Origin of the sequence: Rickettsia honei RB, from assembly GCF_000263055.1 — a bacterium.
GTDB lineage: Bacteria > Pseudomonadota > Alphaproteobacteria > Rickettsiales > Rickettsiaceae > Rickettsia > Rickettsia rickettsii.
In genome coordinates, this window is the sequence record NZ_AJTT01000001.1 from 171,929 (window position 1) to 229,599 (window position 57,671).

Sequence of the window (57,671 nt, forward strand, 5' to 3'; positions counted from 1 at the left end):
GAGTTTTTTTTATATTATCTTATGAGATTGCCGCGTCGTTGCTAACGCAACTCCTCGCAATGATGATGACTTGGCATCCACGCAGCAAAGCCACTATTACCCCTCAATATGCGGTGGTGTTTCAAAAGTATGGAACGGCGGTGGTGAGGTAAGTGTCCACTCTAATGTGTCTGCTCCTTCTCCCCAAGGATTGTTTGGACAATCTTTGCCGTATTTTAGCGTATAGAAAACGATAAATACAAAATAAAGGGCAGCAAACATGGAAATACCTGCTCCTATCGACGAAACCATATTCCAGCCGGCGAAAGCTTCAGGGTAGTCCGGTATTCTTCTTGGCATGCCCGCAAGACCTAAGAAATGCTGCGGGAAGAAAGTTAAATTAACGCCTATAAAGGTAATCCAAAAATGAATTTTGCCTAAAATGTCCGGATATTGTTTACCAGATATTTTGCCAAACCAATAATAAAAGCCTGCAAATGCTGTAAATAAAGCACCGAGCGACATCGTATAATGGAAATGTGCAACAACATAATATGTATCGTGCAGAACTCTATCAAGTGCCGAATTTGATAGGATTATGCCGGTTACGCCGCCGATCGTGAATAATATAATAAATCCTATCGAAAATAGCATAGGAGTTGGGAATGTAATCGAACCACCCCACATAGTCGCTATCCAGCTAAATATTTTAATACCCGTCGGAACTGCTATAATCATCGTTCCGGCAGTGAAATATATAAGTGCATTATAAGAAAGCCCAACAGTAAACATATGGTGAGCCCATACGATAAATCCAACAAAGCCTATGATCACCATAGCCCCGATCATACCTTGATAGCCGAATATAGGTTTGCGTGAAAAAGTTGAAATAACTTGACTTACTATACCAAAGCCTGGAAGTATTACGATATATACTTCAGGATGACCGAAAAACCAAAATAGATGCTGAAATAATACAGGATCACCGCCGCCGTCAGGCTTAAAGAAAGTAGTTCCAAAATTACGATCTGTAAGTAGCATAGTAATAGCTCCACCAAGTACCGGCATCGCAAGAATTATTAGAAATGCGGTAACTAAAATAGACCAAACGAATAACGGCATCTTGAAAAGCCCCATTCCCGGAGCTCTCATATTAAAGATAGTAACGATTAAGTTAATTGATCCAAGGATTGACGATAGACCGGTTAAATGTAAACTGAAAATAGCCATATCAACGGCTGCACCGGGGTGACCGCTTAAATTACTTAAAGGAGGGTAGAGCGTCCAGCCCGTTCCTGGCCCACCGTCAACAAAAGCTGATCCCATAAGTAAAAGAAAAGCAGGCACTAGTAGCCAAAAACTGATATTGTTAAGGCGTGGAAATGCCATATCGGGAGCCCCTATTAACAGAGGTACGAAATAATTACCAAAGCCACTGAACAAAGCCGGCATAATCATAAAGAATACCATAATAACCGCATGTGCTGTGATAAGCACGTTATATAGCTGGAAATCATGATTTAAGAAAGTGCCGCCGGGTATTGCAAGCTCTAACCTAAAAAGCAGTGAGAACAAACCTCCGACAATTCCGGCAAAAACGGCAAATATGATATACATAATGCCGATATCTTTGTGATTGGTAGAAAAAAGCCATCGCTTCCAACCTTGTGGGGTGTGGTGGCCATCGTAATAAATTTCGGTAGTAGTTATATCCATAATTATTATTCTGCCTGTTTTAATTTTGCGATATCTGCTCCAACAATTGCCGGAATATTCCGAGTGATTTTATCATAATCCCAATCCCACCTTCAAGTAATTGCTCAACTATCTCATCAGGAAATCTATATCTTTGCAGGATTACCGACAACAATACTATACTAGTACCCATAGCAATAGCAATAGCACAAAATTTTCCTATAATCAATTTAGCAAAATAAGCTCCTCTAACATTTTCATATTCAAATTTCTCAGGGTGATTAGCGTCATTGTAATAAGTGTAATCTCCGACTATTATATTTAGATTATGGATAAAATGTTTTAAAAATATCGTTTCTTTTGCTTGTTTAGGAAAAAGATGGGGATAAGGGTTATTGTGGTTAGTCATATATTAAAAAATTTAAAGTAATAGTTTTAGTTTATAAAATACTTTCGTTATAAATTACCATGCTTTTTTACCTGCTGAATCATCACTACTTAATAATTTCTTGATGTCGATTAGAATCGGTTATATCGTTTAGTAATTTATCTAGTTCAGATATTTTTGTATTATAATTTTCCATAGAACTTCTAAATATAATTAGTTAGCTGCCAATTTTGGCTTCTTGCCATTCATAGCAGTCTTGTTCTTGCTTGCAATCCAATTGTCGAAATCCTCTTTACTTACTACTTCTATAGCAATCGGCATGAAGCCGTGATGAATGCCGCATAGTTCGGAGCATTGTCCGTAATATACGCCTTTTTTAGCCACTCTTGTCCAGGTTTCGTTTATTCTGCCTGGGACTGCGTCTATTTTAAATCCAAGTGATGGAACGGCAAAACTATGTATTACGTCACCTGCGGTAATGAGAAACCTTACGGTAGCATTTTCAGGGATAACAATTCGATTATCAACATCTAATAATCTTTTGTGGTTAGGTTTTAAATTCTCATCAGAGATCATTACGCTATCAAATTCTAAATTATCATGATCAGGATATATATAATGCCAATACCATTGATAACCTACTACTTTAATAGTTAAATCCGTTTCGGGTATTTTTTCGGCATGACGCAATATTTTAAAAGACGGCACTGCAATAATAACTAAAATTATTATAGGTATTACAGTCCAAATTATTTCTATTAAAACATTATGTGAAAATTTTGCCGGTACGGGATTATTTTTTGCATTAAATCTGATGCATACAAAGCCAAGTAATCCGGCAACAAATAAAACAATAGCTGTTGAGATATAAAGCAGAAAATTATGAAAATGATGTAATTCCTCCATAATCGGACTTGCCGGCGGCTGGAACGTTACTTGCCAAGGTAACGGCTCGGAAGCAAAGCAATTACTGCTAACAATTAAAAAACAAATTAAAGCAATAGACATTTTTCCAAATTTCGCTTTTGGAGGTAATGTATACGTCAATCCGGTACTCGAATCCTCACTTACGCTTTTGTACTCTGCGGTTCGAGGGGAAGTGTCTTCTTTAAATTCCTCTCTATAAGCTGGTTTGGAAAGATGTCTAATAATATTTTTCATAGTACGTATAAAGTTATTTACATTTAATATAAATGGATATACACTTTTATTAAAGTAAAAATCGATAAATTTTTGTAAAAACTACATATTTTTAATAATATTTGAGCTAGAAAGTGTACCTATATTAGGATGTTGCAGTAAGTCAATAACTTCTATTACTTTCGCATTTCTTAATTTTGCTTGAATTTATTTATTAACTGAGGATCGTGCTTTGTTACGGCGATTACAGCAGGACAAATATTTTGCACTAACCGAGCATAATCATTAAAATCTTTTAGTTTAGGTAATATAAGTACTTTATCAACAAATGTGAAAGAACTTAAAATTTTTTCGTTGTAATTGATTATGGATAGGTTGACGTTTTTTATATTTAATAATTGTTTCATCCGGGTTTCATCCGGCTCTAAAGCAAAGATTAAGTATTTACCGTGTTTTTTAGCTTTGCGTAGAAATGCTATATGACCGTAATGTAATAAATCAAAACAACCGACTACTAGAACTATTTCACTATTTATTAGGACAGTTTTTATTTAAAGAAATATTCTCATAATATTCTATTTTGGGTAATTTTACAGTATTATGGCTAGATGAGCAGGACATAAGATTTAATTAATAAAAAATTAATACAAATAGGAAAAGTCTAGGCATAATATTTATCTATATAAGTTAATAAAAATTAAATTTTAATCAATAAAAAACTAATTAAGACAGAAATAAAACAAAATTTTACAATTTTCTATTGTAATTTGTTTGTATATAGTTCATATTATTACTAGTAATGAAAAATTGATTCAAATAATCTTCAGAGCAATTTTAATGAATGATACCGCACTATCTTATGATTTTAATGGCATATTACCATCATCTTTTATTAGTGCACGTCTCAGGAAAATCCTCACCTCTGCCTCCTTATTATTATTTATAGGATTAGTTGTTTTTGTCTCTTTTGCCGTTAATAATTATGTTAACAACACTTTATCCATAACTTTAGTACAACCTGATAGTAGTGAAGAAGAAACAATTTCATCTAAAGAAGTAGTAGTAAAAAAAGGCGATACTATAAAGTCAATTTTGATAGAACAACATATCCCTAAAAATGAAATAGACAAAATTGTAAGTTTAATAAAAGAGGGAAAATTATCTTCTGCTCTTAAAATAGGGCAGCAAATTACTTTTGAATATGAAACAAAAATTATCGAAAACGAGGATGAAGATTTAACCTCAGAGGTAGCATTCTTAAATAAAATCGTTATAATTATCGATAAGCTAAAAACTATTGAAGTAATTAGAGAAGGTGATAATTTTAAAGTTGAAGAAATTGTAGTACCTTTAAGTAAAAAAGTTGCTAAATTGTCGGTAAGTATTGAGGCAAATTTTATGTCAGCTCTTAAAAAACTGGGCTTATCAGATAACAGTATAATAGAGCTGATTAATGCTTATGCTTATCAAATCGATTTTCAGCGTCAAATAAAAAGCGGTGATACTGCAACCGTAATAACGGAAAAATACGTAACGGAAGATGGTAAATTTTCCCACCACGGTAAAATTCTATATGTTTCATTAAATCTTTCAGGGAAAGAATATAATATATATCGTTATTCTCATGACAATAACGCAAATAATCATGCATTTTTTTCCGAAGACGGTAAAAGCGTAAAAAGAAGCTTACTTAAAACTCCGCTAAAAGTTATAAAAGTTTCTTCACATTACGGTAATAGAAAGCATCCGATACTCGGTTATACTAAAATGCATAAGGGGGTTGACTTTGCAGCTCCAACCGGTACGCCTATATATTCTGCAGGAAACGGAGTTATAACAGAAATAGGTTGGAAGTCGGGTTATGGAAAATTTATTCAGGTAAAACATAGCGGTACGCTATCTACTGCTTATGCGCATGCTTCAAGTTTTGCAAAAAATTTAAAAGTGGGAAGTATCGTAAAACAAGGACAAATCATTGCATATGTCGGAAGTACCGGCAGAGCTACAGCTCCACATTTACATTATGAAGTTAAAATTGATGGCAAACATGTTAATCCTATGTCAGTTAAAACAACACCGGGTATAGAATTAAACGGAAAAAATTTAGCGAAATTTAAACAATTTAAAAAAGAAATAAAAACTTTAAGTGTTAAGCTTGATAAGGAATTGCAAGCTGATAAAGCAGCCACAGTTGTTTCATTGTAGAGTGAATCCTTGTCATACCGTAATCAACTTGGTGTTGTACGACTCTTATGTCATTCCCGCAAAAGTGGGAATCTAGTAAAATCTATAAAAAACTTGTTTTTTATAGGTTTATTTTATCAAATATATAATTTTGTATTAATTTAAGGTTGTTTTTTCTGGATTCCCGCTTTCGCGGGAATGACATTTACAATTATGCTCCCACTACTAAAAAAACTATATCTCACATTTGCTCGTAGTAGTCGTATAATAATAACCTTAGTGATTATTGATCAGTTAAGTAAATGGTGGTTTATTGATAATTTGAGATGGAAGCCGGGCTTAATGCTTAAGGTTACTTCTTTCTTAAATATGGTTTATACTTGGAATTATGGTATTAGCTTTGGTCTAATGCGTGAATATTATCAATATAGCAATGCTATTTTCTTAATAACGAACACGATTATTGTCTGTTATTTATATTATTTGATGATACGTTCAAAAACGATAGGAAGCTTTGCCGGTTATAGCTTTGTAATCGGCGGAGCTGTTGGTAATCTAATTGATAGATTTTTGAGAGGAGCAGTTTTTGACTTCATCCATTTTCATTGTCAGAATTATAGCTTCCCCGTATTTAATTTAGCTGATTGCTTTATTACAATAGGAGTAATTATCTTAATAGAAGATTATTATAGTACTAAAAAAGTTATTGAAGAAAAGGCTAAAGGGAATTATGATAATGTTCAAATTGAAGCTATGGCTGAAAAAATTCGTAATACCGATAAGGGTGGTAACGATAAAATAGCCTCCTTGCAAAATTAAACTTATAGAGAGGAATTTGAAGGAAACACAGAACGCAGAACCGTAGCGTAGTAGACCTACGTGAGGATTCAAGTACCGGATTGACGTACAAATTACCTCTAGAAGTTCATTTTGTAAGGAGGCTATTTTAATTTTAATTTATAGGTGTTTAAGTGAAAAAGATTTTTTTATTATTTACTGCTTTATTAATTACTTCTGCTTGTAGTAAAAAGTTAAAAGAAACCGTAGGTATATCAACAGTTGGACCTAATGAGTATCAAGTACAGCGTGCTAAAGCACTAGAAGTTCCGCCTCATTATTATTTACCTGATCCTGGGCATAGCAAAACAACTTACAGTAATGTAAAAGGACAAGGTGAATTTAATGAAGGTGAACAAGCATTAATGCAGGACATGCATTAGTATACTTGATCAACTTCAAAAATTGGCTACGTCGTTTTACAAGATCTGCGGTGCTTACGTATTAAGTATACGCTCCGCTCCTCGACTTTTAAACTCCTTGCTCTTTTTGAAGTTGATCTTCATATACCTGTTCTTGAATACTAAGACTGCAATGTTTTTTCAAATTAATTCATGAATTCTCATACAAAACAAAAAATAGGTGTGTTTGGGCTTGGTAAAACCGGTATATCGGTTTACGAGGAATTGCAAAATAAATATGATGTAATTGTTTATGATGATTTAAAAGCAAATAGAGATATATTTGAAGAATTATATAGTAAAACCGCTATTGCTGCTTTATCTGATTCAAGATGGCAAAATTTAGATACAATTGTCTTAAGTCCTGGAATTCCTTTAACGCATGAGATAGTCAATATTGCAAAAAGTTTTAATATTCCAATCACTTCCGATATAGACTTATTATTTGCAAAATCAAAAAACTTAAAATTTATAGCTATAACCGGTACAAACGGTAAAAGTACTACTACTGCTTTAATAAGCCATATCTTAAATAGTAGCGGTTTAGACTATCCGGTTGCCGGTAATATTGGAGTTTCTGCTTTGCAAGCTAAAGCAAGTAAGGATGGATATGTACTTGAATTGTCTTCTTTTCAGCTAGATCTAGTAAAAACCTTTACAGCTAAAATAGCCGTGCTTCTTAATATAACTCCTGACCATTTAGATAGACATCAGGATATGACCTGCTATATTGCAGCAAAATCTAAGATCTTTGATCGAATGGATCAAGAGAGTTATGCGGTAATTAATATCGATAATGATTATTGTCGTGAAGTCTTTATAAAATTGCAGCAAGAGCAGCGTATAAAGCTAATTCCTTTTTCGGTTACTCAAATTCTTGAAAACGGTATTTCGGTAGTTGATGATAAACTTAGCGCTAATTTTTTTGATGATATAAGTTTTGAATTACAGCATAATTCAGAAAGTTTTAGACAAGATGAATTTCAAGGTGAGCCTGCGGAGCCGGAGTGTATAAAAATACGTGAGCACAGGCAAGACCTGCAAAATTCGCTTGTATCAAGCTTTATGCATTATGCTGTACCTTTTAATAAAAACCTGCAAGGAGTTCATAATTGTGAGAATATTGCAGCAAGTTATGCAGTAGCTAAAATAATAGGAGTAGAACCTAAAAAAATACTTGAATCTATAAGTAGTTTTCAAAGTTTACCTCATAGAATGCAATATATCGGTAGTATAAATAATATAAGTTTTTACAATGATAGTAAAGCGACAAATGCCATATCTGCCGTGCAATCAATTAAAGCACTCGATAATATTTACTGGCTTGCGGGAGGAATCCCTAAGGAGGGTGGTATTGAGGAAATAAAGCCTTATTTCAGTCAAATTAAGAAAGCTTATTTTTATGGTCAAGCTAAAGAAATATTTGCAAATACTGCTAAGAATATAGTAGATTTTGTAATATGTGATAATCTTGAGCAGGCTTTCGATCTTGCTTATAAGGATGCAGTAGGTGATAACGCGGAGGTAAAAAATATCTTGTTAGCACCTAGTTGTAGCTCATATGATCAGTTTAAAAATTTTGAAGAGCGTGGCGAGTTGTTTATAAAATTGTGTAGTATCCTCTCACTCCGTGGCTTGACCACGGGGTCTAGTTAAAAATACTAAATAATATTAGTATTTTTTATTGTTTTTCTGGATACCATGGTCAAGCCACGGAGTGACATCGAGAGTGTTTTCCGATCCATGCAATAACATTATAAATATAGCCATAATTGAATAACTATAATATGAATAACGAAATATCTAATAACTTTATAAAATTATGGTGGCGGAGTACCGATAGGCAAATAATAATTTCTTTAATTATCTTATTTGCTTTTAGTCTAATGCTTGTTACTACCTCAGGTTCAGCAGTAGCAAGTAGAATAGGTCTTGAAGAAAGTTATTTTGCATCTAGACAAATATTTTATTTAGCTGCCGCTTCAGGACTTATATTATTATTTTCATGTCTTAATAAAAAATGGTTAAGGCGTTTTGCAATAGTTGGATTTATTGCTAGTATAGTTTTATTAATAGCAGTTAAATTTTTTGGCCATGAAGTAAAAGGCGCAGTGCGATGGATTAATATTCTAGGTCTATCTATTCAACCTTCGGAATTTATCAAACCGTTTTTTGCAGTTGTTACGGGCTGGATATTATCGCTAAAATTTAATGATGATTTTCCAAGTTTTACGATTTGTGTAATACTTTATTCTATTGTTGCTATTCTCTTAATTATTCAGCCGGATTTTGGAATGCTTGTAATGATTACGGCAGTTTTCGGTATTCAACTGTTTATTGCTGGTATGCCGATATTTTGGATTGTTTTAGCCGGTTTTTTAGGAATGATAGGAGTAACTATTGCTTATTTTTGGTTACCGCACGTAACGCAAAGAATTAATTCGTTTTTAGATCCAGATAGTAGCGAGAATTATCAAATTAGTAAGTCTCTTAAGGCGTTTGAGCATGGCGGGTTATATGGACGAGGTCCAGGGGAGGGGGCAGTCAAGCAGGTACTACCCGACTCGCATACGGATTTTATTTTTGCTGTAGCAGGTGAGGAGTTTGGAGCTATTATTTGCCTTATTGTTATAGGTATATTTGCTTTTATAGTATTAAGAAGTCTTATTAAGTTATTAAACGAAACAGATAAATTTGTACAATTCGCTGCTAGCGGTATAATTGCACAATTAGGGCTTCAGGCAATAATTAATATGGGTGTGACTTTACATTTACTTCCTACTAAAGGTATGACATTACCGTTTATTAGTTACGGTGGTTCTTCAACGCTTGCAATAGCTATCGCTACCGGTATGCTTCTTGGCTTTACAAGATACCGAACGCCGTTAAATTCGTACAAAATTCGTAATATTGAAATATGAAAAAAATCATTTTGGTAGCAGGAGGGACGGGGGGACATTTTTTCCCGGCAGTTGCTCTTGGAGAAGAATTAATCAAACGTGGCTATGAAGTTCATTTTATTACTGATTTAAGATGCAAACAATATATAAAGCAGGATATGAAAGTAATTTTTCATATCCTAGATTTAAAACCCTCAGGTAATATTTTCTTGTTTTTACCTAGGTTATCAATTGCAGTTTTAAAGGCTATTAAATTATTATATAATATGAAGCCTTCCGTTACTGTAGGGTTTGGCGGTTATCCTGTTATAGCTCCAATGTTTGCGGCAATTTTTTTAAGAGTACCGATTATAATTCATGAACAGAATTCTTACCTTGGAAAAGTTAATAAATTTTTTGCAAGCTTTGCTAAAAAGATAGCTATTTCTTATGAAAAAATAAAGAATTTACCGGAATTTGCAAAAAGTAAAATAGTAGTTACCGGTGGGGTAGTTAGAGAGAATATTAGGGAATTAAAGGTTATAGAAATGTCGTCCCGTGGCTTGACCACGGGGTCCAAAAAGTCTTTAATAAAAGCACTGGACTCTGTGGTTAAGCCACGGAATGACAAGCTTTTTACAATATTCATCTTTGGCGGTAGTCAAGGAGCTAAGTTATTTTCAGAGCTGATACCTGCAAGTATCCAAATTTTGATGCAAAAACAGCCAAGTCTTGAATTAAATATAATCCAGCAAGCGGCATTAGATGATCAAGTAAAAATAAAAGATATATACTCGAAATTAAACATTACCTATGACTTTGCTGAATTTTTTGATAATATGGCATTGCAATATAAAGAAGCCGATTTAGTGATTTCAAGAGCAGGAGCATCTACTATAGAAGAATTGACCTATATAGGGTTGCCGGCAATCTTTATTCCACTGCCTAGTGCTGCGGATAATCATCAATATTACAATGCACAATTATTGGAAGATGAAAAAACAGGATGGTGTTTAGAGCAGAATAATATTTCTGCAGGAAAATTAGCAGATAAAATACTCGATTTGATAAGTAATCCAAAAATATTAGAGGATGCTTCACAAAATTTATTAAAAAGGAGAAAAGAAGGGCATAAGCTATTAAGTAACCTAATAGAAGAGGTGATTTAGATTTTGTTTTCCGTTGTTGCGAGGAAAGACTGTAAGTTTTGACGAAGCAATCTCGTGCTAAAGTCCTGAGATTGCCACGCTCCTTTTAGTCGCTTGCAATGACGGGGTGGAGACATACAACAAGACCAAAAATACCTCAGAATAATAATAATTTAATTAAGCACATAGCAGTTCGGCTCTTTATTCTTGCAAGTTTGGCTATTATGTGGCATTAATCATATTAGACTTTTTGCATAACTTGCTTCTAAGGGTAATTTGTGTGTCGATCCGGTACTCGTATCCTCACGTACCAAAGCGTACGCTGCGGTGCTGCGTTCCGTGTCTTCTACAAATTCCTCCTTATTAGCTAAGTTGTACAGGAAGTCTAATAAAAGTTTTGGAATAATATAAATATATGTTAAAAAAAATTATAATATTATTTTTAGGAATGTTTTTACTTTCAGCTTGTACAGATAATTTTAGAAGCTATTTTCAAAGATCAGCAAATAACAGATTGGTTGATAGCAAAGGTGCTAAAGGCGGCAAGAGAAAACCTGTATATAATAATAAATATATTACTTTGGCTAAAAAGAATATAGTAGAAGATAATCTTGATTATGATAACGATGATGACTATGATAGTGATAGTCCTTTAAGAGGAGAAAGAATTGATCCTGTAAAGAGAAATCGTGAAATGTATCTTAAGATGATTAAAAGGGATATAGCAAGGCAAAAAGCAGAAGCCGGTTTCGCTGAATCCGATGATGATATGACTTTAAGTAGAGCGAATAAAAAGGTTAGACAAGACTATAGTGATAAAGAAAAAAAGATACAAGAGGAATTAAATCAGATAAAAGCCATGCTTAGAGAAACTAAGCGTGATATATCAAAATATACTTGTCCAAATGCTGTAGTAAATCAAAATTATGCCCCGCCCGTTACAAATTATGAGCCTGTAAATTATCCACCGGTAAAAAATAGTAAGCCGTATAATAACAATTCTAAGGTAAAGCAAAAATTTATCCTTGAAGATGATGATAACGGCAGTAATGCTTGTTCGATATAATAAGCCTATTCTTTAGCTAAAAGCAGAAATCTCCAGTCTTTAGATATATACAGCAATCTCTGATATGATATATTTATCACTACCAATAGGTTTATTATTTATTAATAAAAATTAATATTTGAATATAGAAATATGTTAATTTTATAGGTATATTATGAAAAGTAAACTCTCAGCAAGTACTGCTAGTCTTACCTTTATAAAAGGCCTTCAAAACCCTATTGTTACTGAAATAAAGGAATTAACAAAAAAATTACATTTTTAAAGATCAAGAGCTTGAAAAAGCTTACGGTATGGCTTCAGATGATGTTTCTATTCAAGCAACAAGAGAACAGATATTATATGCTTTAAGAGCTGTGGAATCTGCAAAACAACATTCAACAGACAAGACACAAGCATTTATTAAATGACTACGGTATTTGTGTTGCTTACTCATTTGCTAATTATAAAAGAAGCGGTAAGGACATACTAGAATTTGTATCACCCTATTTATTAAAAAACGCATCTGATATGGAATATATTAAGGCATATCTTCCTGAAGCATATATAAAAGAAAGTAATAAAAATGATGCTATGGAATTGCTTGGTAAACGAGAAGTAAGAGACTAGTTAGATCAAAAGTCTTCTGAGTTAGTAAGCACATCGCCTGTACCGTATACTCCTGCTACAACGGATACAATTATGATAGTGATGAAATTACGGTTGCTGGAAGAAGAGAAAACGATGCCGAATACTGAACACGCTTGATACCACTGTTACGCCGTAGCTTGTCCACGGGAGCTAGTCAAAAATACTAATATTATTAGTATTTTTAGTTATTTTCTGGATATCGTGGTTAAGCCACGGTATAACGCCGAACGAGTTTCTCGCGCCATACAGCAACATTAAGATTTCCAATTTAATTCCGGATAGTTTCTAATTTCAGCTTTATAATTGCTATGCTTTAACCATTTCTTAGCTGTTTCTAAATATAGGCAAATTATCGGTGTGATGTATAAAGAGTAAGTAATTGCAATGTGTGAGTAAACCTCCCACTACTGCATGCCCTAGTGATCTTCTCTCTGTTCTTGTTGCTCCGACTTCAAGCGCAATAGGTATAGCTCTCATTAAGGCAGCTAGGGTAGTCATCATAATCGGTCTGAATCGTATTATACATGCTTCATAAATTGCTTCATGCCGAAGATTTATTGCCAGTTCTCTCAAGTTCTAAGGCAAAATCGATAATCATGATAGCGTTTTTCTTCACTATACCGATTAACATTATAAGTCCGACAAATCCGTACATATCAAGTTCGCTATTAAATATTAGTAGAGTGAGTAATGCTCCCAATATAGCGGTAGGTAGTCCTATAGTTATAGGATGCACAAAACTTTCATATAACATGCCAAGAATGATGTAAATAACTATAACGGCAAGTCCAAGCAATAAGCCAAGATCGGAAAAAGACGACTGATATGCCTGAACTGTTCCTTAGAAGCTTCCCGTCATCGTAGCCGGTATTTGTAACTCTCTTATTGCTTGATTAACTTTTGGAACGCATCACTAATTGAATATCCATCTTGCAGGTTAAATGATACCATCACTGAAGGTAATTGCCCGAAATGTGAAATACTAAGCGGGCCAACAGTATTAACAATTTTAGCAAGGGTAGTTAGTGGTACTAAATTGCCGCTTGCGAAGTTAATATTGACTAAAGATAACATTGACGAATCTGTTTGATATTTTAGGATCTAGCTCTAAAATAACGTCATATTGAGCTGTTGGGGTGTATAATGTGGAAATTTGCTCAGCACCGTAAGCTGCATATAAGATATTCTGGACGTGCTCGACTGATATACCGAGTTTTGCAGCCTTATATCTATCAATCTGCACCAAAGTTTATGGCTGTGCTATTTGTAAATCCGAAGTTACGTCAATAAAACCTGGCAGTCGTGCGATCTTGTCCTTTAATTTCGGTGCAAAGCTAAATAGCACATCTTGATCGAGTTCTTGCATAGTATATTGATATTGGCTTTTGGTTGCTGGTCCGTCGATCGTAATAGTAGGTACGTTCTGGATATATACCCTTAAACCTACTAAATGATTTAGTTTTGAACGTAACTGATCTATAACGGCGTCAGCTCCTATTCTTTGATCATGAGGTTTTAAGCTAATCAAAATCGTACCCTGATTTACGGCAGAGTTTCTACCTGAAACACCTACGGCAGAAAAAAATGAATCTATATTAGGATTTTTAAGTAATACATCACTTACTTGTTGCTGTTCTTGCACCATCGCATCAAAAGAAATAGTTTGAGTGGCGTCGGTAAAAACTAAGATTTGTCCCGTATAGGAATAAGGCATAAAGCCTTTGCGTACTTTCCCAAATAAATAAACCGTTGTGATGATTACTAAGAGAAAAATATAAGCATAGTAGTTTTTGAATGCTCTACTACTGTTTTTAGACTGCTACCATATTTTTGTTTGACATATTCAAAGGCTTTTGCGGTTAGTGGTAGGTCGTCATTGCGAGGCGTTAAAGACGCCGTGGCAATCTCGGTTGGTTGCCCTGAGAGTGCTTCGTCACTACGTTCCTCGCAATGACGATCCCTCAAAAACACATTACATAACATAGGAGTTACGGTTATCGAGATAACTCCCGAAAGCAAAATAGCGGTAGTAATAACAACGGCAAGTTCGTGCAGTAGCTTCCCTAAAATTCCGCTCATAAATAATATTGGGATGAATATCGTCATTAGGGATAAAGTCCTTGAGACGATAGTAAATCCTATTTCTTTAGTACCGTTAATACATCCTGCTATTTTACTCTCGCCTTTTTCCATATGTCGTGTGATATTTTCAAGCACTACTATTGCATCATCCACGACAAAACCCATCGCAAGCGTTAGAGCCATTAAAGACATATTATCGATGCTATAACTGAATAGATATATAAAGGCAAAAGTACCGACAACTGATAAAGGAAGGGCAATAGTCGAAATAATCACGGACCGTCAGTTATGTAGAAAGAGAAATATAGCAATCACTACGAGTATTAAAGCGAGTAGCATAGTAAAATTGGCATCATTTACCCATTCTCTGATATAGAATTGACCTATCAGACATGATATTAATATTAATGCCCTCAGGGATTTGCCTGCGAAGCAACGGCAATACTTCTTTTATAGAGTCGACTATTTCAATAGTATTAGTAGTATCCGGTTGTTTTTGAATAGCAAGTATTACCCCCGGCTTATCCCTCAAGCGGCTATTTTATTATTAGCTACGCTATCAATGGCTTTCCCAATATTTTTAAGAACAAGCGGATTACCGTTTTTATAAGTTAATATTAACTCATTATATTCTTTAACATTTTGTAATTGCCCAGGGTCTCTAATGCTTGAGTAGATATCTGTACCGTATAAAGCTCCGGTCGGTAAATTAACGTTAGCAGAGCTGATAATGTTTGATACTTGGTCAAGCCCTATATTATTTGCTGCCATTTTAACAGGGTCAATCTGCACACGCACTGCATATTGCTGTGAGCCGTAAACTTGTCTCTGTGCAACACCCGGTAGCATAGATAAACGCTCAGCCACCGTTGCTCCCTCATCTATACCGCTTTTAATAACAATAAAATCATCATTAGAAAACACTATATCTATAGACCACGGCTTTATTATCTTGATCGACAACAAATATATAAGGACCTCGTTAGTTTGCATGGCTTTAGACGGCACTATTAAAGCCTCTTGTTCGATGTAAATCGTTAGGGATACAGGAACACACTGTCCCGGCCATAATATTTCGTTTTGGTTAGGTAGTGTTGCTTTAACTTTGATAGTGCCGCTATTTGGATCAATCGAATTATCGACAAAAACGATCTCACCGTCTTTAATTTCTTGGTCGCTTATGGTTCTAACCGTCAAAGCTAAATCATTAGATTTTTGAGATTTATTAATACGATCGAGATATTTTTCAGGTACGGAGAAGTTGACATAAATAGGCGAGCTAGTATTGATAGTTACTAGACGCACAAAATCCGGCGATACTAAATCACCTATATCCACATTACTCTCACTAAGTTTACCATCAAAAGGAGCTACTATTTTTGAATACTCGATTTGTAAATTAGCATCTGCAATAATTGCTTTATCGCGTTCCATGGTAGCCCTAAGCATATTCATATTAGTTAGCATCTGTAAATACTGCTCTTCCGAAACGGCTTTTTCCTCGTATAAAGCACGATATCTTGCCTCTTCTTTTATAGCATTTTCAAGGTTATAAGTATCACTTAGTAAATTTGCTTGTGCTTACTGTAATTGATTTTGAAAAGGACGAAAATCGATTTCATATAATCAATCACCTGTTTTTACTTCTTGTCCGTCATCAAAATTTACACTTAATATTTGGCCCGTAACTTGAGATTGAATATCGGCACTTTGGTCAGTTTCGGCTACTCCTGCAAGTTCTATCACATCAGATACGTCTTTTCTGATAACTTGTGTTACCTCAACCGGAGCTGCTATAGTGATTTGTTTACTGCTTTTATTATGATGTTTTATTACCCAAACCACTAATATTACTATTTAGTACTAGTAATGTTATCAATATCAAATTCCGCATTATTGTTTTAAGCATTGTTATTTGCCAAAATCAAAAATAGGTCCTGCTATGTTGCCGCCGCCTACCTGCCAAGTCTCAGCTGAGTTAGTAAACAGAGTATTAAGTTTATTGCTACCGAATCCTAATAAGCCTGTTAAAGAAATTTGTGGAAAATAAGTAGCTTTTATTGTTTTTAAGTTTACATCTGCTGCTAGTAAATTCTGCTCTGCTGCTTTAATATCCGGTCTTTGCTCTAAAAGCTCTGATGGTAATATTTTAGGTAATACCGGTAGAGCAGGGAAGTAATCTATTGGTTTATTACGATAAATTAAGCCGTTTACTATATTTTCAGGAATTCTACCTACTAAAATTTTTAAAGCGGTTTCCTGCTCATGTCTTTGTTGTTTTAAAGGCGGCAATGACAACTTAGTAAGTGCAAGCTCGGAAGCAGCTTCACTAACCGATATTAAATCACCTATGCCAAGATTATATAATTTCTGATTTAATTTATAAATTTCCGTTTGAGCCTCAATTAGCTTTTCAGTTAGATAGATTTGTTTGTCTAATACTAAAAGATTAAAGTAACTTATAGTGACGTTACTTATAACTGATAAACGTACCACTGCCTTGCTATACTCACTTGCAAGGAAAGTTTTTTTAGCCGATTCGCTAGCGTTGGTGGCTGCCTCTATAAATCCAGCTCGTAATTAAGCACGCTTGCTAGCCCCAAATTATTAGAGAATTTCGGTTCATTCGGTGCTTTTGTTTCTTTACTGTTTTTTGTTTGATTTGCTCCGCCTTGTAAATTGATTTGTGGAAATCTATAAGAATTAATAAGGTTAAGCTGTGCTTGCGCTGCTAGCACATTACTCATTGCCATCTCAATATCGGAGTTACCGGTTAAAGATTCTTCGATTAGGTTATTTAACACCGGATCGTTAAATTGCAGTCACCACTTGGAGGATGCATTATTATTTTGTTCTAGAGAATAATTATTCCAAGTAGTAGGTAATGAGAGTTTAGGGGGAATATTATCGTGTTTTGCATTACAACCACATAGAAGAAATGATGAAATCGATAAAACTAGAATATATTTTAAGTAAATGCAAAATCGGCATATGAAGTTCGTCGATTAGGTTCATTAAAATAAATTCATATTACTTAATATTAATTATGAATCTTTAAACCGTTATGTCAATATAGACTATTATTTTTTCAACTAACTATTTTTATAATTACGTAATAATGTTGCTATAGCATATTTTAGAAAGCTTGATATAAGTGAATTTTGCAGGATTCGCTTGTGTTCACGTATTTTTATAAGCTGTGTAGGCTCACCCTTAAATTCATCTTATCTGAAGCTTTCTAAAATATGCTGTAACTTTTCAGAAACAACTTTAATGTCATAATTTTGTTTGAGAGTAAGGTAGGCGTTTTTAGAAAATTCTTTTGCTTTTATAGGGTTCTCTATTAGATAGACAATTTTTGCTGCTAAATCTTCAGCAGAGCCGGCTTTACAAATAAGCCCGTCTTGCATGTCGTTTAAGATTGCTGCAGGCCCTTCAGTATCTGTACTCACGATAGGCATGCTTGCCTCCATTGCTTCAAGCACTATAATTCCAAACGGTTCATGAAGAGACGGTAAGCAAAAAATATCTATTTGTTTAAAGAATTTATCTCTATCGTTAACCCATCCCGTAAATGATATTTGATCTTGTAAATTAAGTTTATGTGCTAAAGCAATTAAATTATCTTTTTCCTCGCCGCTTCCACCTATAACTGCATGAAGATCATATTTTTTTTCTTTTAAAATTTTGATAGCTTTAATAAAAACATCAACACCTTTCTTAGCTACAAATCTTGCTAGTACACCAATTACGACAGGTTTTCTATATGTTTTATTTGGAATAAAGTCTTTAGCAATATTTATCATATTCGGTAGGATGCATATCCTAGATTCGGCAAAGTGATTTTTTAATAAAAATTCTTTCATATGATGCGTCAAGGCAATAACAAAATCACATTTACGTAGTCCTTTTAAACTATAATTATGAGCGATACCGATTAATTTTATATTTTGTGATTTAGCAAATTTACTAAAATTTATTGCTCTATTACCGTGTGCTATAATTATATCGGGTTTAGTCTTATGAATTGTATACTTAAAAATAAGTACCGAGAGTAAATCAAACGGTACTATATTAGGTAGTTTTAAGCTTTGTTTGTGTAGAAAGGAATTTATTTTTGCCTTGTAAGAAGTGATATTTATAACCTCAATTTTTTGCATCTCTAAAGCAGTGCTATAATCTAAAAATGCTTGTTGGATGCCGCCAAGGTCACGACTTAGCATAATATTAAGGATCTTCATTACTTTCATTGCTCGATTTCTTTTTCTGTTAAACCGGTAAAATCTATAATTTTATCTAAAGGTTTATTTTTTGCTAACATTTTTTTAGCTATAGAAATTTTTTGTTTTGCTTCCCCTCTGGCTTCCCCTTTAGCTTCAGCATCCATAATTTTCTGCTCTTCTACGGCTAGATTATCCATTTCGGTTTTTATCATTTTTTCATAAGTATTTAACTCTTTTTCAGACCAACTAGCTTGATCCAAAGCATAAAAAGCTTTTTTAATAATAAAATCATAACCTATCAAATTCTCCATTTCTTCTAGAGTGCTTTCATGTGCATGTTTAAAGAAATATGCCCATTTTTCTTGAAGGTTCTCTAATTGATCTAATTCTTTATTAAATTTCTCAAGCTCTAAAAAGATAAAATAAAAATCTTGTAGGTTGTTCTCATAAGTTTTAGTATCAAGTAATCTATGATTTGATCTCCAATCTTTTTTATCGGGCAATAAAATAAAATCGGCAATAGCTAAGAATATTACTCCTCGAAGTTTTGCATATACTGCCATTTTTTTATGATCTTCATCTTTGTTTATTATTTTTTTTGAATAGGCCTTTGCTGTATAAAGCTGAGCTCGTTTTTTAAAACCTGGATGTTTGCTGACCTGCATCTCTACAATAAATTGAGTACCGTATTTATCTCTACATAATACATCAACTATAGATTATATATAAGAAGCGATATCGGAACCTTAGATTTTTTTAAAAAAGTAACTTCGGTAATTACTGCTTTTCCCGTATAACCTAAAATGTTATTTAGAAAATGAATAAGTATATCCTTATTTTTTTCTGTACCGAAAATTTTTAAAAATGCATAGTTATTTTTAGGGTCTAAGAAACGTGAAATTAGCATAATAGTCTATATTTTTATATATCATCACTTCATTATAGCAAATTCCAAGAAATTTGCTATAATACAATTTCCTAATATGTAAAACATTATGATTAGTAAAATTAATTTTGTAAAAATGCATGGTCTCGGTAATGATTTTGTTATTGTTAACAAACGAGATTTATCAAGTTCATATGATTTATCGCAGTTAGCAAAAAATATGGCTGAGCGTCATACAGGTATCGGTTGCGATCAGTTTATTATTTATGAAGAGCATAATGATTTTTATGAAATGATTATATATAACATAGACGGCTCTAGTGCTAAATTATGCGGTAATGCTACAAGATGTTTAGCCAAGTTAATTTATCTTGATATGGGAAAGCAAGATATTACCGTAATGGTAGGCAATAAAAAATTGCTATGTAATGTCAATGATGAAAATAATATTAGTGTTAATGTAGGAAGCGTGAGTTTTAATGAAGCTTGGATGCCAAGTCGTGATAAAGTTTGGGAATTTGCAGAGCGTTATATGATTGATTTAAAGGAAACTATTTGCGTTGATATAGGTAATCCGCATGTAGTTATTTTTAGTAAGTTAGAACCTCAAGATCAAAAAATTGTCGGTGAAAGATTGCAGGCTAAGGAATTATTCGCAGATGGGGTAAACGTTAATTTTGCTGAAGTAAAAGATAATAAAATCTATTTATCCGTTTGGGAGCGGGGGGCAGGGTTAACGCTTGCTTGCGGAAGCGGAGCTTGCGGTAGTTTTGCTGCCGGTTTAAAGCGCGGTTTTATCCATTCACCAAGTACTATAGTCTTTAAGCACGGTAACCTTACTATGAAAGAAGAAAACGGTAATATAATAATGCAAGGGGCAGCTACGCTTGTAGCACGTGGGGAATATTATTGTGAGCAATAATTTAAGACAAAACGTAGTAACATTTGGCTGTAGACTTAATATTTACGAAAGTGAGATAATACGAAAAAACTTGGAATTGTCGGGTATCGATAATGTAGCAATATTCAATACTTGTGCGGTAACTAAAGCAGCTGAGAAACAAGCAAGACAAGCTATACGCAAGGCTAAAAAAAATAATCCTGATTTAAAAATTATTGTTACCGGCTGTAGTGCTCAAACAAGTCCGCAAATGTACGGTAATATGCCGGAAGTTGACAAAGTTATAGGTAATGAAGAGAAGTTATTACCTAATTACTACCAAATTACCGATGCAAAAATAACAGTTAACGATATAATGTTGGTGAAAGAGACGGCAAGTCATTTAGTAAGTAGCTTTGACTGTAAGTCTCGTGCTTTTATTCAGGTACAAAACGGTTGTGATCATTTTTGTACTTTCTGTATTATCCCTTATGGTAGAGGAAAAAGTAGATCAGTAGCAATAGGAGCTATAGCAGAGCAGGTAAAGCATTTGGTATTAAACGGCTTTAAAGAAGTAGTTTTTACCGGTGTTGATGTCACGGCTTATGGTAGTGATTTGCCAGGAAGTCCAACATTCGCACAAATGATTAAACGAGTGTTGAATTTAGTCCCTGAATTAAAGAGGCTTAGATTATCTTCAATAGATGTTGCAGAAATAGATGATGAACTTTTTGAGCTTATAGCTTATAGTGAAAGGATAATGCCGCATTTTCATATTAGCTTGCAAGCAGGTGATGATATGATATTAAAACGTATGAAAAGACGTCATAATAGAGCAAACGTAATAGAGTTTTGTCGGAAGCTGCGGGCAATAAGACCGGAAGTATCTTTTGGTGCGGATATTATAGCTGGTTTCCCGACTGAAACCCCTGAAATGTTTGAAAATACAAGAAAATTAATTTCAGAAGCGGAATTACAATATTTACATGTTTTTCCTTATTCGGAAAGAGAAGGAACGCCTGCAGCACGTATGCCACAAGTACCTAAAAATGTAAGAAAAGAAAGGGCAGAAATTTTAAGGCAAGAAGGGCAAAACCAGTTGACCGAATTCTTTAAAAAACATATAGGACAGAAAGTGGAGTTATTAGTAGAGAATAATAATATTGCCCATACCGAAAATTTTATTCCGGTAAAGCTAGATAAACCTTTAGAAATAGGGCAGATATTTAAAGCGAAGTTGGTGGGGATAGAAGAGAATTATATGAAGTGTATGTTGGTTTAACGTCATTGCAGGGAGGTATTGTTGCGTAGATACTGAAGGTCGTCATTGCGAGGAGTCGTAGGTGACGCGGCAATCCAGAAAATAAATTAAAAAAATTCTAATTTACAGAATTTTTAACTGGATTGCTTCATCAATTGCTATGCGATTTCCTTGCAATGACGGATAAACAGGTCCACGCAACAATGCCCGCTCGCAATGACGTTCTACCGTACAATAAAAAATCAAAAACAAAAAAACAATCATGGAAAATATAGAAACAATATTAAGGCTTGCTGAGGACAAAATCTTATTAGTACAAAACTTAAAAGCTCTGCAAGAATATAAAGTAGAATTTTTAGGCAAGAACGGTATAGTGACCGGTGAGCTTAAAAAATTAGGTAGTTTAAATGAACAGGAACGTAAAGAATTTGGCTTAAAAATCAATAAATTAAAAGATAAAATACAGAATATAATAAAAGCAAAAGCAGAAATTTTAGAGGAGCAGGAACTAAATTTTAAACTTGCTGCCGATAAAATTGATTTAACAATCCCTGCACGGAGATATAAACAAGGTTCCATTCATCCAATAACACAATGTAGTGAGGAGTTAATACAAGTATTTTCGCAGTTTGGTTTTACTATAGAAAACGGACCGAATATCGAGAATGATTTTCATAATTTTACCGCTCTCAATTTTGAAGATGATCATCCCGCAAGGCAAATGCATGATACTTTTTATTTGAAAAGTCAGGAAAATAATAAGCCGCTGTTATTACGTACTCATACCTCAACAGTGCAGATTAGAGCTATGAAAAACGGCAAACCGCCTTTTAGGTTTATAGCACCTGGTAGGACTTATAGATCGGATTCGGATATGACGCATACGCCAATGTTCCACCAAATAGAAGGGCTTGTTATGGATAAAAATATCAATATGGGACATTTAAAATATGTTATCACGACATTTATAAAAAGCTTTTTTGAAAATTCTAATATTGAATTACGTTTTAGACCCAGCTTTTTCCCATTTACCGAACCTTCTGCCGAAGTTGATATTCGGATGAATAAAAACGATAAATGGCTTGAGGTCCTTGGTTGCGGGATGGTTCATCCAAACGTGCTTAAAAATGTTGGTGTCGATAGCAGCGAGTATCAAGGTTTTGCTTTTGGGCTTGGAGTAGAGCGTTTTGCAATGTTAAAATATAATATCAAAGATTTAAGACAATTTTTTGAAGGAGATATGCGTTGGCTTAAACATTATAATTTTGGGAGCTTTGATATACCAAATTTAGCAGGAGGGCTTACGAAATGAAATTTACGTTATCATGGTTAAAACAATTTTTAGAGACATCGGCTTCAGTTACTGAAATTGCCGAAGCCCTAACAGCTATTGGCCTTGAAGTGGAAGAGGTGATAGATAAAGCGGCGGAATTACAAAAGTTTGAAGTAGCATATATTACAAATATTAAATCTCACCCGTCAGCTGATAAATTAAAGCTTTGTGATGTTGAGACTAAAAGCGGTATGCTGCAAATAGTTTGTGGTGCGCGTAATGCAAGAGCAGGTATAAAAGTAGTACTTGCAAATATCGGAATAGAAATACCAAACGGTAAATTTAAGATTAAGGAATCTGTTATTAGAGGCGAAAAAAGCTGTGGTATGCTTTGCTCTGAAGAGGAATTACTGCTAGCTTCAGAGTCTGAAGGGATTATAGAGCTATCTGAAGATGCCGTAGTTGGAGAGAATTTTACTAAATATTACGGTTTAGATGATCCTATATTTGTTATTAACGTTACTCCTAATCGTGGTGATGCACTTGGAGTTTACGGCATCGCAAGAGATTTAGCAGCTAAAGGAATAGGAATACTTAAAGAGCTAGAAATTTCGGCAATAAAGAGTACATTTATTTCTAAAATGAAGCTTAACGTGCAAGATAAGGAAGCCTGTCCGTTATTTACTTTTAGAGAGATAAGAAATTTAAAAAATAAACCAAGTCCTGATTGGTTACGGAAATTATTAAAAAATGTTGGGGTAAAAACTATTTCAAGCTTAGTGGATGTGACAAATTATATTTCCTATAGCTTTGGGCAGCCGATGCATGCTTACGATGCAGATAGGATAAAAGGGGGAATTACTGTAGCACGTCATTGCGAGAAGCGTAGCAACGAAGCAATCTCAGGACAACAAAATGAGATTGCCACGGCTGCTTTGCAGCCTCGCAATGACGTAGCTAAATTCCACGCCCTAAACGGCAAAGAATATTTACTTACAGAAAATGATTTAGTTATAAAAGATGAAAGCGGTATTCAAGGTCTGGCCGGTGTCATTGGCGAGGCTGATAGTAGTTGTACTGATAGTACGACTAATATAATACTCGAGGCTGCTTGTTTTAATGCTAAAATGGTTGCAGCTAGCGGGCGCAGGTTCCAAATTGATACGGATGCTAGATATCGTAATGAGCGTAATATCGATAGAAATTTTACGGAAAAGGCTTTGGATATAGCAACTAATCTTATTTTGTCAATATGCGGAAACGGTGAAGTATCGGAAGTAGTGAAAGTCGGTGAAAAAGAGTCACAAAAAAAACCTTTAGATTTTTCAGCATGTTATTTAGAAAAAATTACAGGAATTAAACTAAATATCAAAGCGATAGAAGCCATATTAAATAAACTAGGATTTATTACGGATGTTAAAGGTGAGATTATAAAGGTAATAGCTCCTTCTTGGCGTCACGATATAACTATTTTAGAAGATATAGCTGAAGAAATCGCTCGTATTTACGGCTATGATAAAATAGAGAGTATAAAATTACCCGAACTAGACCAAGATAATAATAAGCTAAGAGAGCATAAAAGAATATCTAGTTTTAAAAGGATATTAGCAAGCAAAGGCTATGATGAGGTAGTAACTAACTCTTTTATGAGTAGTGAAGATGCAAAGTTGTTTGCTGAATTAAAAGAAGAGTTATTTTTGCTTAATCCTATTAGCATAGGAGACAATTATATGCGTCCTACTATACTGCCGAATTTGTTAAGTATAGTAAGTAAAAATCTAGCACGCTCTATAAAAGATATGGCTTTTTTTGAAGTTGGACCAAGTTTTATAGATTTAAATACGGAAGCAACTTATTTGACGGCAATTATAAGCGGTTCATATAATAATAAAAATCCTCATTCGCTTGGACGAGGCTATGATGTTTTTGATCTTAAAGGCGATTTAGAGTTGGTAGCTGATTATGCAGGACTATCTATAGATAAATGTATAGCAACAAATGGGACAGCATTGCCACAATATTATCATCCAACTAGAGCAGTAAATATAGGGCTTGGTAAAAATTTATTAGGTCATTTTGGGCAGATACACCCTAAAATCTTGAAATATTACGATATTAATCAGGAAATATTTGCATTCGAGCTAAATATTACGAATTTGCCGTTGATAAAAGCTAAATTTGGTAAAAGAGACGAATTTGCAGTATCGGATTTCCAAGCTAATTTTAGAGATTACGCATTTATTGTTGGTCAAGATCATAGAGTCGGTGACATAATATCATATATAAATAATTTTAATAAAAAGCTTATCAAATCAGTTATATTATTTGATATTTATAGCGGTGATAAATTACCTGAAGGTAAAAAATCTATAGCGGTTAAAATAGAGCTACAAGCAGATGATCGGACGTTATCTGATACTGATTTAAATTCGTTCAGTAAAGATTTAGTTGCTGCCATCTCACAAAAATTTCAAGGAACATTAAGAGAATAACAATATGTTAAAATTAATAGTTGAAACAAAAACATTAGTTCAGTCCCTAGGGTTTGCAAGTTCCGTTGTTGAAAAACGTAATGTAATACCTGAATATGCAAACATTAAATTATCGGCAAAAGACGGCAATCTAGAGCTTAGTTCTACTAATATGGATTTGTACTTAAGTCAAAAAATAGCAGTACAGGTAGTAAGTGAAGGTGAATGTACCGTTTCTACGAAAACTCTAAATGATATAGTCCGAAAACTTCCGGATTCCGAGCTTACATTAACAGATCTAGGTACAACGGGACTTGAGATCAAAGGAAAAAATTGTAAATTTAATTTATTTACTTTGCCGGTTAGTTCTTTTCCTGCAATGGATAGTATTAATCCTGAAGCAAGTTTTAAAATTTCCTGCACGGATTTTGCTAAAATAATCGAATCGACAAAATTTTCGATTTCTTTAGATGAAACTCGTTATAATTTAAACGGTGTTTATTTACACATAAAAGACAAAGAGTTTTGTTCGGCAAGTACCGATGGGCATAGACTTTCGATTTCATGGGTAACATTAGAAAAACAAATAAAGAATTTTGGAGTTATATTACCCCAAAAAAGTGCAGAGGAAATTTTAAAAATCGTTAAAGATCCTAAAAATATAAATGAAGATATAGAAATTTTATTAAATAGCAATAAGATTAAATTTATATGTAACGAAAATACTATTATGCTATCAAAGCTTATAGACGGTACTTTCCCTGATTATAGTACTTTTATTCCGGAAAGCAGCAGCTCAAAATTAGTAATTAATCGAAAAATGTTTGCAGATAGTATAGAAAGGATAGCGATAATAACCGTTGAAAAATTTAGAGCAGTAAAATTATTGTTATCTCGTGAAACCTTAGAGATTAGTGCAGTCGGTGAAGCAAGAGGTAACGCAAAAGAGGTTATTAATTCTTCACAAGATAAGGAAAGTTTTTATGAATATAATAGTGATGAGTCTTTAGCTATAGGCTTTAACCCGCAATATTTGGAAGATGTCTTAAAAGCAGTGAAATCGGATTTAGTAGAACTATATTTTTCAGATGTTTCAGCACCGGTACTTATTAAATTTCCTGAGAATCCTAAAGATATTTTTGTCGTCATGCCTGTTAAGGTGTAAGTGTTATGAGAACCCGAATATATAAGCATTACAAAGAAAAATTATATCAAGTTATAGATACTGCAAAACATACTGAAACTTTGCAAGAGTTATATGATAATTTCCAGCTTCTGGGTAAGGCCGCTTGAAATGTTTAACGAAAAGGTTTTATTACACGGCAAAAATATTCCACGTTTTGAATTTATTTCTGAGAAATAATTAAATCTGCCCTATGTCATTCCCGCATAGGCGGGCATGACATCGAGTGGTTTTTTTTGAGCCATATAACAATGCCAAAGAACGGTGGGAAGAAATAATTTTTGACTAATAGCTAAAGCTTCTCTATTATTTCCCTTAAGCACACTAATTAAATATTGGTTATGAAGAAAATTATCGGATTATTTTTTGTAATTATACTTAGTGCAATAAGTACTAGTATCTTAGCGGGTGATTATCCAAAAACAGAACGAGAGCAGAAATGGGACGAAGTAGGTTCTATAGCAGGTGAAGAAGGATTAGTTTTTAGACCGGGTAGGGTTAAGAATGAATCTACTAAAGCTGTAGGAGGTTCAGTTAATAAATATCTCTGGCAAGCAGCATTAGAGACTATAAGTGTTGCTCCTCTTGCATCAGCCGACTCAAACGGCGGCGTGATTATTACGGAATGGTATAGCCCACGTTCTAATCCTAATTTTCGATTTAAAATAAATATATTTATTAAAGACGATGTAATCAGCCCTGATTCAATCGAAGTGAAAGTATTTGAAGAAATGCTTAAAAATAAACAATGGGTACTTAATGAAAACACCTCAAATCTTGCTATCACGCTTGAAGATAAAATTTTAAGAAAAGCTAGAGAGATATATATTAATAGTGTGAGGTAATAACAGTATTGCCGTCATTGCGAGGCAATTACGGAGTAATTGAAAAAGCAATCTCAGGATATTTGATGAGATTGCCGTGTAGTCTACGACTGCTCGCAATGACAATGCAGTATATAAATTAAAAAAATATGAACCAAATAGAACAAAAATGGCAGTACATTTGGCAAGAAGAAAAAGCTTTTGAGGTATCAAACGCGAGTAGCAAGCCAAAATATTACGTACTTGAAATGCTGCCTTATCCTTCCGGTAAAATCCATGTAGGTCACGTACGCAACTATTCTATAGGTGATGTTATTGCAAGGTTTATGACTATGCAAGGTTTTAATGTGCTTCATCCGATGGGCTGGGATGCTTTCGGGCTACCTGCCGAAAATGCCGCAATAAAAAATAATTCTCACCCAAAAAAATGGACATATTCTAATATCAAGAATATGAAAAAGCAGCTAAAATCTATGGGCTTTTCTTATGATTGGTCTAGAGAGATAAATAGTTGCAATCCTGAGTATTATAAACATGAGCAGAAATTCTTTTTAGAGCTTTATGAACGAAATCTTGCTTATCAAAAAGAATCATTTGTTAATTGGGATCCGGTTGATAATACCGTGCTTGCGAATGAACAAGTTGTAGACGGGCGTGGTTGGCGTTCAGGTGCAATAGTTGCAAAACGTTATTTAAAGCAATGGTTCTTAAAAATTACCGATTATGCTGAAGAATTATTAAACGAAATTCAGAATTTAAAAGAGTGGCCTGAAGCTGTTCGGTCTATGCAAGAGAAATGGATAGGTAAATCGATAGGTGCTAATTTTCATTTTAAAATTAAGGATAATGAAGAGACTACTATAGAAGTATTCTCAACCAAACCTGAAACCATTTTTGGTGCTAGCTTTATAGGAATTGCCTTTAATCATCCGATAATAGAGCGGTTAGTTTCTAAAACACCTGAAATACTCGCTTTTATAACTCAATGCTCGCATATTACAAGAAGTAGCGAACTAGAAAAGGCTGAAAAGGAAGGTGTATTTACCGGTCTTTTTGTTACTCATCCTTTCGATTCAAATATAGTTTTACCGGTTATTATTACTAATTTTGTGCTAATGGATTATGGCACTGGTGCAATATTTGGTTGCCCTGCTCATGACGAATGTGACCATGAATTAGCTGTTAAAATGAATTTATCTATTAAACAAGTAATTAAAGCAGATATGGATGTACAAAAGACCGCTTATACGGAAGATGGAATTTTAATTAATTCGGATTTTCTAAACGGCTTAACTAGTAACGAAGCAAAACAAGAAGTCATCGGAGAATTTGAGAAACTAGGCATAGGTAAACGCAGCGTAAATTATCGTCTAAAAGATTGGGGGATTTCAAGGCAGCGCTTTTGGGGATGTCCTATTCCTATGATTCACTGCGAAATTTGTGGCATAGTGCCCGTACCTTACAAAGATTTACCCGTTACTTTACCTGATGATGTAAATTTTGACGGTCACGGTAATCCGCTTGATCATCATCCTAGTTGGAAACATGTTAATTGTCCGAAATGCGATAAGCCGGCTGTGCGTGAAACCGATACTTTTGATACATTTTTTGAATCATCTTGGTATTTTACGAGATATTGCAATAGCAATGTTACAGAGATGACTGATAAAAAAGCTTGTGATTACTGGCTACCGGTCGATAAATATATAGGCGGCATTGAACATGCGGTAATGCATTTATTATATGCAAGGTTTTTTACAAAAGTAATGAACGAACAGAATTACGTAAACGTTCGAGAGCCTTTTAAAGGGCTATTTACTCAAGGTATGGTGCTGCATGCCACTTACAAAGATGAACATAATAATTGGTTATATCCTGAAGAAGTAGTTAAAAAGGGTAATGAATTTTTTCATAAAGAAAGCAATAATAGAGTAGTGCAGGGACGCATTGAAAAGATGAGTAAGTCTAAAAAGAATCTCATTGATCTTGAGACAATGCAAGAGCAATATGGGGCAGATGCTATTAGGCTTTTTGTACTGTCCGATAGTCCGCCTGAGAAAGATCTAGAATGGTCGGCAAGCGGTATTGAAGGCTGCTCACGTTTTATTAATAAGCTTGAGTATATGTTTAAGGCGATAGATTCTTTAAAAAATGATGTGAATAGCGAGGTTAATAAAGAGCTTAATAGGTTAGTACATTTTACAATAAAGCACGTCGCCGAAGATATAAAGCATTTTGCCTTAAACAGAGCAATAGCACGTATGCGCGAGCTTTCTAATGCTATATCTGCTGAAATATCCAAAGATAAAATTGATGTTAAAACCGTAAGGCATGGCTTTAATGTTTTAGTACAGCTACTAAATCCTTTTATCCCGCATATTACGGAAGAAATTTGGCAAAAGCTTGGCAATAAAGAGCGATTATATAATTTGTCTTTTCCTGCATTTGATGAATCAATGCTAGAGTTAGATACATATATTATGGCAGTGCAGGTTAACGGCAAACTCCGTGATACCTATGAGTTTAAAACTTCCGTAAGTGAAGATGAAATAAAGCAAGTTACCGTCAGTCTGCCAAAGGTACAAAAGTTCTTAGAAGGGAAAGAGCCGAAGAAGATTATCCTCGTTCCTCGTAAAATTGTGAATATACTCGTTTAATTTGGAAAATTGGCTACGTCGTTTTGGTAAGTCTTCGGATGCTCACGTATTAAGTATATGCTCCGCTCCTCGGCTTACAGACTCCTTGCTCTTTCCAAATTAAACTGCGTCTATCTACTTTTCATTTATCAGAAGTATATTATTTTTTGAATCTGTCATTCCGCGACTTGATCGCGGGATCTAGTTTAAAATACTAAAATTATTAGTACTTTAAGTTGTTTTTAAATACCGTGGTCAAGCCGCAGTATGACACCTAGCATACTTTTATTGTATTACCACCATACTAACAAAAAAAAGTAGTAGTATGAACTAAAACTACCTCCTTATGTTTATCTAATGAAGCGTCATAATGCTGCTTCGTCTCATTGATAAAATTACTGCAATTATTATGGTAAGTACCTTTTAAGCACCCTTATAACTCTGATAATATGAAGTTTCATAATGCCCCTTCTCTAAGGTAATAGTAAATATTGTTTATTAGTATTAATACTTTATCTATTATATAATTGGCTGCCTAACAAAATGCGGCAAAAACACCGCCATCAATACTTAAAGTGTCTTCTTCTGTTTCACAAGTTATAATCCTAGGATAACAGAGGTTTGCTATACTATCTAGACTTAGATTTAAATCTGACTCTGAATCTAGCACGTCTATTTTTTTTCTATTAGTCATAAAGATCCCCTTTTAGTTACTAATTAATTAAACTTTTTGTATAACTTGCGTCTAATGGTAAATTTGTATGTCAATCCGGTACTCACAGCCTTACGTATTTTTATGTACGCTGCCGGTGGCAAGTGTTTCCGTGTTTCCTTCAAATTCTTCCTTATTAGCTACATTATGCAATAAGTCTATTGTAGGCTCAGTAATTTAAAAAAATCAATTAGCTACTAATAGACTGTCTGTAATAAATTTTAACCGGTAATTTAATTTTTTTTGCTGTAAATTATAAGATTTTTTTGAAATAGGAACTGCTATTTTTGCAAAAATCTTCAATTATTAATTGAAATTTATTACAGATAGACTATTAAATAGTGCGTCTGATTTTATACCTGAAGTCAATAAATGGTATTAATAAATTAATGCATGAAAATATCGATTTCATTCCAACCGATAAGGTCTAAATTAGCTCTTATCGGTAAAAAACGGAAAATATCTTGGGCAAGTTCATACCTATTTTCTTTAAGTAGCATTTTTTGTAAAATATCTTTTAACTGATGCAAATAAAGCACATCTTTTGCTGCATATTCTTTTTGTTCTGAAGATAAATTATCCGCACCCCAATAGGAAGATTGTTGTTGTTTTGAAATATTTATATTAAGCAATTCTCGGCACAAATCCTTAAGCCCATGACTATCGGTATAAGTTCTAACTAGTTTTGAAGATATTTTAGTACAAAAGATATTTTCTAAATCTATACTTAAATATTTTTTTATGGATGCTAGATCAAATCTAGCAAAATGAAATATCTTACATCTAGTTTTATCTAGTAATAATGCTTTTACATTAGGGGCTGTATAATCTTGATTTGTAAAATGAACAAGATGAGCTTCACCATTGCCGTTACTAAATTGTAGCAAACATAGTTTATCTCTATGTAGATTTAGTCCCATTGTCTCGGTATCTATAGCTAGATCTCCTTCAAGTTTAAAATTATTAGGTAGGTCGTTTTGATAAATTTTTATAGTCATAAATGATTTTTAATTCCTTTGAATCAATAATGTTGTTGTGCGGATCGAAAAACGCGTTCTGTGTCATACCGTGACTTGACCACGGTATCAAAAAAAAATTAAAAAAGACTGGATCCCGCGATCAAGTCGCGGGATGACAACAAAGTTTTGTTAGTGGTGATTAAACACCTGCTCATTTGGAGCAGCTACTCCTAAAACTTTCTTTGCTTGTTCTTCTAACATATCTTTATTTAGAGATTCCGTTCGAAGTAATTTGACGTTATGCTCAAGTTCTACTCTTTCTGCTCGTAAGCCTTTTAGTTCATCATAAGCTTTTTCAAGCTGCCTATTTACTTTTAAATATGCAATAATCCCTTTGTTACCATATATGCAATGAAAAACAAAATATCCAAGCAGTAAAGCTAAAAAGATATTTAAAATTATTTTTTTAGAATGATTATTTAAATGTATTATCATAAATATATCTTCATAAGAAATAATATCAGAGCGGTTAAAATAATACTATCAAATCTGTCTAGCACTCCTCCATGACCGGGTATTATATGACCGCTATCTTTAATATTAAATTTTCGCTTAAAATATGAAATAAATAAATCACTTAATTGAGCTATTAATGCTAATATACAACTAATTATAAACAAATAAATTTTATTTGAAAAATAGTAATTTTCAATATGAAAGTTTGGTATAAAACTAACTAATACCGCAACTAAACCTGCTGATAATACTCCCGTCACTAAACCGCTCCAGGTTTTTTTAGGACTCAGTTTCGGAGCAAGTTTTGCTCCTTTAAAAGTTTGGCCGCCAATCATAGCGAAAGTATCTACCGACCACATTATGCAAAAATAAAGCATAATAAGCCATCTATTGGTATCTTCCATACTTAAAAATATTAATAGGCTTATAGGAATCGGAATAATAATTAGCCCGATTAATAGATCAGGAATAGAAGAGTAGGTCATATTATACCATTCACTTAACATTCCCGTACCTACTAATATCATTAGAATATAGAATAAAGGCTTACACCATAATATAGCTATGACAAATAACGGAACTAAAACTATACCGGACAGGATTCTTAAATATATGTTTGATTTTTGTTTATCTTTTACCAAATGTTCTTTTCCTTTTTGAGTAATCATTTATAGCTTCCTGTATATCATATTTATTAAAATCAGGCCAATATTTGGGTGAGAAATATAATTCAGCATAAGCTGCTTGCCAAAGCAAGAAATTACTGATGCGATAAACCCCGCCCGGTCTTATTAATAAATCTACATCCGGCATTTCAGGATCATATAAAGCGTGTTGTATATCGCTTTCACTTACTGCTTTTTTACCGCTTGTAATAATTTTTGTGCAGGCATCAACTATTTCTTGACGACTTCCATAACTAAAAGCTATACAAAGCGTTATTTTATTATTATTTTTTGTTAATTCTATAGCATTATTTATTTGTTTTTGCAATGAGCTACTTAATAAAGTCAGCCTACCTATTACTTTTATTTTAACGCCGTTTTTATGTAAATTATTTAATTCGGTTTTTAAATAAATACTTAATAATTTTATTAAGAAATCTACTTCCGTGCTTGAGCGTTGCCAATTTTCGGAAGAGAAAGTATATAAAGTTATATAAGGTATGTTAAGGTTAAGAAACTCAGGCAGTAATTCACGAATTTTATCGGCTCCTGCTTTATGCCCTTCAGATTTTGTTAAGTTATGCTGATCTGCCCAACGAGCATTACCATCCATTATTATTGCTAAATGTTTTATGTTAGTCATTATTGTATATTTTAGATGTTGCTGCATGGATCGATTTTTCCGTCATTGCGAGCGACTGCAAGGAGCGTGGCAATCTCATGAAACAATATAAAATTTCTGAGATTGTCACGCCCTCGGCTTTGCCTATCCTTGTAATGACGATTTGGTATCTACACGGGAATGACATCGGTAGTCATATTTTAGGTATTTCGATTCTTACCGATAGCCCGCCTAAATCCTTGCTATCTTCTAAATAAATAGAGCCTTTATGATCGTTTATTATTTCTTTAGTAATAGCAAGCCCAAGCCCTACGTTACTTGCATTATCAAGCTGTCTTGCTTGATCCGATCTATAAAACGGTTTAAAGACAAGGTGTGTTTCTGTATCATCTATACCGGGACCGTTATCCTCAATAATTATAGCTACGGTAGATGAATTATCTTTTGAGGATATCTTAATTTTAGTTCCATATTTTATAGCGTTACCGATTAAATTAGACAAGGCTCTTTCAAAAGAATGCGGCTTAATGCATACTTCTAATTTATCTAAATTAGTAGATTTTATAAATTCAATATTTACATGTGACCATTTGTTAAAAAAACGTTCCATCCAAGGTAATAATAAAATGTCTTCAAATTCTTCTGTACTTTCACCTTTAGCAAAATCTAAATAAGAATTTATCATTTGCTGCATAGTTAATATATCTTGTTTTAACCCTTCGATTTCTTCGCTTTCTTCCATCAATTCAAGTTGTAGCTTCATTCTTGTTAAAGGAGTTCTCAGGTCATGAGAAATCATAGCAAGCATAGTGGTTTTTTTAGTAATTTGTTTTTCAATACGAGCTTTCATTTTTAAAAAAGCAAGCCCTGCTTTTCTTATTTCTAAGGCTCCTGAAGGTTTGAAATTGTTGCCTTTTAAAACACCTCGACCAAATTTATCCATGCTATCCGCAAGAGTGAGTATTGATTTAATTTGATTTTTGGAGAAAATAATAGAAACAGAAAGTAATATAACAGTTAAAGATATAATCCATAAAACAAATATATATACTGTAGGATTAAGTAGTAACTTTGCAGGAAAAGTAATATATAATACTCCATCTTTTAATTCTAAAAATACTTCAATTTTATTTTCCTTATTTAGTTTAACTATATTTTTTTCATGGATTTTTGTAGCTAAAATATTTTTGAATATAGTTAAAGGTTCACCTAATTTAGGCTGTTTTATAGATAACTTTTTATTAAGCTGAAACTGATAAGATAAATTAAGATAATTTTCCGATAAATGGGTTATCTCTCTTGAATTATTTCTATGTTCTTTAATCAATGATTCTATTTCATTGATAATAATAGTACTAGTATAATATGAAACATTATACCAATGACGATCGTAAAACAAAAATATAGCAACGATTTGTCCTATTAAAATCGGAATGATTATAATAAACATAAACCGTACAAATAATGTTCTTGGTACAGCATATTTCAAAGAGCTTGATACAAGCGAATTTTTCAAGATTCGTCTGTGCTCACGTATTTTTATACGCTGTGTAGGCTCGCTTTTAAATTCATCTTGTCTGAAGCTCTTTGAAATATGCTGTAATAATTTAGATATAAAGTGCATAGCCCTCATTACGCACAGTTTTTAAATATTTCGGCTCTTTTGGGTTGTCTTCTATTTTGCTTCTTATTCTTGTAATTTGTACATCGATAGAACGCATACTAAGCCCTCCCATTATTTTTGACAGTTCAAAACGACTAGTAGATTTACCGGAATTTTTTATTAATATCTCAAGTAATTTTTGTTCAGTAGAGCTAAGAGATACAATTTGATTATTCTTGGTAAATTCTTTTGTATCGGAATTATAAAAATTATTGCCGAATTTAATTATATTCGTTTCTTTTTTAAAGTTATTATAATTATTGATTAAGTTATTTATCCGAAGTAATAATTCTCTCGGTTCAAAAGGTTTAGTTATATAATCAGAGGCACCGGCTTCAAGTCCTTTAACACGGTCATCGGCTTCCGATAAAGCAGTAAGCATAACTATAGGAATATTATTACCGGCATCCCTTATAGTAGTAGCAAAATCAAGCCCTGTTATTTCAGGTAACATAACATCTAAAATAATTAAATCATAATTAGAAGTTTTTAATAGATTTTTAGCTTCTATGACTGAGCTTGCCGTTGATACTAAAAACGCGTTTTTATTTAAAAATTGCTTTAAAAGTGCTAATATTCTGCTATCATCATCAACGATTAAAATATGTGCTTTGTATGTATGCATACTCGTTTAATTTAAAAAAATTGTATTTCACTATTGTCATCCCGTGGCTTGACCACGGGATCTTATATCGCAGGCTGTGTTCTGAGATCCTGCGATCAAGTCGCGGGATGACGTTAAATACTACAGGATTCCCGCTTTCGCAGGAATGACATAAGAACTACGGCCGTATAGCTCATGACGATTGACAATACTTTAATATAAATATAGGTTAATGACAATGATAAAACTAGAGCAAATTTTTTGGCATGTTTGGATTAACGGTGATTTAGTTCCTTATCAATTTGCAAGGATTCATGTTTTGACTCATAGCCTGCATTATTCAGGATCGGTATTTGAGGGTGAGAGAGCTTATAACGGCAAAGTTTTTAAACTAAAAGAACATACGGCAAGATTAATAAAATCAGCAGAAGCATTAGGTTTGAAAGTACCTTATAATGTAGACGAGATAATAAAAGCTCATGAACTTGTAATAAAACAAAATAATATTAAGGATGCATATATAAGACCGCTTATTTGGTGCGGAGACGAGTCGCTAAATATCACTAATCAGTATTTATCTACTAATCTTTTGATTGCCGGTATTCCATCTATGCCGAGGTCTTTTGAGAAAGGTATAAATTTGCATGTAAGCCGCTGGCGTAAAGCAATGCCTGATAGCACCCCGGTACAATCTAAATCCGCCGCTCAATATAATATGGCAATAACGAGTAAAAAAGAAGCTAAGGCTCTTGGCTATGATGATGCATTATTACTTGATTATGAAGGGTATATTGCTGAATGCACTACAACAAATATTTTCTTTGTTAAAGATAAAATATTATATACTCCAATTGCCGATAGGTTTTTAAACGGTATAACAAGACAGACTATTATTGAAATTGCAAAAGATTTAGGTCTAGAAGTAAAAGAAGAGCGTTTAAAATTAGAGCAAATAGAGGATTTTACCGGATGTTTTGTTACAGGCACGGCAATTGAGGTACAAAATATTGATTCTATAGATCTTGGCAATAAAAAGATTATTTTTGATGATCATAAAATTGCAGATCGTTTGAAAGAAGAGTATAGGCGTGTTGTTAGGGAGTAGAAGAAACGTCATTGCGAGGAGTCGTAGACTGCGTGGCAATCTCATGAAATAATAACAAACTCTTGAGATTGCTTCGTCGAATTACTACGTAATTCTTCTCGCAATGACGATTTAATAAGCTAAACAATTAAAATCAAAAAATCATGCATAACATATTTAAAGGTTTAATTACCGCACTTATAACACCTTTTAAAGATAATAAGTTAGACTTATATGCTTTAGAGAGAATTGTAAAACATCAAATAAAGCATGAAGTCGATGCAGTATTAATTGCAGGCTCAACGGGAGAAAGTAGTAGTTTAAGCTTTGAAGAATATAAATTATTACTGCAAACTAGCGTAGAAATCGTTAATAAGTGTATTCCTATAATAAGCGGGTGTTCATCAAATAATACTACTTATGCAAGAGCACTTGCAGCGGAATCTACAAAAATCGGCGTAGATGGTTTTATGGCTAGTCCACCATCTTATGTCAAACCTACCCAATACGGGATTTATAAGCATTTTGAAGCATTGCATGAAGCGTGTAATCTACCTATTATGTTATATTCAGCTCCAACTAGAAGCGGAGTAGATTTTTCTGATGAGACAATATTGAGACTTAGCAAGCTACCGCGTATTTTAGCATTAAAAGATTGTGGTGTAGATTTAGAACGTCCATTGCGGATCAGAGCAACAGTTAAAAAGGATTTCAATATTTTAACCGGTAATGATGAAGTAGTCTTAGCTTTTAACGCTCAAGGTGGGGTGGGGTGGACTTCTGTAGCCTCTAATATTGTTCCTAATATATGTAAAGAGCTATTAGAAAAATGGAATAAGAACGATACTAAAGGAGCATTAGAAATCCATCAGAAATTACTACCTTTATATACAGCATTATTTGTAGAATCTAATCCGATTCCGATAAAATATGCTGCACATTATTTAGGTTTATGTGAAAATGAAATTAGACCCCCATTAACTGAAGCAAGCGATAGTGCCAAAAAACAAATTGAAAACATCATAACATCACTATCTATAAAAATATGACTGAATATAAGAAAGTTATTGCACAAAATAAGAAAGCCCTTTTTAATTATTTTATTGAAGAAAGATTAGAAGCGGGTATTGTATTAAAGGGTAGTGAAGTACGGTCTCTGCGTCAAGGCAAAGCTTCTATAGAAGAAAGTCATGCGGCAGATACCGGACATGAGGTATTTTTGTATAACTGCTATATTGCAGAATATGAAAAAGCGAATAGATTTAATCATGCTACTCGTAGACCGCGTAAATTATTGTTGCATACTAAAGAGATAAAGAAAATTATCGGTAGAATTAGAATAAAAGGCTATACGCTAGTAGCTCTTTCTATGTATTTTAATAAAAAAAATAAAGTGAAAGTTGAACTTGGTATTGCTAAAGGTAAGAAGTTACATGATAAAAGAGAGTCAATTAAAGAAAAAGACTGGAAAAGAGATCAGAGCAGATTAATAAGACAGAAGTAATGGACTTTGCTACACCGGATGACAAGCCGGCTTTGTTACATAGCTCGTTTTATTTCATTCCCGCTTTCGCGGGAATGACATATAGAATTACTTAGACTTTAGGAAGATATTAAATTTTAAAAAAGGTATTTATGCAGCATATTATAGGTAAAATATTGGTTATATTTATAGTTATAATAGGAGTTTTATTTGTTTTCAAAATAATGAAAACTTATTCTACAAATCCGGTTTCCGTTGAGGTTAAACAAAGCGAAAATGCAAGAAAATGTGAAGAGGAAAGAGTACAAGAAATAATCAAAGATTATTTGCTTAAAACTCCGGAAATAATAATAGAATCAATAGAAGGGTTGCAAAAACGTAAAGTACAGGAAAATGAGACTAAAGTTAATAACTATATAAAAGATAATAAGTTAAGGATTGAAGATAGCACAAGCTTTCCTGTTATAGGAAATAAAGACGGTGATGTAACAATAATTGCTTTTTATGATTACAATTGTTCTTATTGTAAAAAAGGTGATGTTTCTATAAATGAATTATTGCAAAACGATCCAAAAGTTAAAGTTGTATTACGACCGCTTCCTATCCTTGGAGATGTTTCCGAATATCTTGCAAGAATAGTTTTAGCCGTTTATAAGGTTAATCCAAGTAAATTCAAAGCTGTTCATGATGAATTAATAAACATAAGAGATGTTTCTAAGGAATCTATAAAAGAATTATTAACTGAGAATGGCTTAAATGCTACGGAAATTGAAGAAATTGCCGATAGTAATGAGATTAAAGATTTAATTACTCAAAATATGAAAATAGCTAGAAGTCTTAGAATTCAAGGAGTACCTGCGTATATAATCGATTCAAAATTAATACCTGGGTTAATAGATTTCCCACAATTACTAAATATAGTTAAAGAAATTAGGGATAATTAAGAGTTCTTAAGAATTGTTGCGTAGACCAGTAAATGCTTTTTATGTTATTCCCGTGAAAGCATTGTTGCATGGATACCAAATCATCATTGCGAGGAGCGAAGCGACGTGGCAATCTTGTCAAACATCCTGAAATTGCTTCGTCAATTACTTACGTAATTTCCTCGCAATAACGACCTTCAGTCTCCACGCAACAAGGCCTAGTAGGAATGACAGCAATTGCTCTTGAATAACTTTAGCCTTTATTTAGTAAATCTAACATAGTTTTACCGATATCGGCAGGGGATCTAGTGATAGTTACGCCGGCACTTTGTAGAGCTTCAAGCTTATCTTCGGCACTTCCTGTTCTTCCGACAATAATAGCTCCGGCATGTCCCATTCTTTTACCTGGAGGTGCTGTAATACCTGCAATAAAGCTTACTATAGGTTTCTTGATTTTTGACTGCTTGATAAACTCAGCTGCATCTTCTTCTGCATTACCGCCAATTTCACCGATCATAATAATTGCTTTTGTTTCATCATCTTTCAAAAACATCTCAATACAATCAACAAAATTAGTGCCGTTAACAGGATCGCCGCCTATACCGACACACGTAGATTGTCCAAGCCCTACTGCTGTTGTCTGTGCTACTGCTTCATAAGTTAGAGTACCTGATCTTGAAACAATACCTATTGTTCCTCTTTTATGAATATGCCCAGGCATAATACCGATTTTACATTCACCCGGTGTGATAACTCCAGGGCAGTTAGGACCGATTAATCTAGTTTTAGAACCGACTAAAGCACGTTTTACTTTCACCATATCAAGCACCGGAATTCCTTCCGTTATACATACTACTACTTCAATTTCGGCATCGATTGCTTCTAATATCGAATCAGCGGCAAAGCCGGGCGGAACATATATAACGCTTGCATTTGCACCGGTTTTTGCTTTTGCTTCATGTACGGTATTATATACAGGTAAATCAAGGTGAGTATGACTGCCTTTGCCGGGTGTAACACCGCCAACCATGTTAGTGCCGTACGCTATCGCTTGTTCAGAGTGAAAAGTTCCTTGTAAACCAGTAAAACCCTGACAGATAACTTGTGTTTTTTTATTTATTAATATTGCCATGTTAAATAATGTTTATTGTTTTTATTTTACTTTGATGTCATCCCGCGACTTGATCGCGTAATCCAGTCCTTTTTTAATTTTTTTATGGATACTGTGGTCAAGCCACGGTATGACACTGAACTGGTTTTTCGAGCTATACAACAAGGTCAATGCCTGTATAGCTCATGACGGTTATCTACCGTACCGCTTCAACTATTTTATTTGCCGCATCTGCTAAATCATGTGCCGGTATTATTTCTAAACCGGAATTTGATAAAATTTCTTCGCCTTTTTCAACGTTTGTACCGGCTAAACGAACTACTAACGGTACTTTTATACCTATGTCTTTTGCAGCGGCAATAATCCCTTCTGCTATAATATCACAACGCATGATACCGCCGAAAATATTAACTAGAATCCCTTGTACTTCTTTATCAGATAAAATTATTTTTAAAGCTTCTTTTACACGCTCACGATCAGCTCCACCACCGACATCCAAGAAATTAGCAGGCGAAGCACCGTAAAGTTTAATAATATCCATAGTGGCCATGGCAAGACCGGCACCGTTAACCATACAACCGATATTACCGTCCATTTTTACATAGCTAAGTCCTGCATTTGCTGCTCTAGTTTCTAGAGGATCTTCTTCATCATGATCACGCATTGCCGTAATATTCGGATGCCGAAATAAGCCGTTATCGTCAAAAGTAATTTTTGCATCTAAAGCTAATAAGTTCCCGTCGCTATTTACAATTAATGGGTTGATTTCAATTTGTGCTGCATCGGTTTCAATAAAAGCATTATAGACTGATTTTACTATTTCTTTCATCTGTTTAGCTTGGTTATCCTTAAAGCCTAACTCATAAGCTATGCCTCGCATATGAAAATCTTGTAAACCGGTTGCAGGATCAACGGAAAATTTAATAATTTTTTCCGGAGTTTTTTCTGCTACTTCTTCAATATCAACTCCTCCTTCTGTAGAAGCTATAAAAGTAATACAGCTAGCCGATCTATCAAATACTATACTAAAATAATATTCTTTTAAAATATCACAACCTGATTCGATATAAAGACGGTTTACTTTTTGTCCTTGAGGTCCTGTTTGATGCGTTACTAAATTAATACCAAACATGTCATGAGCAACTTTTTTGGCTTCTTCTTTACTCTTAACAACCTTAACACCGCCTGCTTTACCTCTACCGCCGGCATGTATTTGTGCTTTAACTACATATACTTCCGTATTTAATTTATCTATGGTTTCATTAATCTTTTCGGTTTTCGTAACAACTAGCCCGGTGGAAGTAGGTACGCCGTATTTTCTTAAAATCTCTTTTGCTTGATATTCATGAATATTCATTTTAAATAATTTATTTAAATTGCTATTAATTTTTATGGATAAGATGCATTTTTAACTTCTCTTACTATGTTTTTATCAAAAGTGATAAACTTTTATTAGCACTATTGACTTCTCATTCTGCAATAATCATATAATCGGCAAAGTCTGCTTTACCTTGTATTTCATCATCTTCAAGAAAAGTACGAGTTAAGATATTAGTGTCAATTCCTATCATTTTCGATAACTGCAATACTAATAGCTTCATCTACATCCACCGGACCGTTTTTAGCTTTATGTTTACCTTTACCAAAAAAGCTATAGATATCTTTTTTTATAGGAAGCAATTCTAATGTTTCATTTTTTTGTAGTTAATTATTAACTCAGAGCCTGAATGTAAACCAAGTTTATTTCTTATATATTTAGGTATAACTACCTGTCCTTTCGATGAGATTACTACTCTGGCACTTTTACTCATAATACTAATATAGTAAGTTATCTGATCTTACTTTGTATATAAAACACAATTTATTATATGTCAATAAGTTTATAATGAGGTTACTCATTCAATATCCTCTTTAATACGTTATCTTTCCTAATAAAGTGATGATATAATGCAGCTAGTATATCAAAATAATTAAAGCAGTAAATAAGCAGCCTTTTTATAGATTTTTTAAAGATTTTGGCAAATTGTGAATCTGGAGCAAAAGAATTTATAGTAAACAAACCATAAAAATCAATATGATGGTTTGATAAAATAGTTATTAGAAAGCCGCTTTTATCGGCATTAATAACATTAAAAGCTATAGCAAATTTATATTAATATTAGCGGCTTTTTTTGCCAATTCGGCATATCTTCCGGTAGCAAAACATTAACATTATAGAATTTCCATAAAAGCCTTATTATTACTAAAGATAAAACAACTATACCGGTTGCTTCATGTATCCCGTATAATTACCATTTTAAAGGAAGTTCTAAGAAATTATCCATTAAGACACCGACAACGAGCATTACTATAACTATAATGCTCATGATCCAGTTAAAAAGTTTTGCAATTAAGCCGTAAGAATTTTCAGTATTTGTAAGTACATGATAGTACTCAAACTTACTTAATGTCATTGTCGCTCTTCTGTGTCATTTTCCTGCGAAAGCAGGAATCTAAAAAACAATAAAAAATACTAAAATTATTAGTATTTTTAACTAGATCCCATGGACAAGCCACGGGATGACACCGAGTCATGGTATGACAGTTTCTTCTTAATTCCCAACTGCCGTATCTATAATCTTTTCTGCCTCTGTACCGCTAATTTTTTCTTTATCATTCAGAATGAGATTGGCATTCTTTAAGTCATCTCCTATATGTTCCGCTCTTCCTTTTAAAACCTTAGCTAAAAACTGCTCGGCAAGAGCGTAATATGAGATTCTATTACCGGCTTTTGCAAATCCATGACCTTCATCTTTGTAAAGTGCATAAACTACCGGTATATGCTTTGCTTGCATGCTGTTTACAATCTGTTCTGATTCTGCCTGCACGACTCTCACATCGTGAACACCTTGTGCTATAAATAAAGGCTTTTTGATATTATCAACAAAATTAATCGGTGATCTTTGTCTTAAAAATTCTTTTTCTTCTTCAGTATCCCAAGGTCCTATACGTGTTTTATATATACTTAACAATGGTGTCATATAAGGAGCTTTAGATTGCACATGAGTTAATAAATTAGACATACCGACAACGTCAACACCGCAAGCAAATACGTCAGGCGTCATGGTAAGACCTACAAGCGTTGCATAACCTCCATAGCTTCCACCCATAATACAAACTTTGTCAGAATCAACTATATTATTCTTAATAGCCCAGTTAACACCATCAATTAAATCGGTGTGCATTTTACCGGCATATTCTAAATTACCGGCGTTTAAGAAATCTTTCCCAAAACCGGTAGAACCACGGTAATTTATACTTAAAACTGCGTAACCACGATTTGCAAGCCACTGATGCTCAGGATTGTATCCCCAGCTATCACGTACCCACGGACCGCCGTGGACATTTAAAATTAGAGGTACTTTTTTATCGGGTATATTATTTTTATCGAGCTTTACATCATTTGGAAAAGTGATATAGCTAACTAAATCAAGCCCGTCACGTGACTTGATAATTATCGGTATCATCTTAGCAAGATTATATTGCTCAAGTTCTTTGCGATTAGTAAATAAAAACTCAGCTTTTTTATTTGCCCTATCATATTTATAATATTTCACCGGTGCATTATCAGCCATATAAGCAACGATCCAAGTTTTATCGTCTAGCGTCCTACTATTAATAATTAAATCACCGCGATCAATAGATTGCAAATATTTAATATCATCTTCAATATCTTTATCTAATATTTTATATGAGACTCTATCATAATCTATAGATACTGCTTGCGGAGTTTGCTTTGTGGGATGAACTGTAAATAAGCCGATATCGGCTTTTGCATCTTCGGCTAATATTTCTTCACTACCTGTAGCTAGTGTTATAGCTTTAAGTGCGGAGGTATTACGATTACGTCCCTCTAGCATATATAAAGTTTCACCGCTAGCATCAAAACCAAGTATGGAAGTGTTAAAAGAATCTTCCATTGATATCTTAGTAAATAACTTTGGTTCTCCGTCTTTTAATTCATAATATTCAACAGCTCCGTCTTTATCTAGTAAGCTACCGAATCTTAAATTTAAATTTTCATCAGTTACATAATCAGTAAATCTATCATTTTTATAAATCAGTTCTTTTTCTAGAGTATCTAGATTTAATTTGTAAATATCAAAATATTCAGGATTACGCTCATTTAAGTATATTAATATCTCATTTGGCTTCTTATGACTTGCTCCGGCTATTTTGGCTTTAACTCCTTTTGCAGGAGTAAGTAATTTTGTCTCTTTTGTCTCTATGTTATAGCTATAAATTCGGTCATTTTCATCACCGTTAAAATCTTGGGTATATAAAATATTTTTATTATTATAAGCTTTAGCATAAGACCAAATACCGCGTCCTGTGTCATGGGTTATGGCTTCTGCTTTACTAATATCATCTGAGGGTGCTAGCCAAATGTTTAATACACCGTCTTTCGGTGCAACATATAGAATATATTTGCCGTCGTGGGTTAGAGAAACGCTTGCTTTATCAGGGTTACCGAATAAAACTTTTCTGGGGATTATTTGATTGTTATCCGTTATCGTTTGAAACATAAAAATACCGACACTTATTATTAATATAGTGCCTATAATATAGAAAATTTTACTCATTACTAATAGTTTGTTATTTAGTTTTATAGTCTTTTGATGTCATTCCCTCTTCCGCGGAAATGACATTCAGGTCATAAAATATAATTGCTACACTCTCTCAATATTGCTTAAAAACCAATCAACTTCTTTGGTATTAGCATTACGTGTAAATGTCCATTCTTCTTTTAAATCTTCGATTTTGTCAACTACATTTTTACCTTGAAATAGTAATTTAATAAATATGTTATTACCGAACATGTAAATTTCTGAATATTTTGCACTTAAAGCCGATGAGTCAAAAAAATCACCATAGGACGGTGTTATTTTTTCAAATTCTTCTAAGTATCTTTTATCTATCAGCTCAGATAATTCTTTAGCATCTTTTTTATAAGCAGCTTCTATAATCATTTGAAAAGCAGTTTTAGCATTATTTATGAATTTAACCGGATCAAAGGAGTAAAGGCGTTTATGGACTTGTTCCATTCCATCTACGACCGCAGTTATATTATGTTCTACTATTATATCTTTAAAAGCTTTAATATCTTGGGCTGTTGGAATATTTTTTTCTTCTTTATTAGATTTAACTATACTGTAAGTTACGTCCTTAATAACCGGTTCGCCAAAATAAGATTTTTGCTTTGTCTGTTCCTCTTCTGAAGTAGAACCGAGAGTCGTAATTAATTTGTTGATAATGTAAAAGGCAATAACGGCAAAAATTAATAACTCTATTATTTGAGGAGACATTTTCTATTTATTTTTATTAAAAGATTATTCTTATATTTATAATATAAAAAAATAATCTTTTAAAGTTATTTAATAAAAATAAGGATTTATTTTTATTTGAGTTATACTTAAAATTTAAAAAATAACTAAAATATCTTGATTATTTTAATTATTATGATATTTATCGTTTTGTAAATGATGTTTAAACTCCATCATTGCAAAACATTTATTATAGCCTTTAGTCCATTTATGCTAGGGGGCTGTTGTACTAAAGCTTAATTTTTAAGCGTTTTTAGTATAACGGATAATTATTGTTTTCAATGATTGCGTTTATCCCCTGCACCTATCTATTCACTTTTAATTGACGAATGAACTGGCGAGCTGGTAATTCAATTATATAATGCAAAATAGTAGCTATTGTAACCGAAGTAGCAAATTTAAGCCATAAAGGAGTTGGATAAATCCAGTAATATGCTACAAAAAATTCTGTAGTTAAAGCAGAAAGGTATAAAGCATATGAAATTTGATCTAGAAAATATGTTATTGGATTACCGAAAATAAGTTTACTTAATCCTGAATCATTAGATGTTCCAATAATTATTAAGGATGAGCCAACTGCAAGCCACCAAAGTGTTTCTGCATTAATTATAATAAAAATATAAGCAAAAACAGCAATTCCTACGAATGTAATAATATCATAAATAATATAATTAAGTTTCAAAGATTTTATATATTTTGTAATAAAAAATGTTATACAACCAAAAATAAATACACCTGAAAACATTATTAAGTTTTTACCGTAAGCAAATTGTACTCTTTCGTTACTAATATGGGTCTGCAGCCATTGAAAAGCATAAGGAGCAGAAACTATCCCATAAGATATAAATAACAAGATTATCAATAACTTAATTATTGATAATCTTTGCATCAATGATATTAAAAAAGGAAATAATTAATATGCAAACATTGCTGTACTTATTGCACATGAAGGTTGATTCCAAGATACTAAATACGTGAACCCCCATGTTTGAATAAGGAACACATTATAAAAGCATAAATAAATATAAGGGATAAACTCTGGCAATACGTGCAAATAAAAAACTTTTATAACTAACGGTATGCGTATAAAATCTAGTATTATATACATAACATAAAATAAAGCCGGATAACACAAAAAATATTACAACCCCAAGACTGCCAAGTCTTGCTATATTCATTCCAATTGAGTTACCTGGCCAAATTATATGTGGCGTGTTAAGAAGAATACCCATAATGCAGTATACCCGCGTACACCTGTTAATCCTTTTATTTCTTTTAAGTTATCTATTTTGTTATGCCATATTTAAGTTATAACATTACTGATTAAAATATGGCATGATACAATAACCTAAATATTAAAACAATTTATTAATAATAATTTTTTTAATGAATTATTAGATGCTTATATTCAGAGATCTTTTAATAAGTGTGCCACTTTTATAGCATTATCAAATCCGTGATCGTAATGAAATCTTATATCAGGCGAGAATTTCATATTTATTTTATTAGTAATAAAATTTCTGATAGTATTTTTAGAATTATTTAATGCATCCATAATTTCATCTATTGTTAGTTTAGTATTAAAAGGCAAGAAATAACAATTAGCTATTTTGAGATCAGCAGTAACTATAACTTTCGTAATAGTGAGAGGACAATCAAAAAGTCTGCTATCCAGCATTTTGCCACGCCTTAGAATTTCTATTAATGCTTCATTTATAATGCTTGCTAATTTTTGTTGTCTATGAGAATGAGTTTTGGTTAATTTTTTCATGCGTTAAAAAATATATACAATTCTAAGGCATAATAGCATGCTTTTGCCAAACAACCAATACCTAAAAATTTTAGAAATTTTGTTTTAAAAAAACCGGAGAATAAAGAAACAAAGCTTCCCCAAAAAGAAAATGCCATTAAGAAAATTATAAATATCTCATATTTATAATATAGTTTTGTTAAATTTTTATGTCTTAAAATATTTTGTGTATTTTTGGAAGCATAAAAGATATTTAAAACTATTTTTCCAAAAATATAATTGATTGCATTACCGCTAAGAGAAGCACAAATAGCTACTAACAGCATTATTAAACTATTATAGCCTCCGAACATTTTCATAGAATGAAATATTAATTCATTCTGAAAACCTATAACAAGATTTGAGACAAAACTATCAACAAATAATAAACTATATGCTTCAAATTGATTCATGAATGTAATATATTGAATTTTGATTAGGGGTATTAATCGTCATTGCGAGGAAAAACTGTAAGTTTTGACGAAGCAATCTCATGCCAAAATCCTGAGATTGCCATAACCCTTACTATCTAACACCAAAATAAAGTAACTGGCAATGAAAAAGCAAATTATTTATCCTGATTTTATAGCACGAATTTTTTCTACGGCACTTGATTTATCAATATTTGCCTTTATAGCAATCCCAATATCACAATTTTGTTCTTTTAATTTATTATGGTTGTTCTTTAATGATTATTTCCTTAGCAATAACATTAATCTTCATAATCCCAATGAAATGTTTAACTCGGTTATGAGTCAGGAATTTTATGAATATCTTAAAGCAGGAAATTTTAATAAATATATTTTGTTTAATATTTCAATTTTTGCTACTAATATATTAGTAATAGGCTCATATTTCATAACGCTTTGGTATTATAAAGGTGCAACGCTTAGTAAAATGTTTTTACGTATGAAAATCGTAGATGCCGTAACATTAAATCGTCCGACCTTAAAGCAGTTAATTAAAAGATTTTTAGGGTATATGACTTTTCCTATCGGTATTTTTTTCATACTTTTTTCTTCTAAAAAACAAGCATTACATGATAAAATAGCCGGAACCGTCGTTATTAAGTCTTAAATATACTCCTAAGTAATACTAAGTAATAGACGAAGTTTAATTTGGAAAAGAGCAAGGAGTATATAAGGCGAGGAGCGGAGCATATACACTTAATAGGTGAGTACCGCAGTTCTTATAATACGACGTCATTTTTCAAATTAAACGAGTATATTTATGAATGAAACAAATGATAATGATATAGATCAGCTAATTTATCTTTTTTCAAAATTACCCGGTCTTGGTATTAGATCGGCAAGGCGTATAGCGCTTTACCTATTGCAAGATAAAGACGTAAGGTTAAAAAGCCTGATTAATAATCTTGTAGAGATAGATAAGAAAATAGTAAAATGCGAGATTTGCGGTAATATGGATACGAAAAATATTTGTCGTATTTGTTCTTCTGAATATAGAGATAAATCAATTATTGCTATTGTCGAAACTGTGGCTGAATTATGGGCAATGGAGCGTAGCGGTAATTTTAAAGGTTTATATCATGTACTCGGTCATAATTTATCGGCAGCTAGTAGACAAAACCCTAGCATACTTCGGTTACCTGCACTACTTACAAGATGTTTTGCAGAAAATATTAAAGAAGTTATTATTGCTACTAATTCTACTTTAGAAGGTCAGACTACTGCTTATTTTATTACAGAATATTTAAAAGAGCATCCTGCTAAAATTTCTCGTCTTGCTAGCGGTATACCTATCGGAGGTGAACTTGATTATTTAGACGAGGGTACCGTATCTGCCGCTATTAACCTACGCCAACCTTTTGAGTAAAAATTAATAATTTTATTAAAGTTATAGTGAATCTTGATGAAATTCTAGATGATGTTCGCCGGCGAATTTTATTACATCATTATGATTTCCTTGATGATCAAAATGTATCAGTAATTCACCTTGTTCGTTTGAATGTAATAATATTTGTGAATAAAAGCTGGTCACCATCAATTTTAATGTCAACTACTTTTTTACCGATAAATTTAACGCCGTTATCCCCCTGTTGTCTATATATTATATCTTTCTTTAAGGCATTTATAAATTTATCACATTGATTCTTATCTAATCTCAATGGCTTCCTGATTTTTATTATCATATTGTAAAATTTCCTCAACTTTCTTTAACGCTAAGTTGTATTTATTAATTGCGATTAAACTAAGTGATAATCTTATTAATTTTTTCTATAGCTTGTGCTTGTACAAAATTAAGGTTGCTAACAAGGGCTTCGATATGAATTTGGTTAATATATTCTTCAGGATTTAATAAAAATTCTATTGCCTGGAAGATATTACTGAGATATGGAGTTATTTTATTTTTAGGTATTTTTTGTATAAATTGTTTAGCTAATTCATATTGTTTGGTATATAAGGCTGTTGTAGATTAGTAATATAACACCACTAATAGAGTTGCTAATTTCGATTCACTCATCCTTTAGGTTTTCTTCATTCATAATTTTCTCAGCAGCAGAATATTGATTGTATTTGGCAATATATTGAAAACATCGAAACTGTTCTTGACTATCTTTAGATAAATTGTCTTGGTTAATTAGATTTAATTTAGCTTCAGCAATTTCAGCTAAATTAAAACTCATTGCTGTCAAAATTTTGATATCTGTAGGAGCATTTTTGATTAAATTTTTTGTTGCTGTTGCCCTTTCGTTAAGTAAATAAATATTAAATAAGCTATAGATTGAAGCGCTATCGTTTGGTCGATCCTTTAAAATGCGTAATAATTGCTCTTCGTCTAATGATAATTTTCCTGTATTATTATAGGCTACTGATAGATTATAACGGCAAAAATAGATGAATTTACTTTCCTGTTTTTGCTCGTTGTTTACTAGATTCGCTGGTCGTGGTGCAAGTAATGTTATTATTTCATCATATTTTTTGGTAGCAAGCAATATTTCAGAAAAAGAGCCTAGAATAGCAAAATCTTCTATATTTGCTAATTGTTTAATAATATCAGGTTGAAATTCAGGTTTTACAAATAATAAAATTTCTGCAATAAAATTTAGATATTTTTGATACCATTCTCCTTGAGTTTTAAGTAAATTTAAAACTATAGGTGCTGATTTAAGTATATCTTTAGCTACTTCTTCCATTAATGCAATATTCTTTTCTACTACGGCTAAACGAAAAATATTTTCCTTAGCGATAAATTTATTGATAATCTTAGTGATAGGGTTAGAAGAATTGGAGCTAGGTTTGTATTCAAAAAATATTTCTACTTTAGAATTTTTATTAATTAAAGCATTATATTCACTAATCTCATAATCTTTAAATAACTCATGATTTTTAAGTTCTTCGTAACTGTATTTTTTAATACACATTCCAATAGCTTTTTTGGGGTTTTTACCTCTTTTATCTTCTTAATTGCTAAATTAGCAAATTCTGAAGCTAATTTTGAATTTTTTATTTCTTCAATAGTTCTTAAATAATTATTTTTTATATCAAAATCCTTAACTATTGCTGAGTACAATTCTATAGCTGTATTTAAGGTAATATTGGAGCTTCACGTGGTAATAATAGAAGACTTTTTTGATTGCATATATGATGCCTAGTTATTTTTAACAAGGCATCATACATTAGTTTAATTCTTAGTCAAAAAATTATTAATATTTTTTAATAATTACCCACCGAATTGCTCTTTAATAATTCTATCTTCCAGCGTATGGTTTTTATTAAAGAGCAGTTTGACAGGCTTATCCTTAGTAGATTTAACGGTAACATTTGTGATATTATTAAACTCCTGAAAGTCGGCCGTAGCATTTACCGGTCGTTTATTTGTATTAAGTATTTCAAATTTAATCGTAGCAGATGAAAGCAGTAAAGCACCGTGCCATCTACGCGGTCTAAACGAGCAGATAGGGGTTAGGCATAACATGTTTGACTCAAGCGGTAAAATAGGACCGCTGGCAGATAAATTATAAGCACTACTTCCGGCAGGTGTTGCAACTAAAGCTCCGTCTGCTACTAATTCGCTCATTCTCTCTATCCCGTTTACTTCTATTCTAAATTTAGCAGCTTGATTAGTTTTACGAAATATCGATACTTCGTTAATAGCAAGTGCCGTATATATTTGACCGCTCGTATCTTCGACTTGCATAAGAAGAGGATTTAGGATAGAAACCGTACTTTCGTGTATATTTTGTAATAATTTTTTGGTATCTAAAGGATTCATTAAAAAGCCGAGGCTTCCTAAATTAACTCCGTAAAAAGGTATATTAAGATGCATATAGCGGTGAATATTATGTAGTAATTCTCCATCCCCGCCTATTACGATAATGACCTCCGCTTCCTCTATTTTACAATAATTATAGAGTTTTTTTATTTCCTCTATAATAGCTAAATGTTTGGAATTGTGGTTATAAATCAATGCTATTTTATTTATATTCATTATATGAATTTCTTTTTTAATATATAGACGCTTAACTAATAATAAGTTATAAGAATAAAGTAATAAAATAAATATTAAGTTAAATTATGTCATCATTCAACATCAAAAATCATAAAAATGATCTGCTATTTGTACCGCTAGGGGGATCTAATGAAATAGGTATGAATCTTAATCTTTACCATTATCAAGGTAAATGGTTAATGATTGATTGTGGTAGCGGTTTTGCCGATGATTATTTACCCGGTGTTGATATGATAATTGCTGATAGCAGCTTTATCGAGAAATATAAAAAAGATATAGTAGGTCTGATTTTAACTCATGCTCACGAGGATCATTTAGGTGGAGTCCAATATTTATGGAATAGACTTAAATGTCCTATGTATATTACTACTTTTACAGCAAATTTTCTAAAAATTCGTTTAAATGAATATGATTTTGCTAAAAATATAAAAATTCATGAAGTAAAACCCGGTAGTAAAATAAATCTAGATCCTTTTTCCTTAGAGATGGTGCCACTGACTCACTCGGCTCCTGAAATGCAAGCAATTATGATCCGTACGGATGCAGGTAATATTTTACATACGGGGGATTGGAAATTTGATAACGATCCGATACTTGGGAAAAAAGCCGATGAGGAGCTTTTAAAATCTTACGGAGATGAAGGGATTCTTGCACTTGTTTGTGATTCAACTAACGTATTTAATAAAGGAAGCTCAGGTTCTGAGGGGGATGTTAGAAAAAGTTTAGTAGATATTATAGCCGGTTGTCCTCAAATGGTAGTAGTTTCAACCTTTGCCTCTAATTTAGCACGGCTTGATACAATAATTCATGCTGCAGGGCTTGCGGGTAGAAAAGTAGTCTTAACCGGTAGAAGTTTGCACCGTATGATGCTTGCTGCGCAGGAAAGCGGCTATTTAAAAGATATTGCTCCTCTAATTAGTGAACGTGATGTTAGCAGATTTAGAAGAGAAGAATTATTAGTAATTGCTACCGGTTGTCAAGGTGAGCCTATGGCTGCTACCGCAAAACTGGCTAGTAATTCTCATCCGTCTATAAAGCTTGTTCCTAAGGATACAATGATTTTTTCTTCAAAAATTATTCCGGGTAATGAAAAGAAAATATTCAGGCTATTTAATATATTTGTTAAAGCCGGTGTAGAAGTTATTACCGAGCGAGACCATTTTGTACATGTTTCAGGACATCCATCGATTGACGAGCTACAAAAAATGTATTCTCTAATTAGACCGAATATTTGTATACCTGTTCACGGCGAGCCTGTACATATTCATGAACATGTTAAGCTTGCTAAGAAAAACGGCATAAAACAGGTAGTAGAGGTTGAAAATGGTAGTGTAGTACTGCTTGAACCTAATAATGCAAAAGTAATTTCAAAGGTTGAAAACGGTTATTTAGCTGTTGATGGTAATTATTTGCTGCCCGTTGAATCTCCGATTTTCAAAGCTAGAAGACGTATGCGTGAGTCGGGTATCGTGATAGCATCAGTAGTCATTAATAAAAAAGGACTGCTTGCTGCAAACCCAATGCTGTCTATGCCCGGGCTGCTTGATCCGAAAGAGGATATGGCATTAGTTAACCTCATTAAAAACGACATTAAAGAACTTGTTACCATTCAAAATAAACAGGCTAAAAAAGCATTGTCGGATGAACAAGTAATCGAGGCAATAAAAGGAACAATCCGTAAAACCTTAAAACAAGAAATTAATAAGTCACCCGTTATAATAGTAAATCTTGAGAAAGCTGTGGAGTAGTGAAATTGTTATTGTGAGTAGGTATTGTTTTATGGTTCGAGAAGTTCGCTCAATGTCATTCCCACGGAAGCGGGAATCCAGAAACACAACTTCAATATTAATACAGAAGTTACATATTTGATAAAAAAACCATATAAAAACTTGTTTTTATATGGTTTTACTGGATTCCCGCCTTCGTGAGAATGACATAAACAAGCCAAGCAACGATACCTACAAACCTGCAAGTGACAAAGAAAAAATAAGCACATGAACAAATTTAAAAATATTGCGGTTTATGGGGGAGGGAGTTTCGGTACTAGCCTTGCTTCTTTAGCAGCACAAAACTGTAATAACGTTATTTTATTTTTACGTGATGAGGCAATAGCAAAGGAAATTTTATATAACAAAACTAATGTAAAATATTTAGGGGATATTAAATTACCGGCTCATTTACAGGCTACTACAAACTTAGATATAATTAAGGATTTTGAACTAATTATTATTGCAGTGCCGTCTTACGCTTTTGATGACTCAATAAAAGTATTAAAAACTCACAGCATTTCTAAAGACAATACTCTTCTAATTGCAACAAAAGGCTTTGCCCGTAATCCTACCGCATTATTTTCAGATAGGTTAAAAACTCTATTACCGCATAGCCCTACAGCGTTTTTTGTAGGTCCGAATCTAGCAAAAGAACTTGCTAAAAATTTACCTGCTTCGGCAAGTATTGCAAGTTTAGATATAGATATAGCAAATAAAATAGCTTATAACCTAAGTTCAAAAATTTTTACTACTAATGTGTCAAGTGATATTGTAACATTACAGGTAGCAGGAGCTTTAAAAAATATTTTTGCTATTAAAAGCGGGATTGATTTAGCAAGAAAGCAGGGCGAAAATGCAAGAGCAACGCTTATAGTAGCTGCCTTAAAAGAAATTGCTATTTTGTCGAAAGCGTTAGGTGGTATGCAAAAAAATTCTGATATTTTACTAGAGGGCGTAGTAGGCGATTTAGTGCTTACTTGTTATTCGTTAGGTTCACGTAATACAAAATTTGGTTATGAACTTGAAATTAGTAGCGATAAAAAGAAATTTTTACAGGAATATAAAGAGCTAGTAGAGGGAAGAGAAGCATTAAAATTAGTTTTGGATTTGATAAAAAAATATAATTTACATATGCCTATAATTTCCGAAGTAGCTTCGTGTGTTATTCCTTATGCCATTCCTGCTTTCGCAGGAATGGCATAAGTATCCACGCAACAATGTCTCCGCGGGAATGACATATGACTCCACGCGAGCAATACCAATAAATATGAAAATTTCATATTAAATTAGATACCTTAAATCACATAAAGTTTTTAAAGTTTCAATTAAAAATTTATTTTGGTCTGATGAAGTAAAAATCTTTACAAAATTTAGTGAAAAAAAAATAAAACCTCATATATTATAAGTAATTATATCTTTAGCTCATTACATGATAATCTTTAGTATAGTTTTTTTTAAAACCGTTTCGGTATTATTAAGTGTAGTAATAGGATTTTTAGCAGGTAAATATTCAAATGTTGAAAGAGATAGTATCTCTTCGTTACTATTCTATTTTATATCGCCTATAGTATTTTTTACGATACCTGCTAGTACAACCTTAACACTTGCGGCATTAAGCGTTACGGTTGTAACATTTGTAATTGCAACACTCTTATCGCTCTTTTCTTATTATTTTTTTGGTAAATTTTGGCAGGATCATACACGTAATATTATAGCTTTGTCTGCAGGTACGGCAAATGGCGGGTATTTTATGTTGCCTATAGCTGCAGCACTTTTTGATGATTATACATTAAGTATTTACATGATGGCTGTTATAGGAGTGAATATTTATGAATGTTCCGTCGGTTTTTATATGTGTATGAGGAGCTTTGCTAATACCACCGATAGTATATTAAAAGTAGTAAAATTACCGATTTTAAACGCTTTTTTCTTGGGATGTTTATTTAGTTTTTGCGGTTTTACTTTACCGGATTTTTTAGATGATTTTATATATAATATGAAAGGCTCTTTTTCAATACTCGGTATGGTGATGGTGGGTCTTGCTCTTTCGTCTCTACAAAAATTTGAAGTCGATATCAAATTTACTCTTGCTACTTTTGCTGCTAAATTTCTATTCTATCCTTTGGGAGTAGGGTTATTTATCATGTTTGATCATTTTGTAACAAAATGGTATAACAATGATTACTATAATGCCCTAAAACTACTTTCTACGGCACCACTCGCAGCAAATACTATAGTTATAGCGAATTTACAGAAATTTTACCCTGAAAAAGTTGCAGCTACTGTGTTTTTATCTTTGCTTTTTGTAGTTATATATATGCCGACCATGGTCAGTATATTTTTAAGTGACTTAAATTAATAACATGATGACAATGATTTTTTTACAATTTATTCTAAATTGGTATTAATAGGTTCATATGAAAATTAATTCAATAAAAATTGGTCCCTATATTAATTTATTACCTCTTCAATATATACCGAAACATAAAATTTCTTATTTGGAATTCGGTGATCCTAAAAATAAAAATATAATAGTATGTGCTCACGGTTTAACTAGAAATGCTCATGATTTTGATAAAATAGCTAAAGAGTTGAGTAAAAATTATAGAGTAATTGCAATAAATTATCCTGGTCGCAGTGATAGCGAAAATTTTAAAAAAGCTAATCATTATAACTATACGACTTATATTAAAGATACGTTATTTTTTTTAAAAAGGCTAAATATCAAAAATCCTATTTGGCTTGGTACTTCAATGGGCGGTATTATAGGTATGGTACTTGCCAGTAAATATAAAAATATTTTTAAAGCCTTAATATTAAATGATATAGGGGCGTTTATTGATGCTGCTCCTTTAATTAAAATTGGAGGTTATGCTAAAAAAACGATACTCTTAGATGATTTGGCTAGTGCAAAAGAACATTTAAAACTTATTTATGCACAAAGCGGTATTAAAGATGAAGAAGATTGGGATTATTTAACAAAATATAGTGTAATTTCTACATTCGGCGGAAAATATAAAATGAATTATGATCCTGCTATAACAAAAGGAATGAAAAATGCTAGTAACCAGGAAGATATTAAACTATGGTCTGTATGGAATAAAATAAAATGTAGAATATTAGTAATTCATGGGATGAAATCTCAAATTTTAACAAAATCTACTATTAAAAAGATGAAAGAAACAAAAATTTTTGATCTTTATGAAATAAAATATGCTGGTCATGCTCCTTCTCTAATGAACCCTGAAGAAATTAACTATGTCAAATCTTGGTTAGAAAAGAAGTCTTAGATTGTATGACCTTGTATTGTACGAACGTTCAGGATGTCATTCCCGCGGAAGCGGGAATCCAGAAAAATAACCTTAATCCTTAGTACAAAAATTACATATTTAATACAATAAACATATAAAAAAACTGTTTTTTATATGTTTTTCTGGATTCCTGCTTTCCCATTAATGACATAGGCATCATTTAAATTAATAAATAATATGAAAATTACTACTAAAGTACTAATAATAGGTTCAGGACCTGCGGGTTTAAGTGCCGCTATTTATACAGCTAGAGCTGCTTTAAAACCAATATTAATAAATGGTATGCAGCCAGGCGGGCAGCTTACAATTACCACCGATGTTGAGAACTATCCAGGATTTGCGGAAACGGTGCAAGGACCTTGGCTTATGGAGCAGATGTCTATGCAAGCTAAAAATGTCGGTACGGAAATTGTTAGTGATTACGTAGAAAAGGTGGATTTATCAAAAAGACCTTTTAAAGTATTTACAGGAGCAGGAAATGAATATGACGCGGAGAGCATAATCATTTGTACCGGTGCGGAAGCAAAATGGCTTGGTATAGCTTCGGAGCAGAAATTTCGT

General features: G+C 32.9%; 57 protein-coding genes and 11 pseudogenes (1 of these 68 cut by a window edge). 28 read left to right on the forward strand and 40 right to left on the reverse strand.

Features of this window, described 5'->3' with window-relative positions; translation table 11 throughout:
• Positions 1-96: 96 nt before the first annotated feature.
• The 5 genes and pseudogenes from ctaD to WSW_RS1000000113765 form a co-directional block, all read right to left on the reverse strand.
• On the reverse strand, positions 97-1,695 hold the full coding sequence (gene ctaD, locus WSW_RS0100975; protein WP_016916722.1) for a cytochrome c oxidase subunit I: 1,599 nt from the start codon (positions 1,693-1,695) through the stop codon (positions 97-99).
• Positions 1,696-1,700: 5 nt separating this feature from the next.
• Positions 1,701-2,083 (reverse strand): annotated as a pseudogene (locus WSW_RS1000000109025) (acetyltransferase).
• A 192-nt stretch (positions 2,084-2,275) separates the two neighbouring features.
• A complete protein-coding gene (gene coxB, locus WSW_RS0100990; protein WP_016916723.1) occupies positions 2,276-3,223 on the reverse strand; it encodes a cytochrome c oxidase subunit II in 948 nt (315 codons plus the stop codon).
• A gap of 170 nt (positions 3,224-3,393) precedes the next feature.
• A complete protein-coding gene (locus tag WSW_RS1000000112630) occupies positions 3,394-3,609 on the reverse strand; it encodes a hypothetical protein (RefSeq protein WP_238528419.1) in 216 nt (71 codons plus the stop codon).
• Positions 3,610-3,657: 48 nt separating this feature from the next.
• Positions 3,658-3,753, reverse strand: a pseudogene (locus tag WSW_RS1000000113765) (adenylyltransferase/cytidyltransferase family protein); the annotation flags it as partial.
• Positions 3,754-4,039: 286 nt separating this feature from the next.
• Between WSW_RS1000000113765 and WSW_RS0101000 the strand changes: the two are divergent.
• The 8 genes and pseudogenes from WSW_RS0101000 (at position 4,040) to WSW_RS0101030 (ending at position 11,717) form a co-directional block, all read left to right on the forward strand.
• Positions 4,040-5,407 carry a M23 family metallopeptidase gene (locus tag WSW_RS0101000; protein ID WP_016916724.1) on the forward strand — a complete coding sequence of 456 codons (1,368 nt, stop codon included), beginning with the start codon at positions 4,040-4,042 and terminating at the stop codon, positions 5,405-5,407.
• A gap of 192 nt (positions 5,408-5,599) precedes the next feature.
• Positions 5,600-6,205: a signal peptidase II gene (gene lspA / locus WSW_RS0101005; RefSeq protein WP_016916725.1), complete on the forward strand. Its 606-nt coding sequence runs from the start codon at positions 5,600-5,602 to the stop codon at positions 6,203-6,205.
• A 3-nt stretch (positions 6,206-6,208) separates the two neighbouring features.
• Positions 6,209-6,318 (forward strand): annotated as a pseudogene (locus WSW_RS1000000111390) (palindromic element RPE1 domain-containing protein); the annotation flags it as partial.
• A 39-nt stretch (positions 6,319-6,357) separates the two neighbouring features.
• Positions 6,358-6,606: a membrane lipoprotein lipid attachment site-containing protein gene (locus WSW_RS0101010; protein ID WP_016916726.1), complete on the forward strand. Its 249-nt coding sequence runs from the start codon at positions 6,358-6,360 to the stop codon at positions 6,604-6,606.
• A 171-nt stretch (positions 6,607-6,777) separates the two neighbouring features.
• On the forward strand, positions 6,778-8,280 hold the full coding sequence (murD, locus tag WSW_RS0101015; RefSeq protein WP_016916727.1) for a UDP-N-acetylmuramoyl-L-alanine--D-glutamate ligase: 1,503 nt from the start codon (positions 6,778-6,780) through the stop codon (positions 8,278-8,280).
• Between the two features lie 131 nt (positions 8,281-8,411).
• Positions 8,412-9,545, forward strand: a complete 1,134-nt coding sequence (gene ftsW, locus WSW_RS0101020) for a putative lipid II flippase FtsW (protein ID WP_016916728.1) — start codon at positions 8,412-8,414, stop codon at positions 9,543-9,545.
• Entirely contained in the window at positions 9,542-10,672 is a 1,131-nt protein-coding gene (gene murG / locus WSW_RS0101025; RefSeq protein ID WP_016916729.1) for an undecaprenyldiphospho-muramoylpentapeptide beta-N-acetylglucosaminyltransferase, read from the forward strand. Before ftsW ends, murG begins: the two co-directional genes overlap by 4 nt.
• 394 nt (positions 10,673-11,066) lie before the next feature.
• Positions 11,067-11,717, forward strand: coding sequence for a hypothetical protein (locus WSW_RS0101030; protein WP_016916730.1), 651 nt, complete (start codon positions 11,067-11,069; stop codon positions 11,715-11,717).
• A gap of 780 nt (positions 11,718-12,497) precedes the next feature.
• Here the strand turns inward: WSW_RS0101030 and WSW_RS1000000114060 are convergent.
• The 12 genes and pseudogenes from WSW_RS1000000114060 to WSW_RS0101115 form a co-directional block, all read right to left on the reverse strand.
• Positions 12,498-12,599 (reverse strand): annotated as a pseudogene (locus WSW_RS1000000114060) (permease); the annotation flags it as partial.
• Between the two features lie 69 nt (positions 12,600-12,668).
• Entirely contained in the window at positions 12,669-12,845 is a 177-nt protein-coding gene (locus tag WSW_RS1000000113450; RefSeq protein ID WP_016916732.1) for an efflux RND transporter permease subunit, read from the reverse strand.
• A 40-nt stretch (positions 12,846-12,885) separates the two neighbouring features.
• Positions 12,886-13,140 carry an efflux RND transporter permease subunit gene (locus tag WSW_RS1000000114065; RefSeq protein WP_410525655.1) on the reverse strand — a complete coding sequence of 85 codons (255 nt, stop codon included), beginning with the start codon at positions 13,138-13,140 and terminating at the stop codon, positions 12,886-12,888.
• Between the two features lie 86 nt (positions 13,141-13,226).
• The gene (locus WSW_RS1000000114070) at positions 13,227-13,418 is read right to left on the reverse strand and encodes an efflux RND transporter permease subunit (RefSeq protein ID WP_016916734.1); all 192 of its coding nucleotides are present in this window, start codon (positions 13,416-13,418) and stop codon (positions 13,227-13,229) included.
• Positions 13,396-14,058 (reverse strand): annotated as a pseudogene (locus WSW_RS1000000113775) (efflux RND transporter permease subunit). Before WSW_RS1000000113775 ends, WSW_RS1000000114070 begins: the two are co-directional and overlap by 23 nt.
• A 47-nt stretch (positions 14,059-14,105) precedes the next feature.
• Entirely contained in the window at positions 14,106-14,702 is a 597-nt protein-coding gene (locus WSW_RS1000000113455; protein WP_016916736.1) for an efflux RND transporter permease subunit, read from the reverse strand.
• Positions 14,703-14,778: 76 nt separating this feature from the next.
• Positions 14,779-15,962: pseudogene (locus WSW_RS1000000113460) on the reverse strand (efflux RND transporter periplasmic adaptor subunit).
• Positions 15,963-16,052: 90 nt separating this feature from the next.
• Positions 16,053-16,271 carry a biotin/lipoyl-binding protein gene (locus tag WSW_RS0101095; RefSeq protein WP_014410664.1) on the reverse strand — a complete coding sequence of 73 codons (219 nt, stop codon included), beginning with the start codon at positions 16,269-16,271 and terminating at the stop codon, positions 16,053-16,055.
• Positions 16,272-16,337: 66 nt separating this feature from the next.
• Positions 16,338-16,922, reverse strand: coding sequence for a TolC family protein (locus tag WSW_RS0101100; protein WP_274378102.1), 585 nt, complete (start codon positions 16,920-16,922; stop codon positions 16,338-16,340).
• 65 nt (positions 16,923-16,987) lie between these two features.
• The gene (locus WSW_RS1000000113465; RefSeq protein WP_029374928.1) at positions 16,988-17,230 is read right to left on the reverse strand and encodes a TolC family protein; all 243 of its coding nucleotides are present in this window, start codon (positions 17,228-17,230) and stop codon (positions 16,988-16,990) included.
• 420 nt (positions 17,231-17,650) lie between these two features.
• Complete coding sequence (locus WSW_RS0101110; protein WP_029374929.1) at positions 17,651-18,667, reverse strand: glycosyltransferase family 4 protein; 1,017 nt, start codon at positions 18,665-18,667, stop codon at positions 17,651-17,653.
• Between the two features lie 5 nt (positions 18,668-18,672).
• Positions 18,673-19,556 (reverse strand): annotated as a pseudogene (locus WSW_RS0101115) (Rpn family recombination-promoting nuclease/putative transposase).
• A gap of 88 nt (positions 19,557-19,644) precedes the next feature.
• Between WSW_RS0101115 and dapF the strand changes: the two are divergent.
• The 9 genes from dapF (at position 19,645) to leuS (ending at position 30,084) form a co-directional block, all read left to right on the forward strand.
• Positions 19,645-20,457, forward strand: a complete 813-nt coding sequence (gene dapF / locus WSW_RS0101125) for a diaminopimelate epimerase (RefSeq protein WP_016916742.1) — start codon at positions 19,645-19,647, stop codon at positions 20,455-20,457.
• Positions 20,432-21,697, forward strand: a complete 1,266-nt coding sequence (gene mtaB / locus WSW_RS0101130) for a tRNA (N(6)-L-threonylcarbamoyladenosine(37)-C(2))-methylthiotransferase MtaB (RefSeq protein WP_016916743.1) — start codon at positions 20,432-20,434, stop codon at positions 21,695-21,697. Before dapF ends, mtaB begins: the two co-directional genes overlap by 26 nt.
• Positions 21,698-21,938: 241 nt before the next feature.
• Positions 21,939-22,988, forward strand: a complete 1,050-nt coding sequence (gene pheS, locus WSW_RS0101140; RefSeq protein ID WP_016916744.1) for a phenylalanine--tRNA ligase subunit alpha — start codon at positions 21,939-21,941, stop codon at positions 22,986-22,988.
• A complete protein-coding gene (pheT, locus tag WSW_RS0101145) occupies positions 22,985-25,441 on the forward strand; it encodes a phenylalanine--tRNA ligase subunit beta (protein ID WP_016916745.1) in 2,457 nt (818 codons plus the stop codon). The genes pheS and pheT overlap by 4 nt, the downstream gene beginning before the upstream one ends.
• 4 nt (positions 25,442-25,445) lie before the next feature.
• Entirely contained in the window at positions 25,446-26,585 is a 1,140-nt protein-coding gene (dnaN, locus tag WSW_RS0101150; protein WP_016916746.1) for a DNA polymerase III subunit beta, read from the forward strand.
• A 5-nt stretch (positions 26,586-26,590) separates the two neighbouring features.
• Positions 26,591-26,713 carry a DUF1653 domain-containing protein gene (locus WSW_RS1000000113475; protein ID WP_016916747.1) on the forward strand — a complete coding sequence of 41 codons (123 nt, stop codon included), beginning with the start codon at positions 26,591-26,593 and terminating at the stop codon, positions 26,711-26,713.
• A 1-nt stretch (position 26,714) separates the two neighbouring features.
• A complete protein-coding gene (locus WSW_RS1000000113480) occupies positions 26,715-26,783 on the forward strand; it encodes a hypothetical protein (RefSeq protein WP_231839134.1) in 69 nt (22 codons plus the stop codon).
• 161 nt (positions 26,784-26,944) lie between these two features.
• Entirely contained in the window at positions 26,945-27,448 is a 504-nt protein-coding gene (locus WSW_RS0101165; RefSeq protein ID WP_004995768.1) for a DUF3576 domain-containing protein, read from the forward strand.
• A 128-nt stretch (positions 27,449-27,576) separates the two neighbouring features.
• Positions 27,577-30,084 carry a leucine--tRNA ligase gene (gene leuS, locus WSW_RS0101170; RefSeq protein ID WP_016916748.1) on the forward strand — a complete coding sequence of 836 codons (2,508 nt, stop codon included), beginning with the start codon at positions 27,577-27,579 and terminating at the stop codon, positions 30,082-30,084.
• Here the strand turns inward: leuS and WSW_RS1000000112655 are convergent.
• From WSW_RS1000000112655 to WSW_RS0101205, 9 genes and pseudogenes are all read right to left on the reverse strand, one after another.
• Positions 30,081-30,177, reverse strand: a pseudogene (locus tag WSW_RS1000000112655) (palindromic element RPE5 domain-containing protein); the annotation flags it as partial. The gene leuS and the pseudogene WSW_RS1000000112655 sit on opposite strands and share 4 nt — an antisense overlap.
• 421 nt (positions 30,178-30,598) lie before the next feature.
• A complete protein-coding gene (locus tag WSW_RS1000000111875; protein WP_016916749.1) occupies positions 30,599-30,757 on the reverse strand; it encodes a hypothetical protein in 159 nt (52 codons plus the stop codon).
• A gap of 31 nt (positions 30,758-30,788) precedes the next feature.
• Positions 30,789-30,937 (reverse strand): annotated as a pseudogene (locus WSW_RS1000000114075) (palindromic element RPE1 domain-containing protein); the annotation flags it as partial.
• Between the two features lie 224 nt (positions 30,938-31,161).
• Entirely contained in the window at positions 31,162-31,773 is a 612-nt protein-coding gene (locus WSW_RS0101180) for a ribonuclease D (protein WP_004995765.1), read from the reverse strand.
• 150 nt (positions 31,774-31,923) lie between these two features.
• On the reverse strand, positions 31,924-32,229 hold the full coding sequence (locus tag WSW_RS0101185) for an FtsB family cell division protein (protein WP_016916750.1): 306 nt from the start codon (positions 32,227-32,229) through the stop codon (positions 31,924-31,926).
• A complete protein-coding gene (locus WSW_RS0101190; RefSeq protein WP_029374931.1) occupies positions 32,226-32,918 on the reverse strand; it encodes a phosphatidate cytidylyltransferase in 693 nt (230 codons plus the stop codon). Before WSW_RS0101190 ends, WSW_RS0101185 begins: the two co-directional genes overlap by 4 nt.
• Positions 32,878-33,585: a polyprenyl diphosphate synthase gene (uppS, locus tag WSW_RS0101195; RefSeq protein ID WP_016916751.1), complete on the reverse strand. Its 708-nt coding sequence runs from the start codon at positions 33,583-33,585 to the stop codon at positions 32,878-32,880. The genes WSW_RS0101190 and uppS overlap by 41 nt, the downstream gene beginning before the upstream one ends.
• Positions 33,586-33,730: 145 nt before the next feature.
• Positions 33,731-35,161, reverse strand: a complete 1,431-nt coding sequence (locus WSW_RS0101200; RefSeq protein ID WP_016916752.1) for a palindromic element RPE3 domain-containing protein — start codon at positions 35,159-35,161, stop codon at positions 33,731-33,733.
• Positions 35,145-35,825: a response regulator transcription factor gene (locus tag WSW_RS0101205; RefSeq protein ID WP_012150784.1), complete on the reverse strand. Its 681-nt coding sequence runs from the start codon at positions 35,823-35,825 to the stop codon at positions 35,145-35,147. The genes WSW_RS0101200 and WSW_RS0101205 overlap by 17 nt, the downstream gene beginning before the upstream one ends.
• A gap of 211 nt (positions 35,826-36,036) precedes the next feature.
• On the opposite strand from WSW_RS0101205, the gene WSW_RS0101210 reads away from it, so the two are divergent.
• The 4 genes from WSW_RS0101210 to WSW_RS0101225 all read left to right on the forward strand — a co-directional run bounded on the left by WSW_RS0101210 (position 36,037) and on the right by WSW_RS0101225 (position 39,315).
• A complete protein-coding gene (locus WSW_RS0101210) occupies positions 36,037-36,909 on the forward strand; it encodes a branched-chain amino acid transaminase (RefSeq protein ID WP_016916753.1) in 873 nt (290 codons plus the stop codon).
• Between the two features lie 143 nt (positions 36,910-37,052).
• Positions 37,053-37,937, forward strand: coding sequence for a 4-hydroxy-tetrahydrodipicolinate synthase (gene dapA / locus WSW_RS0101215; protein WP_016916754.1), 885 nt, complete (start codon positions 37,053-37,055; stop codon positions 37,935-37,937).
• Positions 37,934-38,392, forward strand: coding sequence for an SsrA-binding protein SmpB (smpB, locus tag WSW_RS0101220; RefSeq protein ID WP_016916755.1), 459 nt, complete (start codon positions 37,934-37,936; stop codon positions 38,390-38,392). Before dapA ends, smpB begins: the two co-directional genes overlap by 4 nt.
• Positions 38,393-38,523: 131 nt before the next feature.
• Positions 38,524-39,315: a DsbA family protein gene (locus tag WSW_RS0101225; RefSeq protein WP_016916756.1), complete on the forward strand. Its 792-nt coding sequence runs from the start codon at positions 38,524-38,526 to the stop codon at positions 39,313-39,315.
• A 232-nt stretch (positions 39,316-39,547) separates the two neighbouring features.
• Here WSW_RS0101225 and sucD read toward each other — a convergent pair whose 3' ends face one another.
• From sucD to WSW_RS0101280, 11 genes and pseudogenes are all read right to left on the reverse strand, one after another.
• Positions 39,548-40,426 (reverse strand): succinate--CoA ligase subunit alpha, encoded by an 879-nt coding sequence (sucD, locus tag WSW_RS0101230; protein ID WP_016916757.1) that lies wholly within the window; start codon positions 40,424-40,426, stop codon positions 39,548-39,550.
• 175 nt (positions 40,427-40,601) lie between these two features.
• Positions 40,602-41,762, reverse strand: coding sequence for an ADP-forming succinate--CoA ligase subunit beta (sucC, locus tag WSW_RS0101235; RefSeq protein WP_016916758.1), 1,161 nt, complete (start codon positions 41,760-41,762; stop codon positions 40,602-40,604).
• Positions 41,763-41,794: 32 nt separating this feature from the next.
• Positions 41,795-41,976, reverse strand: a pseudogene (locus WSW_RS1000000113780) (hypothetical protein).
• A pseudogene (locus WSW_RS1000000109055) lies at positions 41,963-42,216 on the reverse strand (AbrB/MazE/SpoVT family DNA-binding domain-containing protein). The pseudogenes WSW_RS1000000113780 and WSW_RS1000000109055 overlap by 14 nt, the downstream one beginning before the upstream one ends.
• Before the next feature lie 477 nt (positions 42,217-42,693).
• Complete coding sequence (locus tag WSW_RS1000000111880; RefSeq protein WP_016916759.1) at positions 42,694-42,858, reverse strand: hypothetical protein; 165 nt, start codon at positions 42,856-42,858, stop codon at positions 42,694-42,696.
• Between the two features lie 138 nt (positions 42,859-42,996).
• Entirely contained in the window at positions 42,997-45,027 is a 2,031-nt protein-coding gene (locus tag WSW_RS0101255; RefSeq protein WP_016916760.1) for a S9 family peptidase, read from the reverse strand.
• An 87-nt stretch (positions 45,028-45,114) separates the two neighbouring features.
• Positions 45,115-45,750, reverse strand: a complete 636-nt coding sequence (locus tag WSW_RS0101260; RefSeq protein ID WP_004995740.1) for a Tim44 domain-containing protein — start codon at positions 45,748-45,750, stop codon at positions 45,115-45,117.
• 322 nt (positions 45,751-46,072) lie between these two features.
• Complete coding sequence (locus WSW_RS0101265; RefSeq protein WP_016916761.1) at positions 46,073-46,621, reverse strand: hypothetical protein; 549 nt, start codon at positions 46,619-46,621, stop codon at positions 46,073-46,075.
• A 151-nt stretch (positions 46,622-46,772) separates the two neighbouring features.
• Positions 46,773-47,000, reverse strand: coding sequence for an acyltransferase family protein (locus tag WSW_RS1000000113785; protein ID WP_016916762.1), 228 nt, complete (start codon positions 46,998-47,000; stop codon positions 46,773-46,775).
• Positions 47,001-47,176: 176 nt separating this feature from the next.
• A complete protein-coding gene (gene rbfA / locus WSW_RS0101275) occupies positions 47,177-47,539 on the reverse strand; it encodes a 30S ribosome-binding factor RbfA (protein ID WP_016916763.1) in 363 nt (120 codons plus the stop codon).
• The gene (locus WSW_RS0101280; RefSeq protein ID WP_016916764.1) at positions 47,536-47,970 is read right to left on the reverse strand and encodes a YqaA family protein; all 435 of its coding nucleotides are present in this window, start codon (positions 47,968-47,970) and stop codon (positions 47,536-47,538) included. Before WSW_RS0101280 ends, rbfA begins: the two co-directional genes overlap by 4 nt.
• A 142-nt stretch (positions 47,971-48,112) precedes the next feature.
• On the opposite strand from WSW_RS0101280, the gene WSW_RS0101285 reads away from it, so the two are divergent.
• Both WSW_RS0101285 and recR read left to right on the forward strand, forming a co-directional pair.
• Positions 48,113-48,634 carry an RDD family protein gene (locus tag WSW_RS0101285; RefSeq protein WP_016916765.1) on the forward strand — a complete coding sequence of 174 codons (522 nt, stop codon included), beginning with the start codon at positions 48,113-48,115 and terminating at the stop codon, positions 48,632-48,634.
• 153 nt (positions 48,635-48,787) lie between these two features.
• Entirely contained in the window at positions 48,788-49,393 is a 606-nt protein-coding gene (gene recR / locus WSW_RS0101290) for a recombination mediator RecR (protein ID WP_016916766.1), read from the forward strand.
• Between the two features lie 21 nt (positions 49,394-49,414).
• On the opposite strand, the gene WSW_RS1000000112660 is transcribed toward recR, so the two are convergent.
• From WSW_RS1000000112660 to WSW_RS0101305, 3 genes are all read right to left on the reverse strand, one after another.
• A complete protein-coding gene (locus WSW_RS1000000112660; protein WP_167316236.1) occupies positions 49,415-49,576 on the reverse strand; it encodes a hypothetical protein in 162 nt (53 codons plus the stop codon).
• A 457-nt stretch (positions 49,577-50,033) separates the two neighbouring features.
• Entirely contained in the window at positions 50,034-50,942 is a 909-nt protein-coding gene (locus WSW_RS1000000112665; RefSeq protein WP_016916767.1) for a hypothetical protein, read from the reverse strand.
• 299 nt (positions 50,943-51,241) lie between these two features.
• Positions 51,242-52,009, reverse strand: coding sequence for an NAD kinase (locus WSW_RS0101305; RefSeq protein ID WP_016916768.1), 768 nt, complete (start codon positions 52,007-52,009; stop codon positions 51,242-51,244).
• 86 nt (positions 52,010-52,095) lie between these two features.
• On the opposite strand from WSW_RS0101305, the gene WSW_RS0101310 reads away from it, so the two are divergent.
• The 5 genes from WSW_RS0101310 to trxB all read left to right on the forward strand — a co-directional run.
• Positions 52,096-53,778, forward strand: a complete 1,683-nt coding sequence (locus WSW_RS0101310) for a ribonuclease J (RefSeq protein WP_016916769.1) — start codon at positions 52,096-52,098, stop codon at positions 53,776-53,778.
• A gap of 246 nt (positions 53,779-54,024) precedes the next feature.
• A complete protein-coding gene (locus WSW_RS0101315) occupies positions 54,025-55,002 on the forward strand; it encodes an NAD(P)H-dependent glycerol-3-phosphate dehydrogenase (protein WP_016916770.1) in 978 nt (325 codons plus the stop codon).
• A 226-nt stretch (positions 55,003-55,228) separates the two neighbouring features.
• Complete coding sequence (locus tag WSW_RS0101320) at positions 55,229-56,158, forward strand: AEC family transporter (protein WP_016916771.1); 930 nt, start codon at positions 55,229-55,231, stop codon at positions 56,156-56,158.
• Positions 56,159-56,216: 58 nt separating this feature from the next.
• Positions 56,217-57,089 carry an alpha/beta fold hydrolase gene (locus WSW_RS0101325; protein ID WP_016916772.1) on the forward strand — a complete coding sequence of 291 codons (873 nt, stop codon included), beginning with the start codon at positions 56,217-56,219 and terminating at the stop codon, positions 57,087-57,089.
• A 198-nt stretch (positions 57,090-57,287) separates the two neighbouring features.
• Positions 57,288-57,671: the 5' end (the start) of a thioredoxin-disulfide reductase gene (trxB, locus tag WSW_RS0101330; RefSeq protein ID WP_014273478.1), read on the forward strand. It continues 549 nt past the right edge of the window; the window shows 384 of its 933 coding nt (coding positions 1-384); the start codon lies at positions 57,288-57,290; its stop codon lies off the right edge, out of view.

Coding starts and splice junctions, on each gene's coding strand:
- ctaD (WP_016916722.1), bottom strand. CDS start 1,695: ATGGATATAACTACTACCGAAATTTATTACGATGGCCACCACACCCCA.
- coxB (WP_016916723.1), bottom strand. CDS start 3,223: ATGAAAAATATTATTAGACATCTTTCCAAACCAGCTTATAGAGAGGAA.
- WSW_RS1000000112630 (WP_238528419.1), bottom strand. CDS start 3,609: ATGAAACAATTATTAAATATAAAAAACGTCAACCTATCCATAATCAAT.
- WSW_RS0101000 (WP_016916724.1), top strand. CDS start 4,040: ATGAATGATACCGCACTATCTTATGATTTTAATGGCATATTACCATCA.
- lspA (WP_016916725.1), top strand. CDS start 5,600: ATGCTCCCACTACTAAAAAAACTATATCTCACATTTGCTCGTAGTAGT.
- murD (WP_016916727.1), top strand. CDS start 6,778: ATGAATTCTCATACAAAACAAAAAATAGGTGTGTTTGGGCTTGGTAAA.
- ftsW (WP_016916728.1), top strand. CDS start 8,412: ATGAATAACGAAATATCTAATAACTTTATAAAATTATGGTGGCGGAGT.
- murG (WP_016916729.1), top strand. CDS start 9,542: ATGAAAAAAATCATTTTGGTAGCAGGAGGGACGGGGGGACATTTTTTC.
- WSW_RS0101030 (WP_016916730.1), top strand. CDS start 11,067: ATGTTAAAAAAAATTATAATATTATTTTTAGGAATGTTTTTACTTTCA.
- WSW_RS1000000113450 (WP_016916732.1), bottom strand. CDS start 12,845: ATGATGACTACCCTAGCTGCCTTAATGAGAGCTATACCTATTGCGCTT.
- WSW_RS1000000114070 (WP_016916734.1), bottom strand. CDS start 13,418: ATGTTATCTTTAGTCAATATTAACTTCGCAAGCGGCAATTTAGTACCA.
- WSW_RS0101110 (WP_029374929.1), bottom strand. CDS start 18,667: ATGAAGATCCTTAATATTATGCTAAGTCGTGACCTTGGCGGCATCCAA.
- dapF (WP_016916742.1), top strand. CDS start 19,645: ATGATTAGTAAAATTAATTTTGTAAAAATGCATGGTCTCGGTAATGAT.
- pheS (WP_016916744.1), top strand. CDS start 21,939: ATGGAAAATATAGAAACAATATTAAGGCTTGCTGAGGACAAAATCTTA.
- pheT (WP_016916745.1), top strand. CDS start 22,985: ATGAAATTTACGTTATCATGGTTAAAACAATTTTTAGAGACATCGGCT.
- dnaN (WP_016916746.1), top strand. CDS start 25,446: ATGTTAAAATTAATAGTTGAAACAAAAACATTAGTTCAGTCCCTAGGG.
- WSW_RS1000000113475 (WP_016916747.1), top strand. CDS start 26,591: ATGAGAACCCGAATATATAAGCATTACAAAGAAAAATTATATCAAGTT.
- WSW_RS0101165 (WP_004995768.1), top strand. CDS start 26,945: ATGAAGAAAATTATCGGATTATTTTTTGTAATTATACTTAGTGCAATA.
- leuS (WP_016916748.1), top strand. CDS start 27,577: ATGAACCAAATAGAACAAAAATGGCAGTACATTTGGCAAGAAGAAAAA.
- WSW_RS1000000111875 (WP_016916749.1), bottom strand. CDS start 30,757: ATGACTAATAGAAAAAAAATAGACGTGCTAGATTCAGAGTCAGATTTA.
- WSW_RS0101180 (WP_004995765.1), bottom strand. CDS start 31,773: ATGACTATAAAAATTTATCAAAACGACCTACCTAATAATTTTAAACTT.
- WSW_RS0101185 (WP_016916750.1), bottom strand. CDS start 32,229: ATGATAATACATTTAAATAATCATTCTAAAAAAATAATTTTAAATATC.
- WSW_RS0101190 (WP_029374931.1), bottom strand. CDS start 32,918: ATGATTACTCAAAAAGGAAAAGAACATTTGGTAAAAGATAAACAAAAA.
- uppS (WP_016916751.1), bottom strand. CDS start 33,585: ATGCAGCAACATCTAAAATATACAATAATGACTAACATAAAACATTTA.
- WSW_RS0101200 (WP_016916752.1), bottom strand. CDS start 35,161: ATGCACTTTATATCTAAATTATTACAGCATATTTCAAAGAGCTTCAGA.
- WSW_RS0101205 (WP_012150784.1), bottom strand. CDS start 35,825: ATGCATACATACAAAGCACATATTTTAATCGTTGATGATGATAGCAGA.
- WSW_RS0101210 (WP_016916753.1), top strand. CDS start 36,037: ATGACAATGATAAAACTAGAGCAAATTTTTTGGCATGTTTGGATTAAC.
- dapA (WP_016916754.1), top strand. CDS start 37,053: ATGCATAACATATTTAAAGGTTTAATTACCGCACTTATAACACCTTTT.
- smpB (WP_016916755.1), top strand. CDS start 37,934: ATGACTGAATATAAGAAAGTTATTGCACAAAATAAGAAAGCCCTTTTT.
- WSW_RS0101225 (WP_016916756.1), top strand. CDS start 38,524: ATGCAGCATATTATAGGTAAAATATTGGTTATATTTATAGTTATAATA.
- sucD (WP_016916757.1), bottom strand. CDS start 40,426: ATGGCAATATTAATAAATAAAAAAACACAAGTTATCTGTCAGGGTTTT.
- sucC (WP_016916758.1), bottom strand. CDS start 41,762: ATGAATATTCATGAATATCAAGCAAAAGAGATTTTAAGAAAATACGGC.
- WSW_RS1000000111880 (WP_016916759.1), bottom strand. CDS start 42,858: ATGACATTAAGTAAGTTTGAGTACTATCATGTACTTACAAATACTGAA.
- WSW_RS0101255 (WP_016916760.1), bottom strand. CDS start 45,027: ATGAGTAAAATTTTCTATATTATAGGCACTATATTAATAATAAGTGTC.
- WSW_RS0101260 (WP_004995740.1), bottom strand. CDS start 45,750: ATGTCTCCTCAAATAATAGAGTTATTAATTTTTGCCGTTATTGCCTTT.
- WSW_RS1000000113785 (WP_016916762.1), bottom strand. CDS start 47,000: ATGGGTATTCTTCTTAACACGCCACATATAATTTGGCCAGGTAACTCA.
- rbfA (WP_016916763.1), bottom strand. CDS start 47,539: ATGAAAAAATTAACCAAAACTCATTCTCATAGACAACAAAAATTAGCA.
- WSW_RS0101280 (WP_016916764.1), bottom strand. CDS start 47,970: ATGAATCAATTTGAAGCATATAGTTTATTATTTGTTGATAGTTTTGTC.
- WSW_RS0101285 (WP_016916765.1), top strand. CDS start 48,113: ATGAAAAAGCAAATTATTTATCCTGATTTTATAGCACGAATTTTTTCT.
- recR (WP_016916766.1), top strand. CDS start 48,788: ATGAATGAAACAAATGATAATGATATAGATCAGCTAATTTATCTTTTT.
- WSW_RS1000000112665 (WP_016916767.1), bottom strand. CDS start 50,942: ATGTGTATTAAAAAATACAGTTACGAAGAACTTAAAAATCATGAGTTA.
- WSW_RS0101305 (WP_016916768.1), bottom strand. CDS start 52,009: ATGAATATAAATAAAATAGCATTGATTTATAACCACAATTCCAAACAT.
- WSW_RS0101310 (WP_016916769.1), top strand. CDS start 52,096: ATGTCATCATTCAACATCAAAAATCATAAAAATGATCTGCTATTTGTA.
- WSW_RS0101315 (WP_016916770.1), top strand. CDS start 54,025: ATGAACAAATTTAAAAATATTGCGGTTTATGGGGGAGGGAGTTTCGGT.
- WSW_RS0101320 (WP_016916771.1), top strand. CDS start 55,229: ATGATAATCTTTAGTATAGTTTTTTTTAAAACCGTTTCGGTATTATTA.
- WSW_RS0101325 (WP_016916772.1), top strand. CDS start 56,217: ATGAAAATTAATTCAATAAAAATTGGTCCCTATATTAATTTATTACCT.